This is a genomic window from Brenneria sp. L3-3C-1 (assembly GCF_016456245.1).
Classification (GTDB): domain Bacteria; phylum Pseudomonadota; class Gammaproteobacteria; order Enterobacterales; family Enterobacteriaceae; genus Brenneria.
Genome location: NZ_JAEMHF010000002.1, coordinates 173015 through 230685 on the forward strand (window position 1 = coordinate 173015; position 57671 = coordinate 230685).

Consider the following 57671-nt stretch of genomic DNA (forward strand, 5'->3'; position numbering starts at 1 on the left):
AACATGTCAATCGTGCCGTATAAAATCGGTTGCCGTAAAAACGGTTCGCTTGCCGTACATCCGTACGCGCTGTCAAGGCATCCACTACCTTTTAAGGAACCTTTAAAAACCGCTTCTGACGCGTAAGCCGGTTTTTAAAGGTTTCCTGCCATCCCCCGGAGCTTGGCGGCTTCCGGGGGATATGCCGGTCTTAACTACATCACCTGTTCCGTCACGGCCTGCTGGTTACCCATTACGCTGTAGCAACATGGATTTAATATGACCAATCGCCCGCGTCGGGTTAAGCCCTTTCGGACAAACACTGACGCAATTCATAATGCTGTGACAGCGGAATACGCTGAAAGCATCGTCCAGATTGTCCAGGCGCGGCTTGGTTTCCGTATCGCGGCTGTCAATCAGGAAGCGGTATGCGGCCAACAGGCCCGCAGGGCCGACAAACTTATCCGGGTTCCACCAGAACGACGGACAAGACGTTGAACAACAGGCGCACATGATGCATTCATACAACCCATCCAGTTTCGCCCGTTGCTCCGGTGATTGCAGATGCTCGCGCGCCGGTGGATTCTTCCCATTATTCAACAGGTAAGGTTTTATTTTCTCATATTGGGCATAGAATTGCCCCATGTCCACTACCAAATCACGCACAACCGGCAATCCAGGCAGGGGGCGGACGACAATTTTGCCGTTTCCGCGCCGCAGCGCTGAAATCGGCGTGATGCAGGCCAGCCCGTTTTTACCGTTCATGTTAACACCGTCTGAACCGCAAACCCCCTCGCGGCACGAACGGCGAAATGACAACGTTGGGTCCTGTTCTTTCAGCAGAATCAGGGCATCCAGCAACATCATGTCGCGCCCCTCCTCCGCATCCAACTGGTAGTCCTGCATCCGCGGCGCATCATCGGCATCCGGGTTATAGCGATAAATGGAAAATTCAAGTTTCATCAATCGATCTCCGCGGTCAATAAGTACGCACTTTCGGCGGGAAGGCCGGGCGCAGTTTAGGCTGCATGTTCACCTTACGGCGCGTCATGCTATCGGTTTGCGGCAGATACAACGAATGACATAACCAGTTTTCATCGTCACGCTCAGGATAGTCGAAACGGCTATGCGCCCCACGGCTTTCGGTACGGAAATTGGCGGAAACCGCGGTCGCATACGCCGTTTCCATCAGGTTCTCCAGTTCCAGGCATTCCACACGCTGGGTATTGAATTCAGTGGAGCGATCGTCCAGACGGGCGTTTTTCAGCCGTTCGCGAATCACCTTCAATTCTTCCAGCCCTTTCGCCATTGCATCCCCTTCGCGGAATACCGAGAAGTTGTTTTGCATGCAGGCCTGAAGCGCCTTACGGATTTCCACCGGATCTTCACCCGAGGGGGTGTTGTTCCAACGATTCAGGCGATCGAGCGAGGCCTCGATATCCGACTCGCTGGCGTCACGACTGACGCCCTGCTCGTCCAGCGATTCCTGCAAATGCATCCCGGCCGAACGACCGAATACCACCAGATCGAGCAACGAGTTGCCGCCCAGACGGTTGGCGCCGTGAACCGATACACAGGCGATCTCGCCGACGGCAAACAGGCCGGGGATCGGCACATCTTCGCCTTTTTCGTTGACCGTCAGCGCCTGTCCGCTGACGCGGGTCGGGATGCCGCCCATCATGTAATGACAGGTTGGAATAACCGGAATCGGCTCTTTAACCGGATCAACGTGGGCAAAGGTACGGGACAGTTCCAGGATGCCCGGCAGACGTGACTCCAACACCTCTTTACCCAGGTGATCCAGCTTCAGCTTGGCGTGCGGCCCCCACGGCCCTTCACAACCGCGCCCTTCGCGGATTTCGATCATAATAGAGCGGGCGACCACGTCGCGACCGGCCAAATCTTTGGCGTTCGGCGCGTAACGCTCCATAAAACGTTCGCCATGCTTATTCAACAGATAACCGCCTTCGCCGCGGCAGCCCTCGGTCACCAGCACCCCGGCCCCGGCGATACCGGTGGGATGGAATTGCCACATCTCCATATCCTGCACCGGTACGCCGGCGCGCAACGCCATGCCGACGCCGTCGCCGGTATTGATGTGCGCATTGGTGGTGGACTGATAGATACGGCCCGCGCCGCCGGTCGCCAGTATGGTGGCCCGCGCTTTGAAATAGACCACTTCGCCGGTTTCGATACAGATAGCGGTACAGCCCACCACCGCGCCATCCTGATTTTTAACCAGATCGAGCGCATACCATTCGGAGAAGATGGTGGTATGGTTTTTCAGGTTCTGCTGATAGAGCGTATGCAGCAAAGCATGACCGGTACGGTCGGCCGCCGCCGCGGTACGGGCCGCCTGTTCGCCGCCAAAATTTCTGGACTGTCCGCCAAAAGGACGCTGATAGATGCGGCCATCGTCCAGCCGGGAAAACGGCAATCCCATATGTTCCAGCTCCAGAACCGCTTCCGGGCCGGTTTTACACATATATTCAATCGCGTCCTGATCGCCGATATAGTCGGAACCTTTCACGGTGTCATACATATGCCATTCCCAGTTGTCTTCATGGGTATTACCCAGCGCCACGGTAATACCACCCTGTGCGGACACGGTATGGGAACGGGTTGGAAAAACTTTGGATAACAGGGCGCAGGAGAGGCCCATCTGGGATATTTGCAGCGCGGCGCGCATACCTGCGCCACCCGCGCCGACCACAACAGCATCAAATTCTCTAATTGGCAAATTCATTACACCCCCCACACCACTATCGTTCCATAAATGACGTACACCAACAGCGCGACCACAATCGCCAACTGTAAAGTCAGGCGTAAGGCCAGCGGTTTAATGTAGTCGGTCAGCACTTGCCACATCCCTATCCATGCATGTACCAGGATGGAAAATAACGTCAGTAGCGTAAATACCTTGGTGAGGGGCATAGCGAAGAAGCCACGCCAGACTTGATAGGTGATATCGTCGGCCGCGATAATAAAGCCGAGCAGATAAATCACATACAGCACGATGACGATGGCGGAAGCGCGGATCAGTAACCAATCTTGTACGCCATTGCGTCCTAATGCAGAAGCATTGCTTACCATACGAGGACTCCAGCCAGAAATGAAAGCACGACGGAAATGATAAAAGAGAGAGTTGCAGAACGTTTACCGGCAATAAGATCTTCTTCTATATAGCCAAAATCCATCATTAGATGGCGTAAACCACCTACTATATGATAGGCCAACGCGGTAAGGATGCCCCAAACGATAAATTTCACGATGAAACCGTCCATCATTGCTGCAACCTGTAGAAAGCCATCCTCAGAAGAAAGAGAACGTCCTAACAGCCACAGTAAAATACCGACGGCGACAAAAGTGATAACGCCGGAGACGCGGTGAAGAATAGAAGCTATCGCAGTAACGGGAAACCGGATCGTCTGTAGATCCAGATTAACAGGTCTTTGTTTTTTCACGGATTTGCCCACACAGCTTTTATTATTTTATCTTCCTCCGGACCTGAATTGAGGTCAGACAGCATAAATGTCGAAAACCTGAAGCCGGTTTTACGGTACGCGCTCAAACATCGACATTCCGGTGTCTAAACAGCGCATGATCCATTCATACTGGGTGCTCCTACTGCAGGGTATTCCGGAGACCTGGCCGAAGTATAGGTGCTTCACATTCTTATTACAATTCCCACACAAACCGTTTGGAAACATTTCCCTTGAATAGTGATTTAGGTCACGAATTTCACAATTCAGCTAAAATCAATTATCTAATTTGACAAAAACTCAACATTTAAATTACAACTACGCCGTTAAATTCCCTATGATGTGTTAAAGCTCAGCGGTTACACTTTCCCGCCGGCATAACTTATGTAACAGTGAAGGTGAGAATCCGCGTAAAAGTCATAGGTAATGGCTATGATTAATTCAGGGAATGGTTAATTATCTGGAGAACGGTGTATCCATCCGGGATGTGGCTGGCCGGGTTTCATGACCCTGCTCTGTACCCTACTGACAGATGTGTCGCTACAGAGTTTCGCCAACTTATCATTCACATCCGGTGATACAGGTATGTACGGTATTTCTTCGGTGGAAAATTTTAAAATTAAAGCGCTAAGGAGAATATAAATGGCTGATAAAAAAGCGACGCTTACTCTAGATGGTAAAGAACCTATTGAACTTGACGTACTGTCCGGCACGTTGGGGCATGATGAAATCGACATTCGTTCTCTGGGTTCCAAAGGCTATTTCACTTTTGATCCCGGTTTTACGTCCACTGCGTCCTGCGAATCAAAAATCACCTATATCGACGGCGATGAAGGGGTTTTATTACACCGTGGATTCCCTATCGCGCAGTTGGCGGAGAAATCCAACTATCTTGAAGTCTGCTACATTCTGCTGTTTGGCGAAGTGCCGACGCAAGAGCAATACGACACCTTTAAAACCACGGTGACGCGGCACACCATGATTCATGAACAGATCACCCGCCTGTTCCACGGCTTCCGTCGTGACTCACACCCGATGGCGGTGCTGTGCGGCGTTACCGGCGCGCTGGCCGCGTTCTACCATGACTCGTTGGATATCAGCATCGAGCGCCACCGCGAAATCGCCGCTTATCGCCTGCTGTCTAAAATGCCGACCGTCGCCGCGATGTGTTACAAATATTCGCTCGGCCAACCGTTTGTTTATCCAAGAAATAATCTTTCCTATGCCGGTAATTTCCTGCACATGATGTTCTCCACGCCTTGTGAGGAATATGTGGTAAATCCGGTGTTGGAACGGGCGATGGATCGTATTCTGATCCTGCATGCCGATCACGAACAGAATGCCTCGACGTCAACCGTGCGTACCGCCGGCTCTTCCGGCGCCAACCCGTTCGCCTGTATCGCCGCGGGGATCGCCTCGCTGTGGGGCCCTGCGCACGGCGGCGCGAACGAAGCCTGTTTACGTATGCTGGAAGAAATCAGCTCGGTTGAGCATATCCCCGCCTTTATTGAACGCGCCAAAGACAAAAATGACTCTTTCCGTCTGATGGGCTTCGGCCACCGGGTTTATAAAAATCATGACCCGCGCGCCACCGTGATGCGTGAAACCTGCCACGAAGTGCTGAGGGAATTGGGCCGGAAAGATGATTTGCTGGAAGTCGCCATGGAGCTGGAAAACATCGCGCTGAACGACCCGTACTTTATTGAGAAAAAACTGTATCCCAACGTCGATTTCTACTCAGGCATCATTTTGAAAGCGATGGGCATTCCATCTTCCATGTTCACCGTGATTTTCGCGATGGCGCGAACCGTTGGCTGGATTGCGCACTGGAATGAAATGCATGACGACGGGATTAAAATCGCGCGTCCGCGCCAGTTGTACACCGGCTACGACAAACGTGATTTTAAATCCAATCTGGAAAACAGCTAACCGGGTCGCTCCCTCCCAGCTCCCCCGACTGAACTGAATCCCTAAACTTGGGCATCGGTTTTAGACGGGGGAGCTAACGCTGAGTTTCTCCCTCCCCTGTCCTGTCAGGGAAAAGTTGGAAACCCTACACGCCAGGCTTGCCCTTTTCTTTATTTCTGACAGCCGGGACACCAGTAAAACGGGCGCGCCGCCAGCATGGTTTTCTCGATGATATGCCCGCACCGCACGCAGGCTTCACCTCCACGATGGAACACCTTGAGAGAAAAAACGGCGCCGTGATGCCGGTTTTCATCTACTACAGCACCACGGGTGTTATAGGATAAACGCGGGATATCAAGCAGCGCCTGACTCAAAATTTGCCGTTGTTCACTGCTCAAATCCTGCGCGCAATGCTGTGGAGCCAGTTGCGCCTGCCAGAGGATCTCGACCCTGAGGTAGTTTCCCAGACCGGCGAGAAAAGACTGGTCGAGCAATAACCCGCTGAACCGACGGCGGCGAAAACGCGGCGATAATAACCGTTCGCCGACCTGCTCGGCCGTCAGCGAGAGATCCAATACATCAGGCCCGATGCGCTGCAAAAACGGGTGCGAGGAGAGCGCGTCCACCGTCAGCATCTCAATGTCAGACGCGCTGTAGAGCAGAGCGGCCCGCTCCGCCGTTGCCAGTCTGACGCGCAGATCGCGTTTCGTTTCCGGCGTCTCGTCCGCACCTGCCACTCGCCATACGCCATATAACTGGTTATGACTGTAAAGCACCAGACCATTGGTGAAATAGGTCAACAGGGCTTTTCCACGCGTCACGATCCGCTCGATCCGTTGCCCGGTCAACGCCGCCTCATACGGCTTCAATTCAGGGAACGCGAACCAAACGCGGGTCAACGGCTTTCCGACGACCGCCGCCGTCAGCATATCTGCCGCACGGCGGATTTCAGGTCCTTCCGGCATCGATTGCTCCGTAATGATTGCTCAACATTGGCTTTCAGCGACGTTCATGCCGCGGCAACGGTAATCTGATGCTGGGAAAAACAGTTACGTAACTTACGCGCGAAGGTCAGCGCATGCGGACTGTCGCCATGTATGCAGACCGTGTCCGCCTGTACGTTCACCCAGGAACCATCACTGGCGCGCACACGCTGACGCTGAATCATTTCCAACGTTTGGGCCAGTGCGAGATCGTCGCTGTTAATCAGCGCCCCTGACTGTTTACGCGGCACCAGAGAACCGTCAGGCAAATAACACCGATCGGCAAACACTTCCTGCCGGGTCATCAAGCCTAAACGCTGTCCGGCCCGAATCAACTCGCTGCCGGCCAATCCCACCAGCCGCAGGGCCGGATTAATCACTTTCACCGCGCGGGCGATGGCATCCGCCAATGCCGGCTCGCGGGCGGCCTGATTGTAGAGCATGCCATGTGGCTTGACGTGAACCAGCTTTCCCCCTTCGGACGCCGCTATCGCGGTCAGCGCGCCAATCTGGTACACCATCTGCGCAAACACCGTCTCCGCGGGCAACTGCATCTCTTTGCGGCCAAAATTTTCACGATCGGGAAAGCTCGGGTGGGCGCCAATCGCCACGCCATAGTCGATGCCCCAACGCACCGACTGCCGCATAGTCTGTGCGTCTCCGGCATGAAATCCACAGGCTATATTCGCCGAACTGACCAATTTCAACAACGCTTCATCATTCTCGCCGCCTTCGCCCAGGTCGGCATTCAGATCAATAACCATGTAGCCTCCACGCCAGTTGTTCCAGATAACGCCGCTGTTCCTGCGCCGCCTGTTGAGCCTCCGCCAGCGTACAACGGATAAAATGTACCGGTTCACCCAGACGGATTTGCGCCAGATGATACAAATCGGCGTCGATCACGCAGGCGATACGCGGATAGCCGCCCGTGGTTTGCGCATCGGCCAGCAGCACAATCGGCTGACCGCTATGCGGCACCTGCACCACTCCCGGCAACAAACCGTGCGACGGCATTTCACGCAACGTCGTTCGTTGCAGTTCCGGCCCTTGCAGACGATAGCCCATCCGGTTGCTTTGCGGGCTGAGGTGCCAGGGCGTACGCCAGAATGCCTCCCGCGCCTCTTCGCTGAACTCCTGATACTCCGGCCCCGGCAAGGCCCGTACGCGATTTCCGAACAGCAGTTGCTTAACCCCGGTTTCCCTGGCCGGCAATCGGGACGCGGCTCCCAGCAAAAGCTCATCGCCATCCTTCAGCAAACGCCCGGCAAAGCCGCCAAAACCCGCCTTTAGATCGGTACTGCGCGACCCTAACGCTTCCGGCACTTCAATGCCGCCGGAGAACGCCAGATAGCTGCGCATACCGTGACGCGGTAAATGCATTTTTAATGTTTGTCCGGCCTCCACCGCGAAACGCCAGCCGGTCCACAGCGGTTTACCATCCAGCACGGCATGGCAGTCCGCCCCGGTCAGCGCGACCCAGCAAGGCGAAGTAAAGGTGGCGACGAAATTTCCCAGCGTGATTTCCAGCGCCGCGCTATTCTCCGCGTTACCCACCAGCAGATTGGCCATTTTCAGCGCGGGAATATCAAGCGCGCCGGACTGACTGATGCCCAGACGGCGAAAGCCGAACCGCCCGGTATCCTGTACCGAGGTGTACAGCCCGGCATGAATAATCTTCAGCATATGCCCTCCTTCTGCGGCAGAAAGCGAACATTATCGCCGGGGCGCAGCAGGGTTGGCGGCATACTCTGTGGATTAAATAAGGTCAGCGAGGTGCGGCCAATCAATTGCCAGCCGCCTGGCGTGGATAACGGGTAGATGCCGGTCTGGGCGCCGCCGATGCCGACCGATCCGGCGGCGACCTTCAGGCGGGGATCGTCCCGGCGCGGAGCGTGCAATTTTTCATCCAACCCGCCCAAATAGGCAAACCCCGGCTGAAAGCCAAGAAAATAGACGATATAGCGGGCGGAAGCATGCGCTTCCACCACCTGCTTTTCCGTCATCTTGCAGTGATCGGCCACCCACGCCAAATCAGGCCCCGACTCGCCGCCGTACACCACCGGGATATCAATGTCACGGGGATCGAATACCAATGACTCGCTCTCTTCCCACCAACGTTGCAGCCGCTCAATGGCCTCCAACGCAACCTGTTGTGGCTGCGCCAGAAAAACCGTCAGGTTATTCATGCCGGGAATCGCTTCCTGCACCGCTTCATGGTGGTTCAAACGCTCGGCCAGCCCCCAGATGCGCTGCTGACTTTGCAGTGTCATTGGCGGTTCCAGCTCCAGAACCACGGTCTTCTCGCCCAGCAGATAACATCGTGCCCGTTGCAATCTTTTCTCCTGAATCGCGTTGTGTGCCTTTCCTATGATTATGGGGAAAGCAAGAAAGATACCAAAATGACTTTTTATGCTGTTTTTTGCCGTTTTTAATCCTATGCCTTTAATAAAAAAGCATTAACCATCAGGCCGGATTAGGGATATCAATAAAGGTCACGTCAAAACCGTGCTGCTCGGCCAACCAATCTCCCAGCGCCTGGATGCCTCCCCGCTCAGTGGCATGGTGTCCGGCCGCAAAAAAGTGCAGCCCCATTTCCCGGGCGATATGAATCGTCTGCTCCGACACTTCCCCCGTAATAAAGGCATCGACCCCGAACCTGGCCGCCTGCTCGATAAAACCCTGTCCACCGCCGGTACACCAGGCAAGGCGTTGTATCTGTTGCGGTGCATTATCCCCACAATGTAGCACCGAACGCCCCAGACGGTTTTCCAAACGATGGCATAACGCCTCGCCGCTCAGCGGCTGGAACAGCTCGCCATACGGCAGCAGCGGCTCAATGGCGCCCAGGATGTCGATTTCCAGCAACGCCGCCAGTTGCGCGTTGTTGCCCAACTGCGGATGCGCATCCAGCGGCAAATGGTAGCCATATAAATTGATATCGTTAACCAGCAATGTTTTCAACCGGTTACGCTTCATGCCGCTCACAATCGGCGATTCGTTTTTCCAAAAATAGCCGTGATGCACCAGAACGGCATCGGCCTGATATTCAACCGCCGCATCCAGTAATGCCTGAGAGGCCGTCACTCCGGTGACAATACGCCTGACCTCGCTGCGCCCTTCAACCTGCAAGCCATTCGGCGCGTAGTCCTGAAAAGCTTCAACGCTAAGCTGTTGATTGATCAATTTTTCCAAATCGCTATTACGCATACTTACTCTTCTCTGTGTGATCGTGATTCGCCCCGGCCGACATTTTCGCCGCCTGAAAAGCCGCCAGCGTCTGCTGTCTCGCCTGTTTATGATCGACAATCGGCAGCGGGTAGTTCAACTGGCGCGACTGTCGATCGGCCCAGCGATGAGGCTGGTGAATATCTTTATCGGACACCTCTGCCAGTTCTGGCAACCAGCGGCGGATAAAGGTTCCCTGCGGATCGAATCGCTCGCCCTGCGTGGTGGGGTTGAAAATACGGAAATAGGGCGCCGCGTCCGTGCCGGTGGAGGCCGCCCACTGCCAGCCGCCATTATTCGCCGCCAGATCGCCATCCAGCAACTGTGACATAAAATAACGTTCGCCCTCACGCCAGTCGATAAGTAAATCTTTTACTAAAAAACCGGCGCAAATCATACGCAGGCGGTTGTGCATCCAGCCGGTTTGATTCAACTGGCGCATGGCGGCATCCACTATCGGATAGCCGGTTTTCCCCTGCTGCCATGCGGCCAACACGTCAGGCGCGCGCCGCCATTGCACCCATTGCGTCCAGGCGATAAACGGTTTATGCCGGCACAAATCCGGCCAGAACACCAGTAAATGCCGATAAAACTCACGCCAGATCAGCTCATTAAACCAGATAAACGCCCCGCTCTCGCGCTGTTCCAGCATATCCGGGGATTCAGCGCGCAGACGGTTAAAACATTGGCGCGGCGAGATGATGCCCAACGCCAGATAAGGCGATAGCTTGCTGGTTCCCGCCAGCGCGGGTAAATCCCGCTGGCGTGGATAATCCTGAACCTGCTCACGGCAAAACCGGCGAAGCTGACGCAGCGCCGCCGTTTCACCGGCAGGAACATCCCGGTCAACCTCTTGCCGGGGATAGCTGAACGGAGTTAATGCCTGCGTGATAGCGATCGCGCCATCGCTTCTCTGCTCGGGCGCCGGAACGCTGTTGATATCGGCTTCCAGCAGGCGTTTAACGAAAGCCTGACGGAATGGCGTGAATACCTTGTACATCTCGCCATTGCCGGTCAGTACGCTACCGGGCGGCAACAGCAGGCTGTCGTCAAATCCCCGACACTCGACGCTTCCTGCCAACAGCGTCTCGACCTGACTGTCGCGCCGACATTCGTTAATTTCATACTGACGGTTGTAGAACAAATGCGTCACGGCCTGCTGCTGACAAAACTGCACCAGCCAGTTCGCCGCGGCGGAAAAATCAGCGCACTCATGGTAATAAAGCGCGATCCCTTTTTCCGCCAGCGCCTGCTGTACCAGCCGGAGATTCTCCAGCAGGAAAGCCGCCTGCCGTGGCGCCATATCATGCTGTCGCCACTGCTGAGGCGTCGCAATGAATAGCGCCAAAACCCGGGCTTGCGGATCCTGGCAGGCCGTATACAACGCTAAATTATCCGTAATGCGTAAATCATTACGCAGCCAGACCAAATGCGTGGACATGCATCATCCTTACTCGTTGGAAACTAGTGACCATACCGTAACCGCAATGCTTCCGGATAAGGCTCAAAATAACGTTGCTCCGCCAGATAATCATCCGGATACTCCGCCATGTAATGCTTCAGCAGGGTGATCGGCGCCAGCAGAGGTTGCAATCCCTGTCGATAACGGTCGATGAGTTGCGTCAGTTCCTGTCGTTGCGAGGGACTAAGCTGGCGGCGGAAATAGCCCTGAACGTGCATCAGCACATTGGTGTGATTACGCCGCGTTGCCGGATGCGTCAGCAGCTTCATCAGCCGCAGGCGATATTCCGCCACAAACTCATCCAACGACGCCCACCGATCCATCCCGGCCACAAAACGCCCCAGCTCACGGTATTCCGGCTGTGAATGCGCCAGCAGCAACAGTTTATAACGACTGTGAAACGCCATCAGCGCCCCGCGGCTAAGATCCTGCCGCCAAAGCTGGTGCAACTCGTGCAACGTATAAACCCGTTCGATAAAATTTTCCCGCAATCCCGGATCGTGCAAACGGCCATCTTCTTCTACCGGCAGCCAGGGCATCTGGCGCAGCAGCGCCTGAGTAAACAGACCGATACCGCTTTTGCATGCATTTTTTTGCGACGCATCATAGACCTTTACCCGCTCCATACCACAGCAGGGCGATTTAGCGCAGACAATATAGCCGCACAGATGCTGTAACTGGCTGACTTTTTCGGCGGAGAAGCGCTGCATCCGTTGAGTCATATCCAGCGGCGAACCATTACTGGCGCGCAGGGTAATGTTTCCCGCCGCGTCTTTTATCAGCCGCAATGCCGGACGAGGCACCGGTAACCCGACGGCGAGTTCCGGACATACCGGCTCAAAATGGAAATATGGCGCCAGTTGCTCAACGGCAAACGCCAGACGTTTATGCCCGCCGTCAAACCGCACCGCGCTTCCAAGCAGGCAGGCGCTGATACCAACCGGGATCTGATTGAACATCATGATTTCCCCTTATAAAAAATAATCCGCTGTTTTCAGCATAGCGGATCCCGCCCTGATCCTGTGCCGTGATAGGGAAATTGCGGGAAATTAAAGAAACAAATCATGAACGTGAGAACGGTGTGGCTTATATAAAGCAAAAACCCCCGCCGTAGCGAGGGTTACATAAAAATGGGGTGCGACAGCAAATTTATCCGAACTATTCATTCATACCACGCGCGCTCAAGGCCGCATACGAATGAAGCCAGCGCGCCGCAGCCGGCAAAATAGCGCTATATCAATAAAAATCACACGCCGCCGATTCTGACTGCGCCATCCAGACCGGTTTATCGCTGGTTTTCAACCAGACACGGTGCAGATAGCTATAAAAACGCGCGCGATCGCGTCGGAACAGCATTACCGGCAACGCGGCGATACCGATACATATAACAGCAATACGGCGCAGGAGAATACGGTGTAAAGGATAAGCAGTATAGAGCGACATAACGATCCTCCTCCAAAGGGGTGAGTTACCGTTCTCGGCAGGCGACTCACCGTCACGATAAAAGCAGAACAGGGAAATTGATTAAAACTTTACCGCTTTTAGTGAAAGTTTACTACTCATCGGACCAGAAAAAGATCAAATAATCGCCAAAATTTTCTCTATTAGGTCATTAAGTTACGAATTGGTTAAAAATAAACATAATAGACGTTAAGGATTAGCCGCCTTTTAACCGAAACGTCGAGGGGTTAACGTTTTACACCGTAAATCTGGTTGTCGACGGCCCACCCGGCGTAGCATGCTTATTTTTCACCTTTCTCTTTTCTTATTCAGGGATTTCATATCATGAGTAGCTGGTTAATCTATGCCTTGCTTTCTGCCCTGTGCGCCGCGTTGGTCGCCCTGTTTGGAAAAATCGGCCTGCAAAATCTGGATGCCAATACCGCAACCGCTATCCGCGCCGTGGTAATGGCGTTATTTCTGATCGGCGTTGTGATTGCGCAAGGGAAAACCGCGCTGGTCGGCGAGGTCATCGCCAACAAAAAAGCCTTGTTGTTTATCCTGCTCAGCGGTGTCGCCGGCGCCATGTCGTGGCTGTTTTACTTTGTCGCGCTGAAAAACGGCAACGTCGCGCAAGTGGCGCCGATTGATAAGCTCAGCGTGGTATTTGCCGTGGTGCTGGCGGTGATATTACTGGGTGAAAAGATTTCGCTGATGGCCGCCGCCGGCGTGGCATTGATTTCTGCCGGCGCGTTGATGGTGGCGCTGGGATAGCCGCTGTAAAAAAGGCGCTGCATCGCAGCGCCATTCGCTTATTGGGTATTCGCCAGTACCGCGCCGACAATCTCTACCGCTTCTTTCTCAATCCGTTCCCGGTGCTCGGCGCCCAGGAAACTTTCGCAGTAGATTTTATAGGCCTCTTCAGTACCGGAAGGGCGCGCGGCGAACCAACCGTTATCGGTCATCACTTTCAGTCCGCCAATCGCCGCGCCGTTACCCGGCGCCGCCGTCAAACGCGCGGTGATGGGATCGCCCGCCAACGTATCGGCTGACACCTGTTCCGGCGATAAGCGGGATAACGCCGCTTTTTGCGCATGGGTCGCCGGCGCCTGGATACGGTTGTAGCTTGGCGCGCCGAAGCGTTTTGCCAGCTCGTCATAATGCTGCTGGGGATTTTTACCGGTCACCGCCGTAATCTCCGCCGCCAGCAGACACATAATGATGCCGTCTTTATCCGTTGACCACGGCGTGCCGTCAAAGCGCAGGAATGACGCGCCGGCGCTTTCCTCGCCGCCGAAGCCGAAGCTGCCGTCAAACAGACCATCCACAAACCATTTGAAGCCGACCGGCACTTCCACCAGCTTACGCCCCAGATCCGCCACCACGCGATCGATCATCGCGCTGGAAACCAGCGTTTTCCCCACCGCAACCGACTGACCCCACTGCGGACGATGCTGGAACAGATAATTGATGGATACCGCTAGATAATGGTTCGGATTCATCAGGCCGGCCGGCGTGACGATGCCGTGGCGGTCATAATCAGGATCGTTGGCAAACGCCAGATCAAACTTGTCACGCAGCGCCAGCAGCCCGGCCATCGCCGACACCGACGAACAGTCCATGCGGATCACGCCGTCATGATCCAACGTCATAAAGCGGAAAGTCTGGTCGACGGCATCATTCACCAGCGTCAGATCCAGTTTGTAATGCTCGGCGATGCGCTGCCAGTAAGCAATACCTGAACCACCCAGCGGATCGACGCCCAGTTTCAGGCCCGCACGTTGAATGGCGGCCATATCAATCACGCCGGTCAACCCTTCAACATAAGGTTGCACCAAATCCTGTTCGTGTACGTAACCGCTCTTCCAGGCTTGCTCCAGCGTAATCCGCTTCACATCCCGCAGTTCATCGGTCAGCAGCGCATTCGCTCGCTGTTCGATCACGCTAGTGACGTTGGTATCCGCCGGGCCGCCATTTGGCGGATTATATTTAATGCCGCCATCTTCCGGCGGATTGTGAGACGGGGTGATAACAATGCCGTCCGCCTGTGCGCCGCCTTGACGGTTATGTACCAGAATGGCATTGGAGACGGCGGGCGTCGGAGTGAAACCGTTATCCTGCTGGACGATGACATCCACGCCGTTTGCCGTCAGCACTTCCAATACCGAAATAAAGGCCGGTTCGGACAGCGCATGGGTATCCTTGCCGACGTAGCACGGGCCGCTGATGCCTTGCTTTTTACGCTCTTCGGCAATGGCCTGGGCTATCGCCAGAATATGCGCTTCGTTAAAACTATGACGCCCCGCGCTACCGCGATGGCCGGAGGTGCCAAACTTCACTGCATGCGCCGCATTCCCTACTTCCGGACGCAGAACATAATATTGTGACGTCAACTGCGCCACATTGATTAAATCGCTTTGCCGGGTAGGCTGTCCGGCTCGGGGATGATTAGCCATCGACGTTTCTCCCTGACGCTATTGAAAGTTAAATTGTTCCGCAAACCTTCTCTGTCAGTTCCGCGGGGAACTGCATTGTCAGCATAATGTGTTCCACCATGCTGCGTTTACGACCGGTATTGGTATTGGTAATAACCCAGTATGGCGTACCCGGGATATGTTTGGGTTTGGTGTGTGTGCCATGTTGAAGCAAGGTTTGCTGATCGCCGGCAAAATAAACCCGCGTGCGCCCATGAAGCGATTCCGTCGCCAGCGCGAATTCCTGCGGCGATAGGAGATACAGCGTGGACAATACCAGCATAAAACGATTGATGGCCTTATGCTGTTCTGCATATTCATCCGACAGCAACAGCTCACGCAGCGCCCGAACCCGATCGCCCGGATGCAAGGGGGCGGCGGGTTGCGCACTGACCGCCGCATCCGCCGACGGCATCGCCGTGGATTGACCGGCGGTAAATTTCAGCATACGCCGTAAAATATCCGATGCGCTTTCACCGATGTGCTGTGTGTGGCTGGCGATATAACGATAAAGCTCTTCGTCGACTTCAATAGTTTTCATCTTTATCCAGTACTGTTTTTTATTACTCAGATCAATCGTCAAGGATTATACAAGCGATCAAACTCGCTCGAACAGCGGCAGAACGCGGACAAGGCAAAAAGTCGGATTATGCCTTACTGTCTCGGTTCCCGTTCAAGCAGCCATAATTGCTTTCTTCCGCGGCAACATAATGTCGTAAGGTCATGATACCCTAAGCGCCTGTCTCTCTGAATGAACTTCACCATGAAATTGAATTATCGCAGGCATTATGCGCATCAACCCAATGGCGGATTACCCGTTGTCCTCATTCACGGCCTGTTTGGCAATCTGGATAATCTTGGTGTACTGGGGCGGGATTTGCAAAGTCAGCACGACGTTTTACAACTTGATTTACGCAATCACGGTCTGTCGCCGCGCTCGCCACAGATGACCTATCCGGCGATGGCGCAGGACGTTGTGGAACTGCTGGACGCGTTGAACATTACGCGAGCGATTATTATCGGTCATTCCATGGGCGGGAAAGTCGCGATGTCGCTTAGCGCCGTTATCCCGCAACGGCTGGAAAAGCTGGTGGCGATTGATATCGCACCGGTCGATTACCAGACGCGTCGGCATGATTCGGTCTTTGCCGCGTTGCGCGCCGTCACCGATGCCGGCATGACCTCCCGTTCGCAGGCGGCAGCCCTGATGCGTCAATACCTGAAAGAAGAAGGAGTTATTCAATTTCTGTTGAAATCATTTCAACAAGGTGAATGGCGCTTTAACGTGCCGATTCTGTGGGATCAATACGAAAATATCGTTGGTTGGCAGGAGGTTCCCGCCTGGCAGGGGCAAATTCTGTTTATTCGCGGCGAAAATTCGCCCTATCTGGATGATATCCATCGCGATGCCGTGCTGCGTCAATTCCCGCAGGCTCGCGCTCATGCGATCGGCGGCGCAGGCCATTGGGTACATGCCGAAAAACCACAGGCGGTATTACGCGCGATTCATCGTTTTCTGGACGCCGGTTAAGCGGCCCCCCGGATTAACACAGTTAACCGTTGTCGCCGCCAGTACGGCTGGGGTATGATGACGCCCGCAGTAGAGGGAAGGCTGATTCAGCCGCAGGCATTGTAACCACATCATCAAGATGCATACCGGCTATTTAAGGGCATATGCGTTTTGGTTCGAATACCTTGCAGTATCATTACCTATGGCAAAAGAACAAACGGATCGCACCACGCTGGATCTGTTCGCAGATGAGCGTCGCCCGGGCCGTCCGAAGACCAACCCGCTTTCACGTGATGAACAGCTAAGAATCAATAAGCGCAATCAACTGCGGCGCGATAAAGTGCGTGGGTTGCGGCGGATAGAATTGAAAATTGACAGCGAAGCCGTCGACATACTTAACCATCTGGCTGACCAGCAGAATATCAGCCGTAGCGAACTGATTGAACAAATGTTGCTGGCTCAATTGGCCGGGAAAAAAACCTGAAACTCCGCGTTTCTCCCGGCAGTGCGGCATCATCCCTGATGCCGGATAAAATCAAAATCAGAATTTTTCCCAATTATCATTGCCTGGTGGCAGCGCTTTTTTACTCGCCCCTGCCAGCGGGGCTTTTGGAATAAGCGTTGATTTTGCCGCCGTCGCCGGGTGTGAATATTGCTCGGAAAGTTGGAACAACGCGATAGTCTGGTTCAGCACCGCCGCCTGCTCTTCCAGTGACAATGCCGCCGAAGAGGCCTGCTCGACCAATGCCGCATTCTGCTGAGTCACGCTGTCCATTTCCGAGACCGCCTGCGCGACCTGAGCGATCCCCTTGCTTTGCTCTTCCGATGCGGAAGCGATTTCACCCATAATATCGGTTACGTTCGTCACCGCCCGGACAATTTCCTGCATGGTATTCCCGGCATCTTCAACCAGATGAGAACCGCTATCCACGCATCTTACCGAGTCTGAAATCAGCCCTTCAATCTCTTTGGCCGCCTGCGCGCTGCGCTGCGCCAGGCTGCGCACTTCCCCCGCCACCACGGCAAATCCACGTCCCTGCTCACCCGCGCGCGCGGCTTCGACCGCCGCGTTGAGCGCCAGAATATTGGTTTGGAAAGCAATACCGTTTATCACCGTCGTAATCTCGGCGATTTTCCGCGAACTGCCGGAAATCTCCGCCATGGTTTTCACCACGTTGCCGACAATATCGCCCCCTTTCTTCGCCGTCGTTGAGGCTTGTAAAGCCAACTGGCTGGCATGGTTGGCGTTTTCGGCGTTCTGTTTCACCGTTGCCGTTAACTGTTCCATGCTGGCGGCGGTTTCTTCCAGAGCCGAAGCCTGCTGCTCGGTACGTGATGACAGATCGTTATTGCCAGAGGCGATTTCCGAAGCCCCCTGATAAATAGAATCCGTGCTATTTCTAATCGTGCTGACCGTGTTCGCCAGGCTGGTTTGCATTTCACGCAACAGCGGAAATAATTTACCGACGCAGTTACGGCCGAAATCAATAATTGGCTTGCCTAACTGACCGGATGCAATCACGCTGAAGTGATCGCGCAAATCATTCAATGGCCGCACCAGACACATCACCAGATAACGATCGGTCAGAAACAGCAGCATCAACCCAATAATCAAACCGGCCAGCAAAATGTTCTGACCAATGGCGGTAATCTGTTCAAAGCGGGTTCCAGCGGCGGAAAACTGCTCTGAACCGACCTTATTGAACGCCGTTAACGACGCGCCGAACTGACGACTCAGCGGCGGAACAACATTTTTCGCCTGATTCTGATAATCATCAAATTCGTTTGCCGCGGCTTTTTGGTATAAAGGTTCAACGCCCTGGGTAATCAGGTTATTCCAGTCACGGCTCACCGCCTGCACCAGCGCATCGTCCAGCCCTGCGTGGTCTATGCCATTAAACGCCGCCAAATCCGCTTTTAAGGTATTAAGCGCATTCAAAGAAGATGCCTGCTCTCTGTCCGCCGCTTCATTATCGCCGTTGCGACGTGCATCAACGGCGCGAGCCAGGCGCGTCACCATGCGAAAATATTGATCGTTGCCCTGATTAACAAAATTCATATTTTGCACCAGGAGGCTACTGGTCTTGGACGTTGTCGTCATCTCTTTGAAAGAAAACATGGTGTATATCGACACGCCGCCCCAGAGCACACAGAAAGTGCCAAGCACCCATAGCATGGCCGTTCTGATGGCAATGTTCTTTAAAAATTTCATGGTTCACTCCGAACTAAACACACATAAAAGGACATTTTCATCGTCATTCAACAATGAAACACAGAAATTCATGCCAACAAGATATGTCACCTTTATCTGGCGCTAACGTTCCGTTATGTTGAAAACAGATAAAATCACGTTAACTAAATCGACAAAGTTCAGAGAACATTTAGAGTCAGGGCGGTTCTTATGCTCATTTATTTTCTATTCTGTGAACAATTTCATAACTCGCCATACACATAATTTTTTAAGTTTAAAGAGATTACGTTAAAAAATTTAATCACCAAGGGTCGTCAGCCGGGGCGACAACAGGAAAATGCGTATCAGCAAAATACCCGCCACAATTTACCGATGCTTACCGATACGAGTTTCTCATGCCGGGCGCGTCTGCTATTATTAGCCGATAAGTGGGTAAAACACGGCATCATACCATTAAGAATCAAGAGGTTATTCAATTCATGGCACTCATAGGAATTTTCTTTGGCAGTGACACTGGCAATACCGAGAACATTGCCAAGACGATCCAACAGCAACTGGGAACCGACGTTGCCGAAGTTCATGACATCGCCAAAAGCAGCAAAGAAGATCTTGAAGCGTTCGATATTTTATTGCTCGGTATCCCTACCTGGTACTACGGGGAAGCGCAGTGCGACTGGGATGACTTTTTCCCTACGCTGGAAGAGATCGACTTCAGCGGTAAACTGGTTGCCTTGTTCGGCTGCGGCGATCAGGAAGACTATGCCGAGTACTTCTGTGACGCCATGGGCACCATCCGCGATATCATTGAACCGCATGGCGCGACGATTATTGGACACTGGCCGACGGAAGGGTATTACTTTGAAGCCTCTAAAGGTCTGGCTGATGACAACCACTTCATCGGTTTGGCCATCGACGAAGATCGTCAACCCGAACTGACCAGCGAGCGCGTTACAGCCTGGGTAAAACAGATCGGCGACGAACTGAATCTGAAAGAACTGGTAGGCTGAGCCGATTCTCTGGCTCTGATGACACTCTCGTCAGAGCCAGATTGATAGAAAAAACCTCTCATAAAAATTGATACATTTTTTTAACTTCTCCTTATAAGTATGTACAATACCCACATCGGTTCTGTGCGTTCATTGAACGTTCCTCATTTACCAACAATACATTGCATGGTACACCTGTAGTGTATGTGGAAATAATATTGTTAACATTCCATGGTTTTCATTTTGAATGCGCAGTTCTATAATTGGGACGTTATTACATTTTTTGAGCCGACCGATGACATAGGCTAGGTAGCCTCCATTGATAAGTAAGCAACAGGACTAAATCCGCATGACTGACAACAACATCGCATTAAAGAAGGCCGGCCTGAAAGTCACTCTTCCAAGACTGAAAATTCTGGAAGTGTTGCAGGATCCGGAGTGCCATCACGTCAGTGCGGAAGATTTATATAAGAAACTGATTGATATGGGTGAAGAGATTGGTCTAGCGACCGTCTACCGCGTACTGAATCAGTTTGATGATGCGGGGATCGTAACCCGTCATAATTTTGAAGGCGGTAAATCCGTTTTTGAACTGACGCAGCAGTATCATCATGACCATCTGATTTGTCTGGATTGTGGCAAAGTGATTGAATTCCGTGACGAATATATCGAAGCACGCCAACGCGAAATAGCGGAAAGACACGGTATCAAGTTGACCAACCACAGTTTGTATCTGTATGGCCATTGCAGTGAAGGGGATTGCCGTGAAGACGAAACCCTGCACGATGCAAGAAGATAAATCGACCGCATAAAAAATCGCCTGAAGCGATTTTCAGACCATTGACATAGCCTGTTATTAGGGAGAGCGTGGCGAGGGGTCGTAGCGGCGTAAGCCGCCGACAAATTTGCCAGGAGCAAATTTGAACAGCATTTATGCTGGCCCGCAGGGTGGGGCACAAGGATGTGTCCCATAATGGCCCCTCGGTACGGTAGGCCCGGGTATCTCAGGCTTACAGACGACTTTGTCAGCAACCTCTTTTCAACGTCGCTTGCGACGATCCGTAGGGTGACGGACTTCCTGTCCGTCATAAAATAAAACCGCCGAGGCGGTTTTATTTTTGTTTTACTCTGTAAGCCAATCCCGCTATCACCCCACCCAGGTATCCCGCAGGCCTACCGTGCGATTAAACACCAGATGCTGCGCGCTGGAATAAACCCGATCGGCGCAGAAGTAGCCTTCGCGCTCAAACTGATACGCTTTTTCCGCTTCCGCCTGCGCCAGACTCGCCTCAACGAATCCCTGCACCACTTTCAGCGATTCCGGGTTGATGGTTGACAGGAAATCATCCGCCGCCGCCGGATTGGCGACGCTAAACAGACGATCGTACAAGCGGAACTCCGCCGGCAACGCATGCGCTACGGACACCCAGTGAATCACGCCTTTTACCTTGCGGCCATCAGCCGGATCTTTACTTAAGGTATCCGGATCGTAGCGACAGTAGATGGCGGTGATGGCGCCCTGCTCGTCTTTATCAATATGTTCCGCTTTAATCACATAAGCGTTACGCAGACGAACCTCTTTACCCAGCACCAGACGCTTATACTGTTTATTGGCTTCCTCACGGAAATCAGCGCGATCGATATACACCTCGCGGCTGAATGCAACCTGACGGGATCCCATTTCCGGTTTATTCGGATGATTCGGCATCGTCACCCACTCTTCATGATCGGCGGGCAGGTTTTCAATCACCACCTTCACCGGGTCAAGAACCGCCATGGCGCGCGGCGCGTTTTCATTCAGATCGTCACGAATACAGGATTCCAGCGCGGCCATTTCAACGTTGTTATCCTGCTTGGTAATACCAATGCGAACGCAGAATTCACGGATAGACGCGGCGCTGTAACCGCGACGACGCAAACCGGAAATGGTCGGCATCCGCGGATCGTCCCACCCCTCGACAATCTTCTCGGTTACCAGTTGGTTCAGCTTACGCTTGGACATAATGGCGTATTCGAGATTAAGACGTGAGAACTCATACTGCCGCGGATGGCAAGGTATGGTGATGTTATCCAATACCCAATCATACAGACGGCGATTATCCTGAAACTCCAGCGTACACAAAGAGTGCGTCACGCCTTCCAGCGCATCGGAAATACAGTGGGTAAAATCATACATCGGATAGATGCACCACTTATTTCCCGTTTGGTGATGTTCGGCAAACTTAATCCGATACAAAACCGGATCGCGCATCACCATAAACGACGAGGCCATATCAATCTTGGCGCGCAGACAAGCCGTTCCCTCGGCGAAGCCGCCGTTACGCATTTTTTCAAACAGCGTCAGGTTTTCCTGCACGCTACGATCGCGGTACGGGCTATTTTTGCCCGGCGCCGTCAGCGTGCCGCGATATTCACGGATCTGCTCCGGCGTCAATTCATCAACGTAGGCCAGCCCTTTGCTAATCAGTTCAACCGCATACTGATGCAGTTGATCGAAATAATCGGAGGAATAACGAACCTCGCCGCTCCATGAGAACCCCAACCATTTAACGTCGCGTTTGATTGACTCAACGTATTCAATATCTTCTTTTACCGGATTGGTATCGTCAAAACGCAGGTTGCATTGCCCGTTGTAGTCCTGGGCAATGCCAAAGTTCAGACAGATGGATTTCGCATGCCCGATATGAAGATAGCCGTTAGGCTCCGGCGGAAAACGCGTCTGAATATGGTCATGCTTACCGGATGCCAGATCTTCATCAATAATCTGACGGATAAAGTTGGTTGGGCGGGCTTCAGCCTCACTCATGCTTGCTTCCTCAATGCTAAAACGACATATAACCGCCAATGATCCAACAAGCTACGCCGGGAAACAACCGTTAGTTTCATTAAAAAACAAAAACGGGATGAGATAACGATCCCATCCCGCAAATTTCCTTTCCACCGCGTTAGCCGCGCGCGATGGAAAGCCTGAGCCAGCCTTACTCTGCGCTGACTTTCTTCAGCGCGGACGCTAGCGACTCAGCCTGAGTGCCGACCACAATCTGCACATTCTGCTTATTCAGCCGAATGACCCCCGCCGCGCCCAGTCGCTTGGCCAAGCCTTCATCAACCTGACCGGAGTCGACCACGTTCAACCGCAGGCGAGTGATACAGGCATCGATGCCCAGCAGATTGTCTTTACCGCCCAGAGCCTGCAAATAGCCCCGGGCCAGCGTGAGGGCGTCGCCGGATGACGACGTGGCCGTTGCGGCATTCACATCATAGCCATCCGCTTCGCTGCCGCTTACCGCCAGTTCGCGTCCCGGGGTCAGCAAATTGAAACGCGTGATGGTGAAGCGAAACGCCAAATAGTAAACGACGAAGAACGCCAAACCCTGCGGTATCAGCATATACCACTGCGTTGCCAGCGGATTACGCGACGACAGCATCATATCCACCAGTCCGGCGCTGAAGCCGAAACCGGCAATCCAATGCATGCTGGCCGCAATAAACACCGATAGCCCGGTGAGCAACGCGTGCAGGACATAGAGCACCGGCGCCACAAACATAAAGGAGAACTCCAGCGGCTCAGTGATGCCGGTAAAGAATGAAGCAAAAGCCGCGGCAATCATAATCCCGGCGACCTTGCTTTTGTTTTCCGGGCGCGAACAGTGATAAATGGCCAACGCCGCCCCCGGTAGACCAAACATCATAATCGGGAAGAACCCGGCCTGATAACGACCGGTAATGCCGACCACGGCTTTACCGGCTTCGATAGACTGCTGCCCGGCCAGGAAATTAGGAATATCGTTGATTCCGGCGACATCAAACCAGAACACCGAGTTCAGCGCATGATGCAGACCGACAGGGATCAACAAGCGGTTGAAGAACGCATAAACCCCGGCGCCCACTGAGCCTAGCTGCTGAATAGACTCACCAAAAGCGACCAGTGCGTTATAAATAACCGGCCACACATACATCAGAATGAACGCAACCAGGATCATCAGGAACGAGGTAAGAATAGGCACCAGGCGGCGTCCGCTAAAAAACGACAGCGCTTTCGGCAACTCAACCTGGCTAAAACGGTTATACAGCTCTGCGGAAATAACCCCGACCAAAATACCGATAAACTGGTTTTCGATCTTACCAAACGCGGCAGGCACCTGATCCAGTGGAATTTTTTGAATCATCGCCACCGCCGCCGGCGAGCAGAGCGTGGTCAGAACCAGGTATCCGACAAAACCGGTTAATGCCGCGGCGCCGTCTTTATCTTTCGACATGCCATAGGCGACCCCCACTGCAAACAGCACCGCCATATGTTCAATAATGGCGGCGCCTGATTTAATAAATAGCGCGGCCAACGCATTTTCACTCCCCCAGCCGATCGGATCGATCCAGTAGCCGACCCCCATCAGGATGGCGGCAGCGGGCAGCGTGGCGACGGGCACCATCAACGCCCGACCTATTTTTTGTAAATAGCTAAGAATACTCACCTTTTCCTCTCTTTCCCTTATGGGACCCAAAACTGCCAGTCATACGTGCTCACTGCCGGGTAAAACCACTGTGGGTGGCTTTGGCATGGAGTGTAAGAAAAATATTTCGCTACGCAAATTAAACCCTAACATTATGTGATATCAATCACTAAAAAACCGCATATGAAAATTTTATATCTGAATAAAACCCCAACTTATTTCAAGATAAAAAAAAACAGGCTACACTGGCGCTCCGTTCTATTTCAGTATCGAAACGCGCCAATCGCACGATTTAGCCCGATACTTAATTTTACCGCTATCGAATAATCAGGAGACCACTGATGAGATTGATTCCTCTAACCACCCCGACGGAAGTCGGTAAATGGGCCGCCCGTTATATCGCCCGAAAAATTAACGACTTCAACCCCAGCGCCACCCGTCCTTTTGTCCTCGGTCTTCCCACCGGCAGTTCGCCGCTGGAAGCGTATAAGGCGCTGGTCGCGCTGCATAAAGCCGGACAGGTGAGCTTTAAGCATGTAGTGACCTTCAATATGGATGAATATGTCGGCCTGCCCAGCGATCACCCTGAAAGCTACCGCAGCTTTATGCATCAGAATTTTTTCAATCACGTTGATATTCCGCAGGAAAACATTAACCTGTTGAATGGCAACGCGGAGGACATTGCAGCGGAGTGTCGCCGCTACGAAGAGAAAATCCAGTCTTACGGTAAGATCCATCTGTTCATGGGGGGGGTTGGAAATGACGGACATATTGCCTTCAATGAACCTGCATCTTCTTTAGCTTCCCGGACTCGTATCAAAACCCTGACGGAAGAGACTCGCCTCGCCAACTCGCGTTTCTTTGGCGGCGACGTTAATCTGGTGCCTAAATTTGCCCTGACGGTTGGCGTTGGTACGCTGCTGGATGCCGAAGAAGTGATGATCCTGGTCACCGGACGCAACAAAGCACAGGCATTGCAGGCGGCGGTAGAAGGAAATGTGAACCATATGTGGACCATCAGTTGCCTGCAACTTCATGCTAAAGCCGTGATGGTATGCGACGAGCCTTCCACCATGGAGCTGAAAGTCAAAACCGTTAAATATTTCCGTGAGTTAGAAACGGAAAATATGAAAAATCTTTAATCTGTAGCCGGGAGTTGATGATGTACGCTTTAACAAATGGCCGGATCTACACCGGCCACCAGGTGCTTGATAATCATGCCGTGGTGATTGCCGATGGTCTGATAGAAAATGTTTGCCCCATTAGCGACCTGCCGGCCGGGCTGGAAAAACATGACCTCGGCGGGGCGCTGCTCGCTCCCGGATTTATTGATTTACAGCTGAACGGCTGCGGTGGCGTTCAGTTCAATGACTCGCTGGAATCCATTTCAGTCCAGACGCTGGAAACCATGCATCAGGCTAATCTGAAGTCGGGATGCACCAGTTTTTTACCTACGCTGATTACCTCCAGCGACGAATTTATGAAACATAGCGTGGAAGTCATGCGCGCCTATCTGGCGCAGAACCAGCATCAGGCGCTGGGTCTGCACCTCGAAGGGCCTTGGTTGAACGTGATAAAAAAAGGCACGCATAATGCGGCGTTTATTCGTCAACCGACAGCGGAGCTGGTGGACTTTCTGTGCAAAAACGCCGATGTCGTCAGCAAAATCACGCTCGCCCCGGAAAAAGTGTCATCCGTGGTGATCCGTCAGTTGGTCGAGGCCGGCATCGTGGTGTCCGCCGGACACTCCAACGCCACCTGGAAACAGGCCAAACAAGGCTTTGCCGCCGGCATCCGTTTTGCCACCCACCTGTTTAATGCCATGCCTTACCTGACCGGCCGCGAGCCAGGCCTGGTCGGCGCGGTGTATGATGCGCCGGAAATCTACTGCGGTATTATTGCCGATGGTTTACACGTTGACTGGGCCAATCTCCGTATCAGCAAACGGATCAAAGGTGAAAAACTGGTTCTGGTGACTGACGCAACCGCGCCGGCCGGCGCGGATATTGACCAGTTCATTTTTGCCGGTAAAACCATATACTATCGCGACGGCCTGTGCGTGGATGAGAACGGCACACTCAGCGGTTCTGCCCTCACGATGATAGAAGCGGTACGCAATTGTGTGGAACAGGCAGGTATCCCGCTTGATGAAGCGCTCAGAATGGCAACGCTTTATCCGGCGCGGGCCATCGGCACAGACAAACGGCTGGGCAGCATTGAAAGCGGTAAAGTGGCTAATTTGACCGTATTTGATCGTAATTATCACATTCTCAAAACTTTTGTTGGCGGCAACGACATGTTAACGGCGACAAAGAATTGACCACAGACGAGTGACTTTTTAATGACCACAGGCGGACAAGCTCAGATAGGGAATGTTGATCTGGTTAAACAATTGAACAGTGCGGTCGTGTATCGTCTGATTGATCAACAAGGCCCCATTTCACGGATACAGATTGCGGAACAGAGCCAGCTTGCTCCCGCCAGCGTCACTAAAATCACCCGTCAACTGCTGGAGCGCGGGTTAATCAAAGAGGTTGACCAACAGGCTTCAACCGGCGGCAGACGCGCTATTTCCATTGTTACCGAAACGCGTTCGTTTCATACCATTGCCGTTCGTCTCGGGCGCTATGACGCCACCATCGCGCTATACGATTTGCAGGGAAAAGCCTTGGGCGAAGCGCACTACAACCTGCCGGAGAAAACCCAGGAAACGCTGGAAACCGCCCTGTTTAAAGCCATCAGTCATTTTATTGAGCACTATCGGCACCGTATCCGTGAATTGATCGCCATTGCCGTGGCTTTGCCTGGCCTGGTCGATCCCCTTGCCGGCGTGGTCCGTTATATGCCGCATATCGACGTCAACGACTGGCCGCTGGTCGACCATATTCAGCGCCGTTTCCATGTGACCAGCTTTGTCGGGCATGATATTCGCAGTCTGGCGCTGGCTGAACATTACTTCGGGGTAACGCACGACTCGCTGGATTCGATTCTGGTGCGCGTTCACCGCGGCACCGGCGCCGGTATTCTGGTTAACGGACAGATATTTCTCGGCAATAACGGCAACGTCGGGGAAATCGGACATATTCAGATTGATCCGCTGGGGGAACGATGCCACTGCGGCAATTTTGGCTGTCTGGAAACGGTGGTGGCCAATGCGGCTATCGAACAGCGGGTGCAACACTTATTGCAACAAGGTTATCCAAGTAAGATAACCGAAGATAACTGTACGATTTCAACGATATGCAAAGCCGCCAACCGGGGCGATATGCTCGCATGCGAAGTCATTGAACATGTCGGGCAATATCTGGGTAAAGCCGTATCGATCGCCATTAATCTCTTCAATCCGCAAAAGGTGGTGATTGCCGGTGAAATCACCGCGGCCGAAAAAATCCTGTTGCCCGCCATTCAGCGCTGCATCAATGCCCAGGTGCTGAAGGACTTTCGTAACAACCTGCCCGTGGAAGTCTCCAGCCTGAACCACCTCTCGGCGATTGGCGCCTTTGCGTTGGTAAAACGCGCCATGTTGAATGGCGTTTTGTTGCAACATCTGCTGGAAACGCAGTGATATCGGATTAATGCGCTAATGTCGGATTATCAAATCACTAAAAATCCGACCATTCCACTCGATTAATTTGTCGATTATTCATCAAAATGCCATATAAATTATTCAAACATCATCAATATGGCTTTTTTCATTAGATGATATTGAATTCTTATGGCATTTTGATGCTAAATCATTGTCACTGACACGGCATTTGTAATCATGATGCAGAAAAAACGGAAGGCGATGTCGCTATCCGTGAATGACATCTGATTAATCTAAAACATCTAGGGAGTCATCCATGTGTTCTATCTTCGGTGTGCTTGATCTTAAGACCGATCCTGTTGAAATGCGTAAAAAAGCGCTGGAGTTATCACGCTTGATGCGCCACCGCGGGCCTGACTGGTCCGGTGTTTATGCCAGCGATAAAGCGATTCTGGCCCATGAGCGTCTGTCTATCGTCGACGTGAATACCGGCGCTCAGCCGTTATACAACGCGGCGCGTACCCATGTTCTGGCGGTTAACGGCGAAATTTATAACCATCAGGCATTGCGTCAGCAATATGGCGACCGCTATGCGTTCCAGACCGGCTCCGATTGCGAAGTTATCCTGGCCTTGTATCAGGAAAAAGGCCCGGAATTCCTGGATGACCTGCGCGGCATGTTTGCTTTCGCGCTCTACGACAGTGAAAAAGACGCTTACCTGATCGGCCGCGATCACTTAGGCATCATCCCGTTGTACATGGGTTACGATGAGCACGGCAACTTCTACGTGGCTTCAGAAATGAAAGCGCTGGTTCCGGTATGCCGCACGATTAAAGAGTTCCCGGCCGGCAGCTATCTGTGGAGCAAGGACGGAGAAATCCGTGAATACTATCACCGTGACTGGTTCGATTATGAAAATGTAAAAGATAACGAAACCGACGCCTATGCCCTGCGTGACGCGCTGGAAGAAGCGGTAAAAAGCCACCTGATGTCCGATGTGCCTTACGGCGTACTGCTCTCTGGCGGTCTGGATTCCTCGGTTATCTCCGCGATCACCAAAAAATACGCCGCACGCCGTGTTGAAGACGACGAGCGCAGCGAAGCCTGGTGGCCTCAGTTGCACTCTTTCGCCGTCGGCCTGGAAGGCGCCCCGGATTTAAAAGCGGCGCAGGAGGTGGCTAACCATCTGGGCACCGTCCACCATGAAATTCACTTTACGGTACAGGAAGGATTGGATGCGATTCGCGATGTGATTTATCACATTGAAACCTATGACGTGACCACTATCCGCGCCTCGACGCCGATGTATCTGATGTCTCGTAAAATCAAAGCGATGGGCATCAAGATGGTGCTGTCCGGCGAAGGCTCCGATGAAGTGTTCGGCGGCTATCTGTATTTCCACAAAGCGCCAAACGCCAAAGAGCTGCACGAAGAAACCGTGCGCAAATTGCTGGCGCTGCACCAGTACGACTGCGCTCGCGCCAACAAAGCGATGTCGGCCTGGGGCGTGGAAGCGCGTGTGCCTTTCCTGGATAAAAACTTCCTTGATGTGGCGATGCGCATCAACCCGCGCGACAAAATGTGCGGCAACGGCAAGATGGAAAAACACATCCTGCGCGAATGCTTTGAATCATACTTGCCGCACAGCGTCGCATGGCGTCAGAAAGAGCAATTCTCCGACGGCGTCGGCTATAGCTGGATTGATACGCTGAAAGAGGTTGCCGCTCAACAAGTTAGCGACCAACAGTTGGAAACCGCGCACTTCCGTTTCCCGTACAACACGCCGACCTCCAAAGAAGGCTATTTGTACCGTGAAATCTTTGAAGAGCTGTTCCCGGTGCCGAGCGCCGCAGAATGCGTGCCTGGCGGCCCATCGGTTGCCTGTTCTTCGGCGAAAGCCATTGAATGGGATGAATCCTTCAAAAAGATGGACGATCCGTCGGGTCGTTCGGTTGGCGTGCACCAGTCCGCATACTAATCCCGGTTTTGTTTTTCGTTATGCAACGGGCCTCGCAGGCCCGTTTTCGCTGTTTGATAGATTGGAAAAGCGGGCTTTTTGACGCTTTTCTCACCAGACTGTTCACAACCCAAACAAACGGCGGCAGGGAAGTCATTTTCGGGAAAAAATTTGTTGACGCAATTAGGCCAACTACGCATAATGCGCCCCGCAACGCCGATGAAGGTGACGCGGAAAAGATGGCTACGTAGCTCAGCTGGTTAGAGCACAGCACTCATAATGCTGGGGTCACAGGTTCGATTCCCGTCGTAGCCACCATCTTTTGCGGGAGTGGCGAAATTGGTAGACGCACCAGATTTAGGTTCTGGCGCCGCAAGGTGTGCGAGTTCAAGTCTCGCCTCCCGCACCATTACTTTCACGGCTTGAGATTATTTTTTAAGCATGAATCCTGTATTGGGGTATCGCCAAGCGGTAAGGCACTGGTTTTTGATACCAGCATTCCCAGGTTCGAATCCTGGTACCCCAGCCATATTTAAGCGGGTAATGCTGAAAAAGTAATTGCACAATTGGGGTATCGCCAAGCGGTAAGGCACTGGTTTTTGATACCAGCATTCCCTGGTTCGAATCCAGGTACCCCAGCCATCTATTTGATGTTTAAAGATTTTTGTTGTAATATAACAAAAATGGCAGTACGATTTGGCTACGTAGCTCAGCTGGTTAGAGCACAGCACTCATAATGCTGGGGTCACAGGTTCGATTCCCGTCGTAGCCACCACATTTTTGGGGTATCGCCAAGCGGTAAGGCACCGGATTCTGATTCCGGCATTCCCAGGTTCGAATCCTGGTACCCCAGCCAAATAGAGAAGCCCGCTAACGCGGGCTTTTTTATATCCGAATATCGGCTGACTCTTGTACGACCTTCCTCTTTCTGGTTGCAGCGACGTTGGCCGCGCTTGAAATCTCCCCGGTATCACGCCGTGCGACACGGCGCGGCAACAGAGACGTCATCAAACCCCGATGGCATATTTCAGCGCCTGCTGCTTTAATTTTCCGGCCCGCTGCGCGGCCATCAAGGCCAGATTGCGGATCAGGCTCACCGGCGGCAACGCATTACTGAAAGCGTAGTAAAACAAGTCCATCCCGCTTTGCATCAGCAGATTATCAGGCATGCGACGACACTGGTAACGACGTAATACAGACTCTGAATGCCAGCTCTCGCCGGCATCCCGGGCATTGTTCAGCACATCCAGCAAAGCTTCCACATCCCGGTAGCCGAGATTCACCCCCTGCCCCGCCAGCGGATTGATCGTATGGGCCGCATCCCCCAGCAATGCCACCCCCTGCTGAACATACCGTTGCGCATGACGCCGCACCAGCGGAAACGAACCGGCAGACAGCGATTTAACCGCTCCCAGACGCGCCGGGAAGGCAGCCGCAATCTCTTTGTCCAACTGTGTTAACGGCATAGCCTGGAGCTGACGGATCTTCTGAGGGCTGTCATACCATACCAGCGATCCCCAGCGGTCAAACAGCGGCAAAAACGCACGCGGGCCGGCCGGCGTAAATTGTTGCCAGGTAACATCCTGCTGCGGCGATGGCATCTCAACGCTTATCAACATACAGGACTGACGATATTGCCAACCCCGGATGCCGATCCCCGCCTGACGCCGTACCTGGGAATTAGCCCCGTCAGCGCCGATCACCAGTTGCGCCGTCAGGCGCTGCCCATCATCAAGCTGAACGCTCCAGCCTTCTTCCGTCTGTCGCAGGCTTTTCAAATTGGCCGGACAATAGCATTGGCACTGTTCCACTTCACGCAGACATGACCAGAGCGCCAGTTGCAATACCCGGTTCTCAACCATAAAACCCAGCTCGGGCAAAGGGATATCCGCCGCGTCAAACACCACGCGGGCATTATCCCATTCCCAGGTTTCCAAACGGCGATAGGGCGCGCTACGCATCTGCTGAACCCGTTGCCAGGCGCCCAATTGCTTTAACAGGGCGACGGACGCATACCCGATCGCCGAAATGCGCAGGTCAGGCGGACTGGCCGCATCAAACGGCGCAGGCTGTTCATGTTCAATCACGGCCACCCGAAACCCGTTCCGGGCCAGCCCCAGTGCCGCAGCGGCCCCCACCATGCCGCCCCCGACGACGATCACATCATAATGCATTCTGGTTTTGTCCCTATCCGGCTATGCTTATCAACAGCGATAAAAACAGTGTACTGGATTTCAACCGACTATTTCACCCAAGCCGGGTTTAATAAATGCGAAGGCGTTTATAAAAACGTAAAGTTTGTGGACGCTGGTCACCACGGCGGCAAAAGATTACAATACGCGCCCCGAGTAAAGGGAAAGCTTTCTTACCCGCACTGAGTAATGGCAAGTCGATGACAAAAAAACTGCATATTAAAACCTGGGGCTGTCAGATGAATGAATACGATTCATCCAAGATGGCTGACTTACTGGGAAGTACGCACGGTTATGAACTAACCGAGGTCGCGGAAGAGGCCGATGTTTTGCTGCTGAATACCTGTTCTATCCGTGAAAAAGCGCAGGAGAAGGTCTTCCATCAACTTGGCCGCTGGAAAGCGCTGAAAGATATCAACCCGAATCTGATTATCGGCGTCGGTGGCTGTGTGGCTTCACAGGAAGGCGCGCACATCCGCGAACGCGCGCACTATGTCGATGTGATTTTCGGCCCTCAGACATTACACCGTCTGCCGGAAATGATTAATCACGTCCAGGGCACCCGCAGCCCGGTCGTGGACATCAGCTTCCCTGAAATTGAGAAGTTTGACCGCCTGCCGGAGCCGAAAGCCGAAGGCCCGACGGCGTTCGTCTCCATTATGGAAGGCTGTAATAAATACTGTACCTTCTGCGTTGTGCCCTATACGCGCGGCGAAGAAGTCAGCCGCCCGTGCGATGACGTGCTGTTTGAAATCGCGCAATTGGCGGAACAAGGCGTACGCGAAGTGAACCTGCTGGGGCAGAACGTCAACGCTTACCGCGGCGCCACCTACAACGGCGACATCTGTTCATTCGCGGAACTGCTGCGTCTGGTGGCGGCCATTGACGGTATCGACCGCATTCGTTTCACCACCAGTCACCCGATTGAATTTACCGACGACATCATCAGCGTTTACGAAGATACGCCGGAACTGGTGAGCTTCCTGCACTTGCCGGTGCAAAGCGGCTCCGATCGCGTGTTGACCATGATGAAACGTCGTCATACCGCGCTCGAATACAAGTCGATTATCCGCAAGCTGCACAACGCGCGCCCCGGAATTCAGATAAGCTCTGACTTTATTATCGGTTTCCCCGGCGAAACCCAGGCCGACTTTGAACAAACCATGAAGCTGATTGCCGATGTGAATTTCGACATGAGCTTTAGCTTTATTTATTCCGCGCGCCCGGGCACGCCGGCGGCGGACATGGTCGACGATGTTCCTGAAGAAGAGAAAAAACAGCGTCTGTACATCCTGCAAGAGCGTATCAGCCAGCAGGCAATGCAATACAGCCGTCGTATGCAGGGAACCATTCAGCGTATTCTGGTGGAAGGCACATCGCGTAAGAGCGTGATGGAGCTGTCCGGCCGCACGGAGAACAACCGCGTGGTCAACTTTGAAGGCACGCCCGACATGATCGGTAAATTCGTCGATGTGGAAATCGTTGACGTTTACCCCAACTCATTACGCGGTATCGTGGTGCGTACCGAAGACCAGATGAATCTACGCGTTCATGAGTCCCCTTCCGACGTCATCGCGCGTACCCGTAAAGAGAACGAAATCGGGGTTGGCATCTACCAGCCTTAATTGACGTCACACCGGACGACATCTTGATTATGGGTGGCATTGCCACCCTTTTTTTGCGAATAGCTACCCCAATATCGGTATTGCGACTTGCGCCAATTGTCATTAGCGATAAATAATTCATGAATATGGCGCATAAAAAATCGCGCAATCCGATACCGGTCTGATAACCCCAAGAGGAATAATTTGAACCTAACGACAAAAGAAATTGCCCTTGAACCCGCAGACAACCATCGTCTGCTCAGCCTCTGCGGCCCGTTTGACGACAACATAAAACAACTGGAGCGCCGTTTAGGCATCGAAATCAACCGGCGGGATAATACATTCAAGCTGTCAGGCAAAGCGCTTTGCGTCGAGGCCGCCGCCGATATCCTGCAACGTCTGTATGTTGATACCGCGCCGGTACGCGGCGCGATTGGCGACATTGAACCCGAGCAAATTCACCTCGCGATTAAAGAATCGCGCGTGCTGGAACAATCGGCCGAAAGCGTGCCGGATTACGGTAAGGCGATTAACATCCGTACCAAACGTGGCGTGATTAAACCGCGTACGCCCAATCAGGCGCAATATATTGCCAATGTGCTCGACCACGACATTACCTTTGGCGTAGGCCCGGCGGGTACGGGGAAAACCTATCTGGCCGTGGCGGCGGCGGTTGATGCGCTTGAACGTCAGGAAATACGCCGTATTTTGCTGACGCGTCCCGCCGTTGAAGCCGGGGAAAAGCTGGGGTTTCTGCCCGGCGATCTGAGCCAGAAGGTCGATCCTTATCTGCGTCCGCTGTATGACGCGCTGTTTGAAATGTTGGGGTTCGAGCGGGTCGAAAAGCTGATCGAACGTAATGTGATCGAAGTCGCGCCCCTGGCTTACATGCGTGGCCGTACCTTGAACGATGCATTTATTATTCTGGATGAAAGCCAGAATACCAGCATTGAACAAATGAAAATGTTCCTGACCCGCATCGGTTTTAACTCCAAAGCGGTGATCACCGGCGACGTCACGCAGATTGATTTGCCGCGTAACCAGAAATCGGGCCTGCGTCATGCCATTGAAGTGCTGGCCGAAGTCGAGGAAATCAGCTTTAACTTCTTCAACAGCGAAGATGTAGTGCGCCACCCGGTCGTCGCACAGATTGTCAATGCTTATGAAGCCTGGGAGCTTGCCGATCAGAAACGCAAAGATGCCCTGGCGGAACAGCGTAAGCGCGAAGCACAGGCGGCGTCAGAACAGGAACACAAATGAGTCAGGTCATTCTCGATTTACAAATCGCCAGCGAACCGCGTCAGGGATTACCTGACGAAAAGGATTTCCAACGCTGGCTGGAAGGGGTGTTGCCCCAGTTTCAGGCGGTTGCGGAGGTGACGATCCGTATCGTCGACGAAGCGGAAAGCCACCACCTGAATCACACCTATCGGGGTAAAGACAAGCCGACCAACGTGCTGTCCTTTCCGTTTGAGGCGCCGCCGGAAGTTGAACTGCCGCTGTTGGGCGATTTAATCATTTGTCGCCAGGTGGTTGAACAGGAAGCGGCTGAACAACAAAAGACGCTGGAGGAGCACTGGGCACATATGGTTGTCCATGGTAGTCTGCATCTGCTAGGTTATGATCATATCGAAGACGGCGAAGCGGAAGAAATGGAAGCGCTGGAAACGGAGATTATGCAGAGTATGGGGTATTCCGATCCCTATCTTGCAGAAAAAGATAACCTTGCCGAATACGAATAAATAGATAATTCTGTTTTTACCCAATAGCCATTTTCCACGTCAGTCAGGCTGCACCACGTTGATTTCCAACCTGCTGATAATTATTCATTAACATGAGTGATATTATTAAAACGCCATGAGCGACGACCATTCTCAAAACAGCGATAGCCCCAGTCCCAAGAAGGGTTTCTTTTCTCTTATTCTCAATCAGCTTTTTCATGGCGAACCCAAAGATCGTAACGATCTGCTGACGCTCATCCGTGATTCGGAACAGAACGAACTGATTGATCCGGAAACCCGCGATATGCTTGAAGGCGTAATGGATATCGCTGAACAGCGCGTGCGTGACATCATGATCCCACGTTCGCAGATGATTACCCTGAAACACAATCAAACGCTGGAAGAGTGCCTGGATGTCATTATCGAATCCGCGCATTCCCGTTTTCCGGTCATCAGCGAAGATAAAGATCATATCGAAGGCATTCTGATGGCCAAAGACTTGCTGCCTTTTATGCGCAGCAATTCTGAACCGTTCAGCATGGATAAAGTGCTCCGCTCCGCCGTAGTGGTGCCCGAGAGCAAGCGCGTTGACCGGATGCTGAACGAATTCCGCTCCCTGCGTTACCATATGGCCATCGTGATTGACGAATTTGGCGGCGTCTCCGGTCTGGTCACCATTGAAGACATTCTTGAATTGATCGTCGGTGAAATTGAAGACGAATACGACGACGAAGAAGACCGGGATATCCGTCAGCTTAACCGCCATACCTACACGGTGCGCGCGCTCACCGATATTGAAGACTTCAATGAGGCGTTCGGCACCCAGTTCAGCGACGAAGAGGTTGACACCATTGGCGGTTTAATCATGCAGTCTTTCGGGCATCTGCCCGCCCGTGGGGAAACCATTGAAATAGAAGGTTACCTATTTAAAGTCGCCATGGCCGACAGCCGCCGTATCATTCAGGTACACGTCAGGATCCCTGACCATTCGCCTCAACCGCATTTGGAAGACTGAATCAACAATGGCTGTAGCCTCTCTACTTCAACGCCAGCAGGTTCGCGCCCTGCTGGCGCTCTTGCTCGGCGCTTTCGGCACGCTGGCGTTTTCTCCCTTTGATTTCTGGCCGGCCGCGCTGATTTCCTTGATGGGATTGCAGGCGCTGACGCTGAATCGCACGGTGCGCCAGTCAGCCTGGCTTGGTTTCAGTTGGGGATTCGGCCTGTTCGGCAGCGGGGTAAACTGGGTCTATGTCAGCATCGCGCAGTTTGGCGGCATGCCCGGGCCGATCAATATCGCGCTGGTGATACTGCTGGCCGCCTATCTGGCGCTCTATCCTTTGCTCTTCTCCGCGCTGCTCTCACGCGTGTGGCCTAAAACCACCTGGTGGCGGTTAGCGATTGCCGCGCCGGTGCTATGGCAGGTGACTGAATTTCTGCGCGGATGGGTGCTCACCGGTTTTCCGTGGCTCCAGTTTGGTTACAGCCAGATTAACGGGCCGCTGAAAGGCATTGCGCCGATTCTGGGTGTCGATGCCATTACTTTCCTACTGGTGAGCATCAGCGGCTTGCTGACTTTCGCGCTGCATCAGCGCAGGATCGGGCCGGCGGTCATCGCCCTTGCGCTGCTGGCGCTGCCATGGCCGCTGCGTAATATTCAGTGGTTCACCCCGCTGCCTGAACGCGAGGTGAATGTAGCCCTGGTACAGGGAAATATTCCTCAGGCGTTGAAGTGGGATCCGGATCAGTTACGCAACACGCTAAACGTTTATCTGAACAACACCCTGCCTTATGCAGATAAAGCCTCGATTATTATCTGGCCTGAATCAGCCGTTCCCGATGTCGAAAACCATCAGGGAGCTTATCTTACCCAGGTTGATGAGCTGCTGCGCCGCCGCAATAGCAGTCTGGTCACCGGCATTGTTGATACGCGTCGCAATGGCGCGCAGTATGACTATTACAACAGCATTATCGTGCTGGGTGACCAAACCCCGTACCGCTACCCGACCAGTAACCGTTACAACAAACATCATCTGGTGCCGTTCGGCGAGTTTGTCCCGCTGGAGACGCTGCTGCGCCCGATCGCTCCGCTTTTCGATTTGCCGATGTCCTCTTTCAGCCGCGGCAATTATCTCCAACCACAGTTGAATGTTAACGGCTATAAGCTGACGCCAGCCATCTGTTATGAAATTATTCTGGGCCAGCAAATGCGGGATAACTTCCGTGAAGACACCGATATGCTGTTAACCATTTCGAACGACGCCTGGTTCGGTCACTCTATCGGACCGTGGCAGCACTTCCAGATGGCGCGGATGCGCGCGCTGGAATTAGGCCGCCCGTTGATTCGCGGCACCAACAATGGCGTGACCGCGGTGATCGCGCCTGACGGCGAAATCAGCGCCAGCCTGCCGCAGTTTACCCGCGCGGTACTGGATACCCGCATCGTTCCCACTTCCGGGCTTACGCCCTATGCGCGTTTCGGTTCCTGGCCGCTGTGGGCGATTAGCCTGCTCGGCGGCTTTTTCGCCATTATCTTCAGCCTGCGCCGCCGTTAGCCTCTTCTCCCCCCACTCAAGGCATGTTAACGCATGCCTTTATGCTTTCATTTTCCAAGTCACCTCCGTCGTTCCCCTTTCACGCGACGGCGGAATCGCTCAGTCGCCGACTGGTCGCGCCTTGATGCCTATCAGGTATTGTTATTAACTGGCATGTGTTTTGCTTATTTCTATTATTGTAAATGATTGTCTCAACGTTTTTTGCCGTTTCGCACTGAAAAAGCACGCTTTCAGAGCAAACGCTGCACCATGTTTGTGCATATGGACTTTATTGCCGCCATTTGGTGCGGAGTGACTCGCAAAAAACAAACATTTCGACATCAATTTATTTACAATAAGCTACTTTTTAACAGTATACATCGTTACGTCGCTCTTTAGCGGTGCATGATTTTGGTACCGCGGAAGTAGCAGAACGTCAGCATTGATTTAGCGGCACGATTTTAGCTATACAACTACAGATCCACAATTACAGCGCCATAACTACAGCAAAGGAGTTAGAACATGCAAATGCGTAAACTGGCACTATCACTGCTTCTGCTCGGCACCACAGCCAGCCTGGCGGCTCAGGCCGAAGAACTGACGGGTACGCTGAAAAAAGTAAAAGATAATGGCGTTATCGTTATCGGCCACCGTGAATCATCCGTTCCTTTTTCTTATTACGATAACCAACAAAAAGTCGTCGGTTACTCGCAGGCCTATTCGGATCAAATCGTAGAAGCCATCAAGACGAAACTGGATGCGCCTAACCTGCAAGTCAAGCTGTTGCCTATCACGTCTCAAAACCGTATTCCACTCTTGCAGAACGGAACCTTCGATCTGGAATGTGGTTCGACGACCAATAACCTGGAACGTCAGAAACAGGCCGCTTTCTCCAACACGATTTTCGTTGTCGGTACGCGTCTGTTAACTAAAAAAGACTCCGGCATTAAAGACTTCCCTGACCTGGCGGGTAAAACCGTCGTCGTCACCTCCGGCACCACCTCTGAAGTTCTGTTGAATAAGCTGAACGATGAAAAACAGTTGAAAATGCGCATCATCAGCGCCAAAGACCATGGCGACTCTTTCCGTACGCTGGAAAGCAGCCGTGCCGTGGCCTTTATGATGGATGACGCGTTGCTGGCCGGTGAACGCGCCAAAGCCAGAAATGCCGATCAGTGGGATATCGTCGGCACCGCCCAGTCGGAAGAAGCTTACGGCTGTATGTTGCGTAAAGACGATCCTCAGTTCAAACAGCTGGTCGATGAAACCATCGCTTCAGTACAAACCTCCGGTGAAGCGGAAAAATGGTTTGATCGCTGGTTCAAACAACCCATTCCGCCAAGAGATCTCAATTTGAATTTCGAACTTTCTGACGAAATGAAAGCCCTGTTCAGCGCGCCAAATGATAAGGCTTTAAACTAATTAATAATGAGAATAAGGGCAGAACGCTCTGCCCTATGATTGCTGATTCGTGGCAGGACAGACGGACATGCGCTGGTCGTTCCCCAGCGCATGTTAATGCCCAATAGATTTCGAGATGCGGGAAGACAGGCAACACGCCTGCAACTTGCAAAATAACGGGTATATCGCCGCTCATCAATCTTCGGGGTAGCTTCGCTACCCTTTTTTTACCGGAGTTTGTTATGTCAATAGATTGGAACTGGGGCATATTCCTGCAAGCAGCCCCATTCGGCAACACCACCTATCTCGGGTGGATATTGTCCGGCCTGCAAGTCACAGTCACATTGTCTATTTGTGCCTGGATCATCGCGTTTTTCGTTGGATCTTTATTTGGTATTTTACGTACCGTTCCCAATCGCTTTCTTTCAGCCATCGGGACCTGCTACGTGGAATTATTCCGTAATGTACCGCTGATCGTACAATTCTTTACCTGGTATCTGGTGGTGCCGGAACTGCTCCCCCCCGATATCGGAATGTGGTTTAAAGCTGAACTCGACCCCAATATCCAGTTCTTTTTATCGTCCATGATTTGTTTGGGCTTATTTACCGCCGCCCGCGTGTGCGAACAGGTTCGGGCAGGCATCCAGTCGCTGCCGAGCGGTCAAAAAGCCGCCGGGTTGGCAATGGGATTGACGCTGCCGCAGACCTACCGTTACGTCTTACTGCCTAACGCCTATCGCGTTGTTGTTCCGCCGCTCACATCGGAAATGCTCAACCTGGTCAAAAACTCCGCCATCGCCTCGACGATCGGGCTGGTGGATATGGCGGCGCAGGCTGGCAAACTGCTGGATTACTCCGCCCATGCGTATGAATCTTTCACCGCGATTACGCTGGCCTATGTCGGTATCAACGCAATCATTATGCTGATCATGCAGGTGGTAGAGCAAAAAACCCGTTTGCCGGGCAATATGGGGAGCAAATAAGCCATGTATGAATTTGACTGGAGCTCAATCGGGCCGAGCCTGCCCTACCTGTTACAAGGCATGGCGGTTACGCTAAAAATCACCGTTACCGCCGTGATCGTCGGTATCATCTGGGGAACGATTCTGGCGGTTATGCGGCTCTCGCCGCTAAAACCCATCAGTTGGTTCGCCAAGCTGTACGTTAACGTGTTCCGCTCCGTGCCATTGGTTATGGTGCTGTTGTGGTTCTATCTGGTGGTGCCGAGCTTATTACAAAATGTGCTTGGCCTGTCGCCGAAAACAGATATTCGGTTAATTTCGGCTATGGTAGCCTTTTCATTGTTTGAGGCGGCATATTACTCTGAAATTATCCGCGCAGGCATACTCAGCGTATCACGCGGGCAGTCATCCGCGGCATTGGCGCTGGGAATGACGCAGTGGCAATCCATGAAGCTGGTTATCCTGCCGCAGGCATTCCGCGCCATGGTTCCCCTGCTGCTGACGCAAGGTATTGTGCTGTTTCAGGATACATCGCTGGTTTACGTGCTCAGCCTGGCTGATTTCTTCCGTACGGCCTCCAGCATCGGCGAACGTGACGGCACGCAAGTTGAAATGATCCTGTTTGCCGGATTTATCTATTTCATTATCAGCATTAGCGCATCAATGCTGGTCAGTTACCTGAAAAAAAGGACGGTTTGATGATTTTCCTGAGAAATATTTCTAAATGGTATGGCCAATTTCAGGTGCTAACCGACTGCTCCACGGAAGTGAAGAAAGGCGAGGTGGTGGTGGTTTGCGGGCCTTCCGGCTCCGGTAAGTCTACCTTAATCAAAACCGTTAATGGCCTGGAGCCGATCCAAAAAGGCGAGATTGAAGTCAACGGTATCATCGTTAACGATAAAAAAACCAATCTGGCTCAGCTACGCTCGAAAGTAGGCATGGTTTTCCAACACTTTGAACTGTTTCCACATCTGTCCATCATCGAAAACCTGACGCTGGCGCAGATAAAAGTGCTGAAACGGAATCGCGAAGAAGCGAGGGTCAAAGCGCAAAAACTGCTGGAGCGCGTCGGGCTGTCGGTTCAGGCGAACAAATATCCCGGTCAGTTGTCCGGCGGGCAGCAACAGCGTGTGGCGATTGCCCGCGCGCTGTGCATGGATCCCATCGCGATGCTGTTTGACGAACCCACGTCGGCGCTGGATCCGGAAATGATCAACGAGGTGCTGGACGTTATGGTTGAACTGGCACAGGAAGGGATGACCATGATGGTGGTGACGCACGAAATGGGTTTTGCCCGCAAGGTGGCGCACCGGGTCATTTTTATGGATGAAGGAAAAATTATTGAAGATACGGCGAAAGACGATTTCTTCAATAATCCGCAGTCCGACCGAGCCAAGGATTTTCTGGCGAAAATCCTGCACTGATGTACAGAAAGCGTGCCTCAGGGCACGCTTTTTCATCAAACCATTACGGCTGGAAAGGCTGCCGGTGAAAAAGATCGTGTGAACATTTCGGGCAAAGCGGCAAAATTTCCGGCGTATAAAACGCGATATGATGGTGGCATTTTTCACACACCAGATTGCCTAATCCCACGACTTCACCGCTGTGATAGACGCCGTGATGGCTGACATCCTTAAAGATTTCACGCCATTCCAGCTGCGTTTTATCCGTAATATCCACCAGTTCCTGCCATAGACTCTCCTTGATGACCCGCATAAAAACGCTATCGGTAAATTCTTCCTGACTCTCGCCGTAGCTACGTGCGAACTCCTCCAGATCCCGCTGTACCGCCTGAATCACCTGCTCGATTTCTTTTTGCGTCAACGCCGAGCTTTCCTGCAATTTCTCCCGGGCGCTTTGTACCAGACCATCAATATCCCGTTCGCCATTATTCAGCCGGGCCGTCACTGAAGCCATTAATTCGCGATAGTAGCGGGCAACTTTACTCATGCTTCCTCCTGAATATACCGGTTGAAATACGTTGCGCAACCATTCCTGGCGTCTGACCGATTCCCCTCTATTTTAGCCTATTTTCTTTTCACAACCGGTACTCCCCCTATATTTGAATGATTTTTATCCGTTTTCGCTTCACAGATCAGAAATATTCCTCAGGCGGGAACAGGGTGTTGTTGCCTCAGTCGCTTATCAGCTATGCTATGCGGATCTTTAGTTATGAATCAGAACACGCTACTGCCGTAGCCATTCTTTACTTAATAGGACCCCTGGCAGCCATGCAAGAGCAATACCGCCCAGAAGAGATAGAAGCGCACGTCCAGCTTCATTGGCAAGAGAAGCAGACATTCAAAGTGACCGAAGAACCTGGCAAGGAAAAGTACTACTGCCTTTCCATGTTGCCCTACCCTTCTGGCCGTCTACACATGGGACACGTTCGTAACTACACCATCGGCGATGTGATCTCTCGCTATCAGCGCATGCTGGGGAAAAACGTCCTACAGCCGATTGGCTGGGATGCGTTCGGCCTGCCGGCTGAAGGCGCCGCGGTAAAAAACAACACCGCGCCCGCGCCGTGGACGTACTCCAATATTGAGTACATGAAAAACCAGCTCAAGCTGCTGGGTTTCGGCTACGACTGGGATCGCGAAGTCGCCACCTGCAAACCCGATTACTATCGCTGGGAACAATGGTTCTTCACCAAACTGTATGAAAAAGGTCTGGTTTATAAAAAAACCTCCGCGGTGAACTGGTGTCCGAACGACCAGACCGTTCTGGCCAATGAACAGGTTATTGACGGCTGCTGCTGGCGCTGCGATACCAAAGTCGAACGCAAAGAAATCCCCCAGTGGTTTATCAAAATCACCGATTACGCCGATCAACTGCTCAACGATCTGGATACGCTGGAAAGCTGGCCCGAACAGGTCAAAACCATGCAGCGCAATTGGATTGGCCGTTCCGAAGGCGTTGAGATCGCCTTTGAGGTGGCAGGCAGTCAGGAGAAACTGAGCGTCTATACCACCCGCCCGGATACCTTTATGGGGGTGACCTATGTCGCCGTCGCCGCCGGCCACCCGCTGGCGCAGCAGGCCGCCGTTAATAACCCGGCGCTGGCTGACTTTATTGACGAATGCCGCAATACCAAAGTGGCGGAAGCGGATATGGCCACCATGGAGAAGAAAGGCATGGCTACCGGCCTGTATGCCATTCATCCGCTGAACGGAGAAAAAGTCGCTATCTGGGCCGCCAACTTTGTGCTGATGGATTACGGCACCGGCGCCGTTATGGCGGTGCCGGGACACGATCAGCGCGATTGGGAATTCGCCGCCAAGTACGGCCTGACGATCAAACCGGTGATCCTGAACAGCGATGGCAGCGAGCCGGATTTGTCCGCTCAAGCGATGACGGAAAAAGGCCGTTTGTTTAATTCCGGCGAGTTTGATGGTTTGGATTTTGAAGCCGCCTTTAACGCCATTGCCGACAAACTGGTGGCATTGGGGATCGGCGAGCGTAAAGTCAATTACCGCCTGCGCGACTGGGGGGTTTCCCGCCAGCGTTACTGGGGAGCGCCAATCCCGATGGTGACGCTGGAAGACGGCACCGTGATCCCCACGCCGGAAGATCAACTGCCGGTGGTATTGCCGGAAGATGTGGTGATGGACGGCATCACCAGCCCGCTGAAATCCGATCCGGAGTGGGCCAAAACCACGGTTAACGGTCAGCCGGCGCTGCGTGAAACCGATACCTTCGACACCTTTATGGAGTCGTCCTGGTATTACGCGCGTTACACCTGTCCACAGTATGATCAGGGCATGCTGGATCCGGCGGCGGCCAACTACTGGCTGCCCGTCGATCAGTATGTCGGCGGCATCGAACATGCCATCATGCACCTGATGTATTTCCGCTTTTTCCACAAGCTGATGCGTGACGCCGGGCTGGTCACCTCGGATGAACCGGCCAAACGCCTGCTGTGCCAGGGCATGGTGCTGGCAGACGCGTTCTATTACCTGGGCGATAATGGCGAGCGTAACTGGGTTTCCCCTATCGACGTCACCCTTGAGCGTGATGAGAAAGGCCGTATCGTCAAGGCTGTCGACAACCAGGGCCGGGAAGTCGTCTACGCGGGTATGAGCAAAATGTCGAAGTCTAAAAACAACGGCATCGACCCGCAGGTGATGGTCGAAAAATATGGTGCGGACACCGTTCGTCTGTTTATGATGTTCGCCTCGCCGGCGGAAATGACGCTCGAATGGCAGGAATCCGGGGTTGAAGGGGCGAACCGCTTCCTGAAACGCGTCTGGAAGCAGGCTTTCGAGCATACGGCCAAAGGCCCGGCTCAGGCGCTGGATGTGGCGACGTTAACCGAAGATCAGAAATCACTGCGCCGCGATCTGCATAAAACCATTGCCAAAGTGACCGATGATATCGGTCGCCGCCAGACCTTTAACACCGCCATCGCCGCCATTATGGAGCTGATGAACAAGCTGGCCAAAGCGCCGCAGGACAGCGTACAGGATCGCGCTCTGACTCAGGAAATCCTGCTGGCGGTTGTTCGTATGCTTTATCCGTTCACCCCGCACATTTGCTTTGCGCTGTGGCAGGCATTGCAGGGTGAGGGCGACATTGATACCGCGCCCTGGCCGGTCGCGGATGAAAGCGCGATGGTGGAAGATTCCAAACTGGTGGTTATTCAGGTCAACGGTAAGGTACGTGGTAAAATCACCGTTGCCGCCGATGCCACTCAGGATCAGGTGCGTGAGCGCGCTGCCCAGGAACCTCTGGTAGCGAAATATCTGGACGGCGTCACTGTGCGTAAAGTGATCTATGTCCCTGGCAAACTGCTTAACCTGGTTGTGGGTTAAGGCAAGGAGGAGCTGTGCGACATCGTCTATTCACGTTGTTGCTGGGGCTGGCGGTGTTAGCCACCGCTGGTTGCGGTTTCCATCTGCGCGGCACGACACAAGTGCCTGCGCAGCTACAAACGCTGGTGCTGGACAGCAGCGACCCGTACGGCCCGTTAACCCGCGCGGTGCGTGAACAGTTGCGTCTCAACGACGTGACCATCGTTGCGGATGCCGCACGGCAGGATATTCCTTCGTTACGGATCCTGAACGCCTCGGAAAACAAAGACACCGTCTCGATTTTCCAGGATGGCAAAACGGCGGAATACCAAATGGTATTGGTGCTCAGAGCGCAGGTGCTGATGCCGGATGAGGATATCTATCCGCTCAGCGTAACGGTATTCCGTACATTCTTCGATAACCCGTTAACCGCACTGGCGAAAGACGCCGAGCAGGATATTATCCGGCAGGAAATGCGTGAGCAGGCGGCAACCCAGTTGGTGCGCAAGCTGCTGACTATTAACGGCAGCGAAGAAATCAAAAACCGGCAGTCGCACACGGCGGCAGCCGTCACCCCGCCATCCGCGCGTCCATGATTCGGCTTTACCCGGAACAGCTCGCCGCGCAACTCCATGAGGGGTTGCGCGCGTGTTATCTGATCTGCGGCAACGACCCCCTTTTGTTGCAGGAAAGCCTGGACGGCATTCGGCGAGCGGCTCAGCAGCAGGCGTTCAGCGAACACTTTAGTTTCACGCTGGACGTTCACACCGACTGGGAAGCGATCTTCAGCGCCTGTCAGGCCCTTAGCCTGTTCGCCACCCGTCAGACGCTGTTGCTGACATTGCCTGAAAACGGCCCTAACGCCGCGATGGCTGAAAATCTGATCAAACTGTCTGGTTTATTGCATCAGGATATCTTACTGATGCTGCGCGGTCACAAGCTGACCAAGGCGCAGGAAAACAGCGCCTGGTTCAAAGCCTTGTCGCAGGACTGCGTTTATGTGAACTGCCTTACTCCGGAGCAGGCGCAGTTGCCGCGCTGGGTGGCTAACCGCGCCAAATCCATGAAGCTGGATCTGGACGAACCGGCAAGCCAGCTCATCTGTTATTGCTATGAGGGTAATCTTCTGGCGTTGACGCAAGCGCTGGAGCGTCTGGCGCTGCTTTATCCCGACGGCAAGCTCACCCTGCCCCGCGTGGAGCACGCGGTCAACGACGCGGCGCACTTTACCCCTTATCACTGGCTCGATGCGTTGCTGGCGGGCAAAGCCAAGCGCGCCTGGCACATTTTGCATCAGCTCAGGCAAGAAGACTGCGAACCGGTTATCCTGCTGCGAACGATACAGCGGGAACTGCTGTTGCTGCTTACGCTAAAAAGGAAAATGACGAACGCGCCGCTGCGGGCGCTGTTCGATCAGCACAAAGTCTGGCAAAACCGCAGAGATTTATTAACTCAGGCGCTGCAACGGTTAAGCATGGCGCAGTTGCAGCAGGCCATCGGCCTGCTGGCTAAACTGGAAATTACTTTGAAACAGAACTATGGTCAGTCTGTCTGGCCTGAGCTGGAAACGCTCTCCATGATATTGTGCGGAAAAGACTTACCGGAGAGCCTGTTGGATGTTAACGCGTTTGACCACCCCAAATGATTTAGGTAAACAAGCCGGTCCCGCTTCTCTGACCGCATTTTTCGGGGGAACGTTCGATCCCATTCATTACGGACACCTTCAACCGGTTAGCGCGCTGGCGAAAATTGTCGGGCTGAACCAGATCGTTTTGCTGCCGAACAATGTGCCGCCTCACCGGCCGCAACCCGAAGCCAGCCCGCAACAACGGCAACGCATGGTTGAACTGGCGGTTGAAGCCAATCCGCTGTTCAGCGTGGACGACCGGGAGTTACAGCGCCAGCAGCCGTCATACACCATCGATACGCTGGAAGCGCTGCGCGCCGAGCAAGGAAATGCCGTGCCGTTGGCGTTTATCATCGGACAGGATTCGTTACAGACGCTGCATCAATGGCACCGCTGGCAAGATATCCTCAACGTTTGCCATCTGCTGGTTTGCGCCCGTCCGGGCTACCGTTCGGAACTGGCGACGCCAGCGTTACAGCAATGGCTGGAAGCCCACCTGACGCAGGACACCCGCGCCCTGCACCAACGCCCCCACGGACTGATCTTTTTAGCCGACACGCCATTGGTGGCTATTTCCGCCACAGAAATACGCCAGCGACGACAGCAAGGCCTCGACTGCGGCGATCTGTTGCCCCCGGCGGTGTTACGCTACATCAATGAGCACGGGCTATACCGGTAGCCACAGCTTTATACCACTCATCAGAACTGCGTGATATACTCCGCCGCTGGTTTCAATCACGGGAAAAACCGTTAATATCTGCAATTATGCGGCGAAAAATGGTCTTTCTATACCTAATTCAGCGCAATAAGCGTCCATCAACGTTGATGGGCAGCCATCGAGGGGGAACCTTTGCAAGGCCAAGCACTCCAAGATTTCGTTATTGATAAGATAGACGATTTAAAAGGTCAGGATATCGTTGCACTGAACGTGCAGGGTAAATCCAGTATCACCGACTATATGATCATCTGTACCGGCACCTCCACCCGCCACGTCGCGTCCATTGCCGACCATGTGGTGCAGGCGTCGCGAGCGGCCGGATTGATCCCGTTTGGCGTGGAAGGCGAAAATGTCGCCGACTGGGTGGTGGTCGATCTGGGTGACGTGATGGTTCATGTGATGCAGGAAGAGAGCCGTCAGTTATACGAACTGGAAAAGCTTTGGGGCTAGCATGAAACTGCAACTGGTCGCCGTCGGCACCAAAATGCCGGATTGGGTGCAGACAGGCTTCACCGATTATCTCCGCCGCTTTCCCAAAGATATGCCATTCGAACTGACCGAAATTCCGGCCGGCAAACGGGGCAAGAATGCGGACATCAAACGCATTCTGGAACGCGAAGGTGAACAAATGCTGGCGGCCGTGGGTAAAGGCAACCGTATTGTGACGCTGGATATCCCCGGCACACCGTGGGAAACCCCGCAGTTGGCCCAGCAACTGGAACGCTGGAAACAGGACGGGCGCGACGTCAGTCTGTTAATCGGCGGCCCTGAAGGGCTGGCGCCTGAATGCAAAGCGGCGGCGGAACAAAGCTGGTCGCTGTCGCCCTTGACGTTGCCTCATCCGCTGGTACGCGTACTGGTGGCGGAAAGTCTGTATCGGGCCTGGAGCATTACCACCAATCATCCTTACCATCGGGAGTAAGGCGCTACGATGAAACACGTGAAATAAACCGCGGGATGAAAATAGAACGCAAACCCTTTCGTGATTATACGGCGGAGTCCGCCCTATTCGTGCGCCGCGCGCTGGTGGCGTTTCTGGGCATTTTGCTGCTTTCCGGCGTATTGCTCGCCAATCTCTATCATCTGCAAGTTTTACGCGTCGATGACTACCGTACCCGATCCAATGAAAACCGTATCAAACTGGTGCCGATCGCGCCCAGTCGCGGCATTATCCACGACCGCAACGGCATTCCGCTGGCGCTGAACCGAACGATCTACCAGTTAGAACTGGTGCCGGAAAAGGTGGATAACCTTCAGGAAACGCTGGCGGCGCTGAAACCTATCATCGATCTGAGCGATGAGGATCTGGAGAGCTTTGAAAAAGAACGCAAGCGTTCGCGCCGCTTTACCTCAATTCCGGTTAAAACCGGTCTGGATGATATTCAGGTCGCCCGCTTTGCGGTTAATCAATACCGCTTTCCCGGCGTGGAAATCAAAGGCTATCAGCGCCGCTATTACCCCTATGGCTCCGCGCTGACCCATGTTATCGGCTATGTTTCGAAAATTAACGATAAAGACGTCGAACGGCTGAATAAAGAAGAAAAAATCGCTGATTACGCCGCCACCCACGATATCGGCAAATTGGGCATCGAGCGTCATTACGAAGATTTGCTGCACGGCAAACCCGGCTATGAAGAAGTCGAGGTCAATAACCGCGGCCGGGTGATTCGCCAGTTGCATGAACAGCCGCCGCAGGCGGGAAGAGATATTTATCTGACGCTCGACCTGAACCTGCAAATTTATATCGAAAAACTGCTGGAAGGCAGCCGCGCCGCCGTCATCGTCACCGATCCGCGCGACGGCGGTATTCTCGCGCTGGTTTCCACGCCCAGCTATGATCCCAACCTGTTCGTGGACGGCATATCCAGCAAAGACTATAACCAGTTGCGCAACGATCCTAACCGCCCGCTGATCAACCGGGCGACGCAAGGGGTGTATCCGCCGGCCTCCACGGTAAAACCCTATATTGCCGTTTCAGCCTTAACCGCCGGGGTTATCACCCCCAACACCACGCTGTTCGATCCGGGCTGGTGGCAATTGCCGGGTTCGGAAAAGCGTTTTCGTGACTGGAAAAAATGGGGCCACGGGCGGCTTAATCTGACCAAGGCGCTGGAAGAATCGGCGGATACCTATTTCTATCAGGTCGCCTATGACATGGGTATCGATCGTCTGTCGGAATGGATGAATAAATTCGGTTACGGTGAAAAAACCGGTATTGATATCTCTGAAGAAAGCGCCGGCAACATGCCGACGCGCGAATGGAAACTTCGACGCTTCAAGAAGCCCTGGTATCAGGGCGATACGATCCCGGTGGGAATTGGGCAAGGGTACTGGACGGCGACGCCGATGCAGATGAACAAATCGCTGACCACCCTGATTAATGACGGACAGGTGAAAACGCCGCACCTGCTTCACAGCACCAGAGAAAACGGGACGATTATTCCTTACCGTCAGCCTGAGCATCAACAGATTGGCGATATCCATTCCGGTTTCTGGGAAATCGCCAAAGACGGCATGTACGGCGTGGCTAACCGCCCGAATGGCACGGCGCATAAAAGTTTTGACAGCGCGCCTTACAAGATTGCGGCCAAGTCCGGCACCGCGCAGGTTTTCGGCCTGAAAGAAAATGAAACCTACAATGCGCACAAGATTGCCGAACACTTGCGCGACCATAAGCTGATGGTGGCTTTCGCGCCCTATGACAGTCCAAAGGTCGCGGTATCGATCATCCTGGAAAACGGCGGCGCCGGCCCCACGGTCGGCACCATCACCCGACAGATCCTTGACCATATTCTGTTAGGCGATAACAATACCGAATTACCGACCGCGCCTCCGGCGCCGCCGGGCAGCGAGAGCGAGTAACAGACATTCATGACGGATAACCAACAAAAAGGCTCGATCTGGACGAAAATCCATATCGACTTTCCTTTCCTCCTCTGCATCCTGGCATTGCTGGGCTATAGCCTATTTGTTATGTGGAGCGCCAGCGGTCAGGATGTCGACATGATGGAGCGCAAAATTGTTCAGATCGTGCTGGGGTTGATTGTCATGGCGATCATGGCGCAAATCCCGCCGCGGGTTTATGAAGGGTGGGCGCCTTACCTGTACGTCGTCTGCGTTATCCTGTTGTTGCTGGTGGATATTTTCGGTCAAATCAGTAAAGGGGCCCAACGCTGGCTGGATCTGGGATTTGTGCGTTTTCAGCCTTCGGAAATCGCCAAAATTGCGGTTCCGCTGATGGTCGCCCGCTTTATCAACCGCGATATGTGTCCGCCCTCGCTCAGAAATACCGGCATCGCGCTGGTGATTATTTTTACCCCGACGCTGCTGGTCGCGGCGCAGCCGGATTTAGGCACCTCCATTCTCATCGCCGCCTCGGGGCTGTTTGTTCTGTTCCTCGCCGGGATGAGCTGGCGGTTAATCGGCATCGCGGTTCTGTTGCTTGCCGCTTTTATTCCTATCCTGTGGTTCTTCCTGATGCACGACTACCAGCAAGCACGAGTGATGATGCTGCTGGATCCGGAGAGCGATCCGCTGGGAGCGGGCTATCATATTATACAGTCGAAGATCGCGATTGGTTCCGGCGGTTTGTCTGGCAAAGGCTGGCTGCATGGCACACAATCGCAGTTGGAGTTTCTACCGGAGCGCCATACCGACTTTATCTTCGCCGTGCTGGCGGAAGAGTTAGGGTTAATCGGCGTACTGATCCTATTGGCGATGTACCTGTTTCTGATTATGCGCGGTTTGGTTATTGCGGCTAACGCCCAGACCTCATTCGGTCGGGTGATGGTTGGCGGACTGATGCTGATTCTGTTCGTCTATGTTTTCGTCAATATCGGGATGGTCAGCGGTATTCTGCCGGTTGTTGGCGTACCCTTGCCGCTGGTCAGCTACGGCGGTTCGGCGCTTGTCGTCTTAATGGCGGGATTTGGTATCGTGATGTCGATACATACTCACCGCAAAATGCTATCCAAGAACTTATAAACCGAGGTGAGCAATGCGTAAGGATTGGCTTTGGATTGGCGTCGTAACCCTGACGCTCTCGGCCTGTACCGTCACGGAACAGCGGACGACGCCCCCTGTCAGTGACGTATACAGCGGCCCCGTTGAAGAAATCGGCGGCGCCGAGCCGCGTTATGAACCCTATAATCAAGGCACATTGCAAGATTACACCGTCAAGGGCAGGACTTATAAGGTCATAAAAAATCCGCAAAACTTCAGTGAAACCGGTCTGGCGACCTGGTATGGCGAAGAGGCCAGCGGTAATCAGACGGCTATTGGCGAAGTGTTCGATCCCAACGCCATCACGGCCGCCCATCCTACGTTGCCTTTGCCCAGCTATGTTCGCGTCACCAACCTCAGCAACGGCCGCCGTCTGGTGGTCAGAGTGAACGATCGCGGGCCGTATACGCCGGGCAGGATCATCGATCTGTCTAAAGCCGCCGGCGATCGCTTGAACATTTCCAACAATACCAAAGTTAAGGTTGATTTCATCAACGTTGCGCCGGACGGTACGCTGTCCGGCCCCGGCACCATCGGCACTACCGTCGCCAAGCAAAGCTTCGCGTTGCCCGAACGCCCCAGCTTCGGCGCCAGCGGCCTCGGCACGCCGATGATGGAAAGCACCATGCCTGCGGCGGGCGCGATCCAGCCCGTCAGCAACAGTACCTTGAGCGCGCCGGCCGACGACACGCTGCCGCAGAGCAGTCCCTCACCCCGCAGCGGCGGTTTCCTGGGCGCCCCCTCCGCGCTTCCCGCCGGCGTGATCGAAACCACGCCGTCACCCGTTGCGGCGCCATCGACCGCGACTGACTCGCCTGCGTCGACGCCCGCCGCCTCAACGGCCGATGGACGCTATGTGGTGCAGGTTGGCGCGCTCAGCGATCAACAGCGGGCGCAGGAGTGGTTGCGCAGTCTGCGCGAACGCTTTCACGTAACGGGCAACGTCACCAGCAATAACGGGTTATATCGCATCCAACTGGGGCCATTCCAGAATCGTCAGCAAGCGGTTGAACTTCAACAACGTTTGTCAGTCGAAGCTCAGCAGCAATCCTTTATTACCGCGGCGCCCGGCACGTTATAGCCAGGGGAGATCCCCCCTGATAAGCATGCTCCTTGCGCCGAATGGCGATGGCCCCGATCATCGGTAACGTCGCCATAAGTCATCACGGGTACAAAGGGACGCTGTGATATCAAGCACAGCGACCTTTTTGCAAAATCGCGTAACGTAATGTCTGGTGCCGGCCTATTTCTCATCTGCTATAGTGTGGCTCGTTTTTAACTCATACCCACGGATGTTGTTGTTCCAATCATGAATACTGTAAACACGTCTCGTTTTACTAAACGCACTGCGTTTGGCGCTTTGCTCGCCGTTAGTGCGTCTTCCTTTGTTTATGCCGACGACATCAATCTTAAAACGATGATCCCCGGCGTGCCGCAAATTGATGCGGAATCCTACATCCTGATTGATTACAACTCCGGGAAAGTGCTGGCTGAAATGAACGCCGACGCACGCCGCGATCCGGCCAGCCTGACCAAAATGATGACCAGCTACGTCATCGGTCAGGCGATAAAGTCAGGGAAAATCACGCCCAACGATATTGTTACCGTCGGCAAGGATGCCTGGGCCACCGGCAACCCGGTTTTTCAGGGTTCGTCGCTGATGTTTCTGAAGCCGGGCGATCGCGTGCCGGTTTCGCAGCTGAACCGCGGCATCATTCTACAGTCCGGTAATGATGCCTGCGTGGCGATGGCCGACTATGTGGCCGGCAGTCAGGATACGTTCGTTAATTTGATGAACGGCTACGTAAAAGCGCTTGGCCTGCAAAATACGCATTTTGAAACCGTACATGGCTTGGATGCGCCGGGGCAGTTCAGTTCGGCGCGTGATATGGCGCTGATCGGCCAGGCATTAATCCGTGACGTGCCGGAAGAATACGCGACCTATAAAGAAAAGGAATTTACCTTCAACAATATCCGCCAGACCAACCGCAATGGTTTGCTGTGGGACAGCAGTCTGAATGTTGACGGCATTAAAACCGGTCATACCTCATCTGCCGGTTATAACCTGGTCGCCTCCGCGACTGAAGGCCAGATGCGGCTGATTTCAACGGTCATGGGCGGGCGTACCTTTAAGGGGCGCGAAACCGAAAGCAAGAAATTGCTCACCTGGGGTTTCCGTTTCTTCGAAACCGTCGCACCGCTGAAAACCGGTAAAGAGTTCGCCTCGGAACCCGTCTGGTTTGGCGACAGCGACCGCGTTGCACTCGGTGTGGAAAAAGATGTGTATCTGACCATTCCCCGTGGCCGAATGAAAGATCTGAAAGCCAGCTATGTACTGACCACCACCGAACTGCACGCGCCGCTGAGCAAAAATCAGGTGGTTGGCGCGATCAACTTCCAGTTGGACGGCAAAACCATTGACCAGCGGCCATTGGTAGTGATGAATGAAGTCAAAGAAGGCGGTATTTTCAGCCGCATGGTTGACTACATCAAGCTGATGTTCCACCACTGGTTCGGCTAATCCCCTTGTATGGGGACGAACGGCCCCCATATAAGATAGGAAGACATCCACTCCCGCTCTTTCAGGCGGGAGTTTAATTTATACCATTCTATTTTCACTCTGGAGCGCAGATGAAAACCAAATTAAACGAACTGCTCGAATTCCCCTGCCCTTTTACTTACAAGGTTATGGGATTAGCAAAACCCGAGTTGGCCGATCTGGTGGTTGAAGTGGTGCAGCGTCACGCGCCCGGCGATTACACGCCGCAGATCAAACCCAGCAGCAAAGGCAATTATCATTCCGTTTCCATCACCATTAATGCTACCCATATTGAGCAGGTGGAAACATTGTATGAAGAGCTTGGCAATATTGAAATCGTACGGATGGTGTTATAATTTTCCGCATCTTTCCTTAACCTGAAGATGACACGCTTGCTACAGGATAAGATCGTCGTACGCCAATTCAGCGTACAACCTTATGAGCCGGTTTCGCTGGCGATGCATAAATTCACCGATCTGCGCGATGATAAAACGTTGGATGAAATCTGGCTGGTTCAACATCATCCGGTATTCACCCAAGGTCAGGCAGGCAAATCGGAACATGTTTTGATGCCCGGAGATATTCCCGTCATACAGAGCGACCGGGGCGGTCAGGTCACCTATCACGGGCCGGGTCAGCAGGTGATGTACGTTCTGGTCGATTTAAAACGACGTAAGCTGGGCGTCCGGCAGTTAGTGACCGCGATAGAAGAGACAGTCGTCAACACGCTGGCCCATTTTCAAATCGACGCTCACGCCCGAACCGACGCACCGGGGGTTTATGTCGGCGAACGTAAAATCTGCTCGCTGGGCCTGCGCATTCGTAAAGGCTGTTCTTTTCACGGTTTGGCGCTGAATATCGCCATGGATTTGTCGCCTTTCCAGCGCATCAATCCCTGTGGTTATGCCGGAATGCAGATGACCCAGATAAGCGACCTGGTTCCCGGCGTCACCCTTGAAGACACCGCACCGGTGCTGGTTAACATGTTCCTGCAATTACTGGGTTATCAACAGCATGATTGGCTTAACTGGGATATGGCCGCAAACGGCGACCCGCGCCCGCAATGAAGGCATGTCTTGTTGCTCCCCGGTACGGAATATCGCCGTAGCGATCACTACTCACATTTTATTTACATAATTTCTTCATTTTGATTGCTCAACAGCTGATTGTGGTTAGGCAAGATGATATAATTTTGAGAGTTTATTAAAAAAAAGTTTAACTAAAAATATAACCCTTTGAGTTTTATTCAAAAAACGAGTCAGAACTGGAACTTACGCAAACATGAGTAAACCGATTCAGATCGAACGCGGCGTAAAATACCGCGATGCCGATAAAATGGCGCTAATTCCGGTGCGTACCGTGGTGACTGAACGTCAGGAGATACTGCGCAAACCTGAATGGATGAGAATCAAACTCCCGGCGGACTCCAGCCGTATTCAGGGCATTAAAGCCGCGATGCGTAAAAACGGGCTGCACTCGGTTTGCGAAGAAGCCTCCTGCCCGAATCTGGCGGAATGTTTTAACCACGGCACAGCCACATTTATGATTCTGGGCGCCATTTGCACCCGGCGTTGCCCGTTTTGCGACGTCGCCCACGGCCGGCCGCTCACGCCGGACGCCAACGAGCCGGAAAAGCTGGCGCAAACCATCCATGATATGGGGCTGCGCTATGTGGTGATCACCTCGGTCGACCGTGATGACCTGCGTGACGGCGGCGCCCAGCATTTTGCCGACTGTATCAGCGCCATTCGCCGTAAGAATCCGCAAATTCGCATTGAAACGCTGGTGCCGGACTTCCGCGGCCGAATGGATCGGGCATTGGATATTTTGACGGCGACGCCGCCGGACGTATTCAATCACAACCTCGAAAACGTACCGCGCGTTTATCGTCAGGTTCGCCCCGGCGCCAATTACGAATGGTCGTTGAAGCTGCTGGAAAACTTCAAGAACGCGCATCCCACTATCCCGACAAAATCCGGACTTATGGTCGGTCTGGGTGAAACCAACGCCGAGATTGTCGAGGTGATGCGCGATCTGCGCCGCCACGGCGTGACCATGCTGACGCTGGGGCAATATCTGCAACCAAGCCGCCATCACCTGCCGGTGCAGCGCTATGTCAGCCCGGACGAATTTGACGAAATGAAAGCCGAAGCCATGGCGATGGGCTTCACCCACGCGGCCTGCGGCCCGTTTGTTCGCTCTTCCTATCATGCGGATTTGCAGGCAAAGGGCATTGAGGTCAAATAAGCGCTTATAATTAGTTACATATTGGGCGTGGGTAATCGCAAACGGACGGCATTAACCGTCCGTTTGCTTTTCAGCCGCGGATTATGGCTCTTTGCGGTGTGTATCATTCATCGCCGCGGAATCGTCAGCGGCAGAGGGCTTGGAGGCTGGGTCATCATTCATCGCTTTCTTGAAACCTTTGATGGCGGCGCCTAGATCGCCTCCCAGGCTGCGTAATTTATTGGTGCCGAACAGCAAAACGATCAAGGCGCCGATGACCAACAGTTTGGCGATACTGATACCTTCCATACTTACCTACCTGATTACAGATGCCGGATAAGCCAGCGAACAAATAATATTCTCTATGTAAAACCTTACCGACAACAATACAATCGCCATCTGTAACAATTTAAGACGCCGGCACAAGCCGCACCTGAGTTTTCGTGTTTACTTAAAATCGTCTGACAACTTTCACAGCGAGATAAACTGTAAAAAGATCGGCTAAAGGCGTAAACTTTTCCCTGCCAACAAAGGAGATGATATTCCTCCATAACCGCCATTTGGCTAATGATGTCTGCGCATCCTCGAAGGAGGCGTAGCGTTGTGGTTCCCTCTCTCCGAGTTACTCCGATTCACTGTTAACAAAAGGTGTCTATGTTTAGTACGTTACTCGCGGTATTTATTGGCGGTGGCGTCGGCAGCGTTGCTCGCTGGCAGCTAGGCATGCGATTGAATGGTGTTTACCCCGCCCTGCCGATAGGAACGCTATTAGCCAACTTGCTGGGTGCATTTATTATCGGCGGTGCCCTGGCTTTTTTCCTGCGCCATCCTCTCGACCAACACTGGAAAATGCTGATTACTACCGGGCTATGCGGCGGTTTAACCACGTTTTCGACCTTTTCAGCTGAAGTGGTCATGTTTCTGCAAAGCGGGCATTTTGCTGCCGCAGGCATTCACATATTGCTCAACCTGGCCGGGTCTTTATTAATGACCGCACTCGCCTTCATGCTGGTCGCCTGGGCGGCAACGCATTAGGTATGATGAAAAACGGGGGAAGTCAGGATAACTGACCGGGAGAAAAAATGCCGGGAACGATCTTGAACATCACTGAAAGCGGCCCATAGAGTGGTTCCTGCTCCCATAAAAAAAACCCACCATAAGGTGGGTTTTTCAAGAAATCGGTATAATTAAATAGCGATAACGTTAGCAGCAGACGGCCCTTTCGCACCGCTGGTGATTTCAAACTCTACGCGCTGACCTTCAGCCAGAGTTTTGAATCCATTGCTCTGGATGGCAGAGAAATGTACAAATACGTCTTTGCTACCATCTTCAGGAGTAATGAAACCGAATCCTTTGGACTCGTTAAACCACTTAACGCTACCTTTAATCTTAGACATCAAACTTACCTTTACATGAATGAAAGACACAAAATCTGTGTCAGGTACAGTACAGCAATAGATTGGCCGTTTGTCCAGTTTAAGATGGGTAAAAAGTGATAAAAATCGCTAAAAAAAGGTGTCTGAATGCTGAGCAGACAAATTTTAACGCGATCCATATCTCAGTCTGGTACGTTGAGCCCTAACCCATTACTTTTTATGGTATCCCTTGCTCAAGGAGAACGGTGATGAAAACATTAGGGCTTATCGGGGGAATGAGTTGGGAATCGACGATCCCTTACTACCGCACCATCAATGAATACGTCAAAAATCAGCTCGGCGGACTGCACTCGGCCAAACTCATTCTGCACAGCGTCGATTTTCACGATATCGAACAGCTTCAGT

At 53.2% G+C, this 57671-nt stretch carries 55 protein-coding genes, 6 tRNA genes and 1 riboswitch (1 of these 62 cut by a window edge); of the genes, 40 read left to right on the top strand and 21 right to left on the bottom strand.

Annotated elements, in window-relative coordinates:
* Positions 1–225: 225 nt before the first annotated feature.
* The 4 genes from JG725_RS07225 to sdhC are packed head-to-tail and all read right to left on the bottom strand — an operon-like array spanning position 226 to position 3455.
* Positions 226–942 carry a succinate dehydrogenase iron-sulfur subunit gene (locus tag JG725_RS07225; protein WP_172289851.1) on the bottom strand — a complete coding sequence of 239 codons (717 nt, stop codon included), beginning with the start codon at positions 940–942 and terminating at the stop codon, positions 226–228.
* Positions 943–958: 16 nt separating this feature from the next.
* A complete protein-coding gene (sdhA, locus tag JG725_RS07230) occupies positions 959–2725 on the bottom strand; it encodes a succinate dehydrogenase flavoprotein subunit (protein WP_172289850.1) in 1767 nt (588 codons plus the stop codon).
* Positions 2725–3072: a succinate dehydrogenase membrane anchor subunit gene (sdhD, locus tag JG725_RS07235; protein WP_172289849.1), complete on the bottom strand. Its 348-nt coding sequence runs from the start codon at positions 3070–3072 to the stop codon at positions 2725–2727. Before sdhD ends, sdhA begins: the two co-directional genes overlap by 1 nt.
* Entirely contained in the window at positions 3066–3455 is a 390-nt protein-coding gene (sdhC, locus tag JG725_RS07240; RefSeq protein ID WP_172289848.1) for a succinate dehydrogenase cytochrome b556 subunit, read from the bottom strand. The genes sdhD and sdhC overlap by 7 nt, the downstream gene beginning before the upstream one ends.
* A gap of 648 nt (positions 3456–4103) precedes the next feature.
* On the opposite strand from sdhC, the gene JG725_RS07245 reads away from it, so the two are divergent.
* Positions 4104–5390, top strand: coding sequence for a citrate synthase (locus JG725_RS07245; protein ID WP_172289847.1), 1287 nt, complete (start codon positions 4104–4106; stop codon positions 5388–5390).
* A gap of 149 nt (positions 5391–5539) precedes the next feature.
* On the opposite strand, the gene nei is transcribed toward JG725_RS07245, so the two are convergent.
* From nei to JG725_RS07285, 8 genes are all read right to left on the bottom strand, one after another.
* A complete protein-coding gene (nei, locus tag JG725_RS07250) occupies positions 5540–6334 on the bottom strand; it encodes an endonuclease VIII (protein ID WP_172289846.1) in 795 nt (264 codons plus the stop codon).
* Positions 6335–6378: 44 nt separating this feature from the next.
* Positions 6379–7116, bottom strand: coding sequence for a 5-oxoprolinase subunit PxpA (gene pxpA, locus JG725_RS07255; protein ID WP_172289845.1), 738 nt, complete (start codon positions 7114–7116; stop codon positions 6379–6381).
* Positions 7106–8035, bottom strand: a complete 930-nt coding sequence (pxpC, locus tag JG725_RS07260) for a 5-oxoprolinase subunit PxpC (RefSeq protein ID WP_199377415.1) — start codon at positions 8033–8035, stop codon at positions 7106–7108. The genes pxpA and pxpC overlap by 11 nt, the downstream gene beginning before the upstream one ends.
* Entirely contained in the window at positions 8029–8685 is a 657-nt protein-coding gene (gene pxpB, locus JG725_RS07265; RefSeq protein WP_199377417.1) for a 5-oxoprolinase subunit PxpB, read from the bottom strand. The genes pxpC and pxpB overlap by 7 nt, the downstream gene beginning before the upstream one ends.
* 130 nt (positions 8686–8815) lie before the next feature.
* Complete coding sequence (locus JG725_RS07270; protein WP_172289842.1) at positions 8816–9559, bottom strand: type 2 GTP cyclohydrolase I; 744 nt, start codon at positions 9557–9559, stop codon at positions 8816–8818.
* Complete coding sequence (gene phrB / locus JG725_RS07275) at positions 9552–11018, bottom strand: deoxyribodipyrimidine photo-lyase (protein WP_172289841.1); 1467 nt, start codon at positions 11016–11018, stop codon at positions 9552–9554. Before phrB ends, JG725_RS07270 begins: the two co-directional genes overlap by 8 nt.
* A 23-nt stretch (positions 11019–11041) precedes the next feature.
* A complete protein-coding gene (locus tag JG725_RS07280; protein ID WP_199377728.1) occupies positions 11042–11998 on the bottom strand; it encodes a 2-thiouracil desulfurase family protein in 957 nt (318 codons plus the stop codon).
* A gap of 277 nt (positions 11999–12275) precedes the next feature.
* Positions 12276–12482 carry a YbfA family protein gene (locus tag JG725_RS07285; RefSeq protein ID WP_172289840.1) on the bottom strand — a complete coding sequence of 69 codons (207 nt, stop codon included), beginning with the start codon at positions 12480–12482 and terminating at the stop codon, positions 12276–12278.
* 342 nt (positions 12483–12824) lie between these two features.
* On the opposite strand from JG725_RS07285, the gene JG725_RS07290 reads away from it, so the two are divergent.
* On the top strand, positions 12825–13253 hold the full coding sequence (locus JG725_RS07290) for an EamA family transporter (RefSeq protein ID WP_172289839.1): 429 nt from the start codon (positions 12825–12827) through the stop codon (positions 13251–13253).
* Positions 13254–13291: 38 nt separating this feature from the next.
* Here the strand turns inward: JG725_RS07290 and pgm are convergent, their stop codons facing one another.
* Both pgm and seqA read right to left on the bottom strand, forming a co-directional pair.
* Positions 13292–14935, bottom strand: coding sequence for a phosphoglucomutase (alpha-D-glucose-1,6-bisphosphate-dependent) (gene pgm / locus JG725_RS07295; RefSeq protein ID WP_199377420.1), 1644 nt, complete (start codon positions 14933–14935; stop codon positions 13292–13294).
* Between the two features lie 28 nt (positions 14936–14963).
* Positions 14964–15494: a replication initiation negative regulator SeqA gene (gene seqA, locus JG725_RS07300; protein WP_199377422.1), complete on the bottom strand. Its 531-nt coding sequence runs from the start codon at positions 15492–15494 to the stop codon at positions 14964–14966.
* Between the two features lie 222 nt (positions 15495–15716).
* On the opposite strand from seqA, the gene ybfF reads away from it, so the two are divergent.
* A complete protein-coding gene (ybfF, locus tag JG725_RS07305) occupies positions 15717–16484 on the top strand; it encodes an esterase (protein ID WP_233356361.1) in 768 nt (255 codons plus the stop codon).
* 181 nt (positions 16485–16665) lie between these two features.
* The gene (gene ybfE / locus JG725_RS07310) at positions 16666–16947 is read left to right on the top strand and encodes a LexA regulated protein (protein WP_172289835.1); all 282 of its coding nucleotides are present in this window, start codon (positions 16666–16668) and stop codon (positions 16945–16947) included.
* Between the two features lie 57 nt (positions 16948–17004).
* On the opposite strand, the gene JG725_RS07315 is transcribed toward ybfE, so the two are convergent.
* Positions 17005–18675 (bottom strand): methyl-accepting chemotaxis protein, encoded by a 1671-nt coding sequence (locus tag JG725_RS07315; RefSeq protein WP_199377426.1) that lies wholly within the window; start codon positions 18673–18675, stop codon positions 17005–17007.
* Between the two features lie 458 nt (positions 18676–19133).
* Here JG725_RS07315 and fldA point away from each other — a divergent pair, with 458 nt between their 5' ends.
* Together fldA and fur are read left to right on the top strand one after the other, a co-directional pair.
* The gene (gene fldA, locus JG725_RS07320) at positions 19134–19661 is read left to right on the top strand and encodes a flavodoxin FldA (RefSeq protein WP_172289833.1); all 528 of its coding nucleotides are present in this window, start codon (positions 19134–19136) and stop codon (positions 19659–19661) included.
* A 328-nt stretch (positions 19662–19989) separates the two neighbouring features.
* The gene (gene fur, locus JG725_RS07325) at positions 19990–20439 is read left to right on the top strand and encodes a ferric iron uptake transcriptional regulator (RefSeq protein ID WP_172289832.1); all 450 of its coding nucleotides are present in this window, start codon (positions 19990–19992) and stop codon (positions 20437–20439) included.
* Positions 20440–20787: 348 nt separating this feature from the next.
* Here the strand turns inward: fur and glnS are convergent, their stop codons facing one another.
* On the bottom strand, positions 20788–22446 hold the full coding sequence (gene glnS / locus JG725_RS07330; RefSeq protein ID WP_172289831.1) for a glutamine--tRNA ligase: 1659 nt from the start codon (positions 22444–22446) through the stop codon (positions 20788–20790).
* Positions 22447–22618: 172 nt separating this feature from the next.
* The gene (nagE, locus tag JG725_RS07335; protein WP_172289830.1) at positions 22619–24112 is read right to left on the bottom strand and encodes an N-acetylglucosamine-specific PTS transporter subunit IIBC; all 1494 of its coding nucleotides are present in this window, start codon (positions 24110–24112) and stop codon (positions 22619–22621) included.
* 320 nt (positions 24113–24432) lie between these two features.
* Here nagE and nagB point away from each other — a divergent pair, with 320 nt between their 5' ends.
* From nagB to JG725_RS07385, 10 genes are all read left to right on the top strand, one after another.
* On the top strand, positions 24433–25233 hold the full coding sequence (gene nagB / locus JG725_RS07340; RefSeq protein ID WP_172289829.1) for a glucosamine-6-phosphate deaminase: 801 nt from the start codon (positions 24433–24435) through the stop codon (positions 25231–25233).
* A 20-nt stretch (positions 25234–25253) separates the two neighbouring features.
* Entirely contained in the window at positions 25254–26411 is a 1158-nt protein-coding gene (nagA, locus tag JG725_RS07345) for an N-acetylglucosamine-6-phosphate deacetylase (RefSeq protein WP_172289828.1), read from the top strand.
* A gap of 21 nt (positions 26412–26432) precedes the next feature.
* The gene (locus JG725_RS07350) at positions 26433–27656 is read left to right on the top strand and encodes an ROK family protein (protein ID WP_199377428.1); all 1224 of its coding nucleotides are present in this window, start codon (positions 26433–26435) and stop codon (positions 27654–27656) included.
* A 277-nt stretch (positions 27657–27933) separates the two neighbouring features.
* The gene (asnB, locus tag JG725_RS07355) at positions 27934–29595 is read left to right on the top strand and encodes an asparagine synthase B (protein WP_199377430.1); all 1662 of its coding nucleotides are present in this window, start codon (positions 27934–27936) and stop codon (positions 29593–29595) included.
* Between the two features lie 220 nt (positions 29596–29815).
* A tRNA-Met gene (locus JG725_RS07360) sits at positions 29816–29892 on the top strand.
* 6 nt (positions 29893–29898) lie between these two features.
* Positions 29899–29983 (top strand) — tRNA-Leu (locus tag JG725_RS07365).
* A 45-nt stretch (positions 29984–30028) separates the two neighbouring features.
* Positions 30029–30103 (top strand) — tRNA-Gln (locus tag JG725_RS07370).
* A gap of 38 nt (positions 30104–30141) precedes the next feature.
* A tRNA-Gln gene (locus tag JG725_RS07375) sits at positions 30142–30216 on the top strand.
* 56 nt (positions 30217–30272) lie between these two features.
* Positions 30273–30349 (top strand) — tRNA-Met (locus tag JG725_RS07380).
* A 6-nt stretch (positions 30350–30355) separates the two neighbouring features.
* A tRNA-Gln gene (locus tag JG725_RS07385) sits at positions 30356–30430 on the top strand.
* 151 nt (positions 30431–30581) lie between these two features.
* On the opposite strand, the gene ubiF is transcribed toward JG725_RS07385, so the two are convergent.
* Positions 30582–31748, bottom strand: a complete 1167-nt coding sequence (ubiF, locus tag JG725_RS07390) for a 3-demethoxyubiquinol 3-hydroxylase (RefSeq protein WP_199377432.1) — start codon at positions 31746–31748, stop codon at positions 30582–30584.
* 218 nt (positions 31749–31966) lie between these two features.
* Between ubiF and miaB the strand changes: the two genes are divergently transcribed.
* The 9 genes from miaB (at position 31967) to JG725_RS07435 (ending at position 41409) form a co-directional block, all read left to right on the top strand.
* Positions 31967–33391 (top strand): tRNA (N6-isopentenyl adenosine(37)-C2)-methylthiotransferase MiaB, encoded by a 1425-nt coding sequence (miaB, locus tag JG725_RS07395; RefSeq protein ID WP_199377434.1) that lies wholly within the window; start codon positions 31967–31969, stop codon positions 33389–33391.
* Positions 33392–33574: 183 nt separating this feature from the next.
* On the top strand, positions 33575–34630 hold the full coding sequence (locus JG725_RS07400) for a PhoH family protein (RefSeq protein WP_172289823.1): 1056 nt from the start codon (positions 33575–33577) through the stop codon (positions 34628–34630).
* Positions 34627–35112 (top strand): rRNA maturation RNase YbeY, encoded by a 486-nt coding sequence (ybeY, locus tag JG725_RS07405; protein ID WP_172289822.1) that lies wholly within the window; start codon positions 34627–34629, stop codon positions 35110–35112. The genes JG725_RS07400 and ybeY overlap by 4 nt, the downstream gene beginning before the upstream one ends.
* A gap of 115 nt (positions 35113–35227) precedes the next feature.
* Positions 35228–36106, top strand: a complete 879-nt coding sequence (corC, locus tag JG725_RS07410; protein ID WP_172289821.1) for a CNNM family magnesium/cobalt transport protein CorC — start codon at positions 35228–35230, stop codon at positions 36104–36106.
* Between the two features lie 7 nt (positions 36107–36113).
* Positions 36114–37643 (top strand): apolipoprotein N-acyltransferase, encoded by a 1530-nt coding sequence (gene lnt, locus JG725_RS07415; protein WP_199377436.1) that lies wholly within the window; start codon positions 36114–36116, stop codon positions 37641–37643.
* A gap of 501 nt (positions 37644–38144) precedes the next feature.
* Positions 38145–39044, top strand: a complete 900-nt coding sequence (locus tag JG725_RS07420) for an amino acid ABC transporter substrate-binding protein (protein WP_172289819.1) — start codon at positions 38145–38147, stop codon at positions 39042–39044.
* A gap of 221 nt (positions 39045–39265) precedes the next feature.
* Entirely contained in the window at positions 39266–40006 is a 741-nt protein-coding gene (locus JG725_RS07425) for an amino acid ABC transporter permease (RefSeq protein WP_172289818.1), read from the top strand.
* A gap of 3 nt (positions 40007–40009) precedes the next feature.
* Positions 40010–40684 carry a glutamate/aspartate ABC transporter permease GltK gene (gene gltK, locus JG725_RS07430; RefSeq protein WP_172289817.1) on the top strand — a complete coding sequence of 225 codons (675 nt, stop codon included), beginning with the start codon at positions 40010–40012 and terminating at the stop codon, positions 40682–40684.
* Positions 40684–41409 carry an amino acid ABC transporter ATP-binding protein gene (locus JG725_RS07435; RefSeq protein WP_172289816.1) on the top strand — a complete coding sequence of 242 codons (726 nt, stop codon included), beginning with the start codon at positions 40684–40686 and terminating at the stop codon, positions 41407–41409. Before gltK ends, JG725_RS07435 begins: the two co-directional genes overlap by 1 nt.
* A 43-nt stretch (positions 41410–41452) precedes the next feature.
* Here JG725_RS07435 and JG725_RS07440 read toward each other — a convergent pair whose 3' ends face one another.
* Positions 41453–41935, bottom strand: a complete 483-nt coding sequence (locus JG725_RS07440) for a zinc ribbon-containing protein (RefSeq protein ID WP_172289815.1) — start codon at positions 41933–41935, stop codon at positions 41453–41455.
* A 281-nt stretch (positions 41936–42216) separates the two neighbouring features.
* Between JG725_RS07440 and leuS the strand changes: the two genes are divergently transcribed.
* From leuS to lipA, 13 genes are all read left to right on the top strand, one after another.
* Positions 42217–44799: a leucine--tRNA ligase gene (gene leuS, locus JG725_RS07445; protein ID WP_172289814.1), complete on the top strand. Its 2583-nt coding sequence runs from the start codon at positions 42217–42219 to the stop codon at positions 44797–44799.
* A gap of 14 nt (positions 44800–44813) precedes the next feature.
* On the top strand, positions 44814–45374 hold the full coding sequence (gene lptE / locus JG725_RS07450) for an LPS assembly lipoprotein LptE (RefSeq protein WP_172289813.1): 561 nt from the start codon (positions 44814–44816) through the stop codon (positions 45372–45374).
* Complete coding sequence (holA, locus tag JG725_RS07455) at positions 45371–46423, top strand: DNA polymerase III subunit delta (RefSeq protein ID WP_172289812.1); 1053 nt, start codon at positions 45371–45373, stop codon at positions 46421–46423. The genes lptE and holA overlap by 4 nt, the downstream gene beginning before the upstream one ends.
* On the top strand, positions 46395–47084 hold the full coding sequence (gene nadD, locus JG725_RS07460) for a nicotinate-nucleotide adenylyltransferase (protein ID WP_199377438.1): 690 nt from the start codon (positions 46395–46397) through the stop codon (positions 47082–47084). Before holA ends, nadD begins: the two co-directional genes overlap by 29 nt.
* A 171-nt stretch (positions 47085–47255) precedes the next feature.
* Positions 47256–47573 (top strand): ribosome silencing factor, encoded by a 318-nt coding sequence (gene rsfS, locus JG725_RS07465; protein ID WP_172289810.1) that lies wholly within the window; start codon positions 47256–47258, stop codon positions 47571–47573.
* A gap of 1 nt (position 47574) precedes the next feature.
* On the top strand, positions 47575–48045 hold the full coding sequence (gene rlmH / locus JG725_RS07470; RefSeq protein ID WP_172289809.1) for a 23S rRNA (pseudouridine(1915)-N(3))-methyltransferase RlmH: 471 nt from the start codon (positions 47575–47577) through the stop codon (positions 48043–48045).
* Between the two features lie 35 nt (positions 48046–48080).
* Entirely contained in the window at positions 48081–49985 is a 1905-nt protein-coding gene (mrdA, locus tag JG725_RS07475; RefSeq protein WP_172289808.1) for a peptidoglycan DD-transpeptidase MrdA, read from the top strand.
* Positions 49986–49994: 9 nt separating this feature from the next.
* Positions 49995–51107, top strand: a complete 1113-nt coding sequence (gene mrdB, locus JG725_RS07480) for a peptidoglycan glycosyltransferase MrdB (RefSeq protein WP_199377440.1) — start codon at positions 49995–49997, stop codon at positions 51105–51107.
* Between the two features lie 13 nt (positions 51108–51120).
* Entirely contained in the window at positions 51121–52206 is a 1086-nt protein-coding gene (gene rlpA, locus JG725_RS07485) for an endolytic peptidoglycan transglycosylase RlpA (RefSeq protein ID WP_199377443.1), read from the top strand.
* Between the two features lie 228 nt (positions 52207–52434).
* Positions 52435–53646, top strand: coding sequence for a D-alanyl-D-alanine carboxypeptidase DacA (gene dacA, locus JG725_RS07490; protein WP_172289805.1), 1212 nt, complete (start codon positions 52435–52437; stop codon positions 53644–53646).
* Positions 53647–53756: 110 nt separating this feature from the next.
* Complete coding sequence (ybeD, locus tag JG725_RS07495) at positions 53757–54020, top strand: DUF493 family protein YbeD (protein ID WP_172289804.1); 264 nt, start codon at positions 53757–53759, stop codon at positions 54018–54020.
* Positions 54021–54047: 27 nt separating this feature from the next.
* Positions 54048–54731, top strand: coding sequence for a lipoyl(octanoyl) transferase LipB (lipB, locus tag JG725_RS07500; protein WP_172289803.1), 684 nt, complete (start codon positions 54048–54050; stop codon positions 54729–54731).
* 214 nt (positions 54732–54945) lie between these two features.
* Complete coding sequence (lipA, locus tag JG725_RS07505) at positions 54946–55911, top strand: lipoyl synthase (protein ID WP_172289802.1); 966 nt, start codon at positions 54946–54948, stop codon at positions 55909–55911.
* An 81-nt stretch (positions 55912–55992) separates the two neighbouring features.
* Here lipA and tatE read toward each other — a convergent pair whose 3' ends face one another.
* Entirely contained in the window at positions 55993–56199 is a 207-nt protein-coding gene (tatE, locus tag JG725_RS07510) for a twin-arginine translocase subunit TatE (RefSeq protein WP_172289801.1), read from the bottom strand.
* Positions 56200–56413: 214 nt separating this feature from the next.
* Positions 56414–56474: riboswitch (Fluoride riboswitch) on the top strand.
* A gap of 70 nt (positions 56475–56544) precedes the next feature.
* On the opposite strand from tatE, the gene crcB reads away from it, so the two are divergent.
* On the top strand, positions 56545–56925 hold the full coding sequence (gene crcB / locus JG725_RS07515; RefSeq protein WP_172289800.1) for a fluoride efflux transporter CrcB: 381 nt from the start codon (positions 56545–56547) through the stop codon (positions 56923–56925).
* Positions 56926–57077: 152 nt separating this feature from the next.
* Here the strand turns inward: crcB and cspE are convergent, their stop codons facing one another.
* Complete coding sequence (gene cspE, locus JG725_RS07520) at positions 57078–57287, bottom strand: transcription antiterminator/RNA stability regulator CspE (protein ID WP_009113827.1); 210 nt, start codon at positions 57285–57287, stop codon at positions 57078–57080.
* Positions 57288–57514: 227 nt separating this feature from the next.
* Here cspE and JG725_RS07525 point away from each other — a divergent pair, with 227 nt between their 5' ends.
* Positions 57515–57671, top strand: the start of a protein-coding gene (locus tag JG725_RS07525) for an aspartate/glutamate racemase family protein (protein ID WP_172289799.1). It continues 539 nt past the right edge of the window; only the first 157 of its 696 coding nucleotides appear in the window; its start codon is at positions 57515–57517; the stop codon falls past the right edge of the window.

Coding starts and splice junctions, on each gene's coding strand:
- corC (WP_172289821.1), top strand. CDS start 35,228: ATGAGCGACGACCATTCTCAAAACAGCGATAGCCCCAGTCCCAAGAAG.
- JG725_RS07350 (WP_199377428.1), top strand. CDS start 26,433: ATGACCACAGGCGGACAAGCTCAGATAGGGAATGTTGATCTGGTTAAA.
- pxpA (WP_172289845.1), bottom strand. CDS start 7,116: ATGGTTATTGATCTGAATGCCGACCTGGGCGAAGGCGGCGAGAATGAT.
- cspE (WP_009113827.1), bottom strand. CDS start 57,287: ATGTCTAAGATTAAAGGTAGCGTTAAGTGGTTTAACGAGTCCAAAGGA.
- JG725_RS07245 (WP_172289847.1), top strand. CDS start 4,104: ATGGCTGATAAAAAAGCGACGCTTACTCTAGATGGTAAAGAACCTATT.
- ubiF (WP_199377432.1), bottom strand. CDS start 31,748: ATGCATTATGATGTGATCGTCGTCGGGGGCGGCATGGTGGGGGCCGCT.
- miaB (WP_199377434.1), top strand. CDS start 31,967: ATGACAAAAAAACTGCATATTAAAACCTGGGGCTGTCAGATGAATGAA.
- nei (WP_172289846.1), bottom strand. CDS start 6,334: ATGCCGGAAGGACCTGAAATCCGCCGTGCGGCAGATATGCTGACGGCG.
- JG725_RS07290 (WP_172289839.1), top strand. CDS start 12,825: ATGAGTAGCTGGTTAATCTATGCCTTGCTTTCTGCCCTGTGCGCCGCG.
- holA (WP_172289812.1), top strand. CDS start 45,371: ATGATTCGGCTTTACCCGGAACAGCTCGCCGCGCAACTCCATGAGGGG.
- sdhA (WP_172289850.1), bottom strand. CDS start 2,725: ATGAATTTGCCAATTAGAGAATTTGATGCTGTTGTGGTCGGCGCGGGT.
- phrB (WP_172289841.1), bottom strand. CDS start 11,018: ATGTCCACGCATTTGGTCTGGCTGCGTAATGATTTACGCATTACGGAT.
- lipB (WP_172289803.1), top strand. CDS start 54,048: ATGACACGCTTGCTACAGGATAAGATCGTCGTACGCCAATTCAGCGTA.
- lnt (WP_199377436.1), top strand. CDS start 36,114: ATGGCTGTAGCCTCTCTACTTCAACGCCAGCAGGTTCGCGCCCTGCTG.
- lipA (WP_172289802.1), top strand. CDS start 54,946: ATGAGTAAACCGATTCAGATCGAACGCGGCGTAAAATACCGCGATGCC.
- mrdA (WP_172289808.1), top strand. CDS start 48,081: ATGAAAATAGAACGCAAACCCTTTCGTGATTATACGGCGGAGTCCGCC.
- JG725_RS07420 (WP_172289819.1), top strand. CDS start 38,145: ATGCAAATGCGTAAACTGGCACTATCACTGCTTCTGCTCGGCACCACA.
- nagA (WP_172289828.1), top strand. CDS start 25,254: ATGTACGCTTTAACAAATGGCCGGATCTACACCGGCCACCAGGTGCTT.
- JG725_RS07315 (WP_199377426.1), bottom strand. CDS start 18,675: ATGAAATTTTTAAAGAACATTGCCATCAGAACGGCCATGCTATGGGTG.
- tatE (WP_172289801.1), bottom strand. CDS start 56,199: ATGGAAGGTATCAGTATCGCCAAACTGTTGGTCATCGGCGCCTTGATC.
- pxpC (WP_199377415.1), bottom strand. CDS start 8,035: ATGCTGAAGATTATTCATGCCGGGCTGTACACCTCGGTACAGGATACC.
- rlpA (WP_199377443.1), top strand. CDS start 51,121: ATGCGTAAGGATTGGCTTTGGATTGGCGTCGTAACCCTGACGCTCTCG.
- dacA (WP_172289805.1), top strand. CDS start 52,435: ATGAATACTGTAAACACGTCTCGTTTTACTAAACGCACTGCGTTTGGC.
- seqA (WP_199377422.1), bottom strand. CDS start 15,494: ATGAAAACTATTGAAGTCGACGAAGAGCTTTATCGTTATATCGCCAGC.
- glnS (WP_172289831.1), bottom strand. CDS start 22,446: ATGAGTGAGGCTGAAGCCCGCCCAACCAACTTTATCCGTCAGATTATT.
- ybeY (WP_172289822.1), top strand. CDS start 34,627: ATGAGTCAGGTCATTCTCGATTTACAAATCGCCAGCGAACCGCGTCAG.
- fur (WP_172289832.1), top strand. CDS start 19,990: ATGACTGACAACAACATCGCATTAAAGAAGGCCGGCCTGAAAGTCACT.
- JG725_RS07270 (WP_172289842.1), bottom strand. CDS start 9,559: ATGCGTAATAGCGATTTGGAAAAATTGATCAATCAACAGCTTAGCGTT.
- ybfF (WP_233356361.1), top strand. CDS start 15,717: ATGAAATTGAATTATCGCAGGCATTATGCGCATCAACCCAATGGCGGA.
- crcB (WP_172289800.1), top strand. CDS start 56,545: ATGTTTAGTACGTTACTCGCGGTATTTATTGGCGGTGGCGTCGGCAGC.
- JG725_RS07225 (WP_172289851.1), bottom strand. CDS start 942: ATGAAACTTGAATTTTCCATTTATCGCTATAACCCGGATGCCGATGAT.
- JG725_RS07435 (WP_172289816.1), top strand. CDS start 40,684: ATGATTTTCCTGAGAAATATTTCTAAATGGTATGGCCAATTTCAGGTG.
- sdhD (WP_172289849.1), bottom strand. CDS start 3,072: ATGGTAAGCAATGCTTCTGCATTAGGACGCAATGGCGTACAAGATTGG.
- fldA (WP_172289833.1), top strand. CDS start 19,134: ATGGCACTCATAGGAATTTTCTTTGGCAGTGACACTGGCAATACCGAG.
- rlmH (WP_172289809.1), top strand. CDS start 47,575: ATGAAACTGCAACTGGTCGCCGTCGGCACCAAAATGCCGGATTGGGTG.
- JG725_RS07425 (WP_172289818.1), top strand. CDS start 39,266: ATGTCAATAGATTGGAACTGGGGCATATTCCTGCAAGCAGCCCCATTC.
- mrdB (WP_199377440.1), top strand. CDS start 49,995: ATGACGGATAACCAACAAAAAGGCTCGATCTGGACGAAAATCCATATC.
- pgm (WP_199377420.1), bottom strand. CDS start 14,935: ATGGCTAATCATCCCCGAGCCGGACAGCCTACCCGGCAAAGCGATTTA.
- JG725_RS07440 (WP_172289815.1), bottom strand. CDS start 41,935: ATGAGTAAAGTTGCCCGCTACTATCGCGAATTAATGGCTTCAGTGACG.
- JG725_RS07280 (WP_199377728.1), bottom strand. CDS start 11,998: ATGTTCAATCAGATCCCGGTTGGTATCAGCGCCTGCCTGCTTGGAAGC.
- leuS (WP_172289814.1), top strand. CDS start 42,217: ATGCAAGAGCAATACCGCCCAGAAGAGATAGAAGCGCACGTCCAGCTT.
- gltK (WP_172289817.1), top strand. CDS start 40,010: ATGTATGAATTTGACTGGAGCTCAATCGGGCCGAGCCTGCCCTACCTG.
- ybeD (WP_172289804.1), top strand. CDS start 53,757: ATGAAAACCAAATTAAACGAACTGCTCGAATTCCCCTGCCCTTTTACT.
- ybfE (WP_172289835.1), top strand. CDS start 16,666: ATGGCAAAAGAACAAACGGATCGCACCACGCTGGATCTGTTCGCAGAT.
- nagB (WP_172289829.1), top strand. CDS start 24,433: ATGAGATTGATTCCTCTAACCACCCCGACGGAAGTCGGTAAATGGGCC.
- nadD (WP_199377438.1), top strand. CDS start 46,395: ATGTTAACGCGTTTGACCACCCCAAATGATTTAGGTAAACAAGCCGGT.
- asnB (WP_199377430.1), top strand. CDS start 27,934: ATGTGTTCTATCTTCGGTGTGCTTGATCTTAAGACCGATCCTGTTGAA.
- JG725_RS07285 (WP_172289840.1), bottom strand. CDS start 12,482: ATGTCGCTCTATACTGCTTATCCTTTACACCGTATTCTCCTGCGCCGT.